At 60.6% G+C, this 57,671-nt stretch carries 50 protein-coding genes and 1 pseudogene (2 of these 51 running past the window's edge); 26 read left to right on the forward strand and 25 right to left on the reverse strand.

Annotation, left to right across the window (positions count from 1 at the left end; all coding sequences use genetic code 11):
* The 9 genes from L6D63_RS09630 to arcD (L6D63_RS09670) all read right to left on the reverse strand — a co-directional run.
* On the reverse strand, nucleotides 1–886 hold the 5' portion of the coding sequence (locus tag L6D63_RS09630; RefSeq protein ID WP_047296024.1) for an L-serine ammonia-lyase. 491 nt of this gene lie to the left of the window's left edge; the window shows 886 of its 1,377 coding nt (coding positions 1–886); its start codon is at nucleotides 884–886; the stop codon falls past the left edge of the window.
* 203 nt (nucleotides 887–1,089) lie between these two features.
* Nucleotides 1,090–3,942: an aminomethyl-transferring glycine dehydrogenase gene (gene gcvP, locus L6D63_RS09635; RefSeq protein WP_131671160.1), complete on the reverse strand. Its 2,853-nt coding sequence runs from the start codon at nucleotides 3,940–3,942 to the stop codon at nucleotides 1,090–1,092.
* An 11-nt stretch (nucleotides 3,943–3,953) separates the two neighbouring features.
* Complete coding sequence (gene gcvH / locus L6D63_RS09640) at nucleotides 3,954–4,337, reverse strand: glycine cleavage system protein GcvH (RefSeq protein ID WP_027612543.1); 384 nt, start codon at nucleotides 4,335–4,337, stop codon at nucleotides 3,954–3,956.
* A 435-nt stretch (nucleotides 4,338–4,772) separates the two neighbouring features.
* On the reverse strand, nucleotides 4,773–6,281 hold the full coding sequence (locus L6D63_RS09645; protein WP_131671161.1) for a sigma-54-dependent transcriptional regulator: 1,509 nt from the start codon (nucleotides 6,279–6,281) through the stop codon (nucleotides 4,773–4,775).
* A gap of 158 nt (nucleotides 6,282–6,439) precedes the next feature.
* Entirely contained in the window at nucleotides 6,440–6,802 is a 363-nt protein-coding gene (locus L6D63_RS09650) for a DUF5064 family protein (RefSeq protein WP_131671162.1), read from the reverse strand.
* Between the two features lie 63 nt (nucleotides 6,803–6,865).
* Nucleotides 6,866–7,795 (reverse strand): carbamate kinase, encoded by a 930-nt coding sequence (gene arcC, locus L6D63_RS09655; RefSeq protein ID WP_236170314.1) that lies wholly within the window; start codon nucleotides 7,793–7,795, stop codon nucleotides 6,866–6,868.
* A gap of 177 nt (nucleotides 7,796–7,972) precedes the next feature.
* The gene (locus L6D63_RS09660) at nucleotides 7,973–8,983 is read right to left on the reverse strand and encodes an ornithine carbamoyltransferase (RefSeq protein WP_047296014.1); all 1,011 of its coding nucleotides are present in this window, start codon (nucleotides 8,981–8,983) and stop codon (nucleotides 7,973–7,975) included.
* Nucleotides 8,984–9,052: 69 nt separating this feature from the next.
* Nucleotides 9,053–10,309, reverse strand: a complete 1,257-nt coding sequence (arcA, locus tag L6D63_RS09665) for an arginine deiminase (RefSeq protein WP_047296012.1) — start codon at nucleotides 10,307–10,309, stop codon at nucleotides 9,053–9,055.
* A gap of 34 nt (nucleotides 10,310–10,343) precedes the next feature.
* Nucleotides 10,344–11,771 (reverse strand): arginine-ornithine antiporter, encoded by a 1,428-nt coding sequence (gene arcD, locus L6D63_RS09670; protein WP_041068609.1) that lies wholly within the window; start codon nucleotides 11,769–11,771, stop codon nucleotides 10,344–10,346.
* A gap of 425 nt (nucleotides 11,772–12,196) precedes the next feature.
* On the opposite strand from arcD (L6D63_RS09670), the gene arcD (L6D63_RS09675) reads away from it, so the two are divergent.
* The gene (arcD, locus tag L6D63_RS09675; RefSeq protein WP_095668483.1) at nucleotides 12,197–13,624 is read left to right on the forward strand and encodes an arginine-ornithine antiporter; all 1,428 of its coding nucleotides are present in this window, start codon (nucleotides 12,197–12,199) and stop codon (nucleotides 13,622–13,624) included.
* Nucleotides 13,625–13,781: 157 nt separating this feature from the next.
* On the opposite strand, the gene L6D63_RS09680 is transcribed toward arcD (L6D63_RS09675), so the two are convergent.
* The 9 genes and pseudogenes from L6D63_RS09680 to gap form a co-directional block, all read right to left on the reverse strand.
* Nucleotides 13,782–15,128 carry a CoA transferase gene (locus tag L6D63_RS09680; protein WP_131671163.1) on the reverse strand — a complete coding sequence of 449 codons (1,347 nt, stop codon included), beginning with the start codon at nucleotides 15,126–15,128 and terminating at the stop codon, nucleotides 13,782–13,784.
* Between the two features lie 188 nt (nucleotides 15,129–15,316).
* On the reverse strand, nucleotides 15,317–16,072 hold the full coding sequence (locus L6D63_RS28780; protein WP_371851367.1) for a methyl-accepting chemotaxis protein: 756 nt from the start codon (nucleotides 16,070–16,072) through the stop codon (nucleotides 15,317–15,319).
* A gap of 102 nt (nucleotides 16,073–16,174) precedes the next feature.
* Nucleotides 16,175–17,521, reverse strand: a pseudogene (locus L6D63_RS28785) (methyl-accepting chemotaxis protein); the annotation flags it as partial.
* Nucleotides 17,522–17,845: 324 nt separating this feature from the next.
* Nucleotides 17,846–18,241 (reverse strand): YbaN family protein, encoded by a 396-nt coding sequence (locus L6D63_RS09690; RefSeq protein WP_047296005.1) that lies wholly within the window; start codon nucleotides 18,239–18,241, stop codon nucleotides 17,846–17,848.
* 169 nt (nucleotides 18,242–18,410) lie between these two features.
* Entirely contained in the window at nucleotides 18,411–19,007 is a 597-nt protein-coding gene (locus L6D63_RS09695; protein ID WP_047296003.1) for a biliverdin-producing heme oxygenase, read from the reverse strand.
* A gap of 111 nt (nucleotides 19,008–19,118) precedes the next feature.
* On the reverse strand, nucleotides 19,119–21,704 hold the full coding sequence (locus tag L6D63_RS09700) for a TonB-dependent receptor (RefSeq protein ID WP_236170315.1): 2,586 nt from the start codon (nucleotides 21,702–21,704) through the stop codon (nucleotides 19,119–19,121).
* Between the two features lie 122 nt (nucleotides 21,705–21,826).
* On the reverse strand, nucleotides 21,827–22,792 hold the full coding sequence (locus L6D63_RS09705; protein ID WP_041068628.1) for a FecR family protein: 966 nt from the start codon (nucleotides 22,790–22,792) through the stop codon (nucleotides 21,827–21,829).
* 124 nt (nucleotides 22,793–22,916) lie between these two features.
* Nucleotides 22,917–23,435, reverse strand: coding sequence for an RNA polymerase sigma factor (locus tag L6D63_RS09710; RefSeq protein ID WP_041068631.1), 519 nt, complete (start codon nucleotides 23,433–23,435; stop codon nucleotides 22,917–22,919).
* 200 nt (nucleotides 23,436–23,635) lie between these two features.
* Nucleotides 23,636–24,637, reverse strand: a complete 1,002-nt coding sequence (gene gap / locus L6D63_RS09715) for a type I glyceraldehyde-3-phosphate dehydrogenase (RefSeq protein ID WP_095137054.1) — start codon at nucleotides 24,635–24,637, stop codon at nucleotides 23,636–23,638.
* A 220-nt stretch (nucleotides 24,638–24,857) separates the two neighbouring features.
* Here gap and edd point away from each other — a divergent pair, with 220 nt between their 5' ends.
* From edd to L6D63_RS09770, 11 genes are all read left to right on the forward strand, one after another.
* A complete protein-coding gene (edd, locus tag L6D63_RS09720) occupies nucleotides 24,858–26,684 on the forward strand; it encodes a phosphogluconate dehydratase (RefSeq protein WP_047295993.1) in 1,827 nt (608 codons plus the stop codon).
* Complete coding sequence (locus L6D63_RS09725; RefSeq protein ID WP_131671166.1) at nucleotides 26,681–27,640, forward strand: glucokinase; 960 nt, start codon at nucleotides 26,681–26,683, stop codon at nucleotides 27,638–27,640. Before edd ends, L6D63_RS09725 begins: the two co-directional genes overlap by 4 nt.
* Before the next feature lie 214 nt (nucleotides 27,641–27,854).
* On the forward strand, nucleotides 27,855–28,586 hold the full coding sequence (locus L6D63_RS09730) for a response regulator (protein WP_003227460.1): 732 nt from the start codon (nucleotides 27,855–27,857) through the stop codon (nucleotides 28,584–28,586).
* Nucleotides 28,576–30,045 (forward strand): ATP-binding protein, encoded by a 1,470-nt coding sequence (locus tag L6D63_RS09735; RefSeq protein ID WP_047295988.1) that lies wholly within the window; start codon nucleotides 28,576–28,578, stop codon nucleotides 30,043–30,045. The genes L6D63_RS09730 and L6D63_RS09735 overlap by 11 nt, the downstream gene beginning before the upstream one ends.
* A gap of 187 nt (nucleotides 30,046–30,232) precedes the next feature.
* Nucleotides 30,233–31,492 carry a D-mannose isomerase gene (locus L6D63_RS09740; RefSeq protein ID WP_131671167.1) on the forward strand — a complete coding sequence of 420 codons (1,260 nt, stop codon included), beginning with the start codon at nucleotides 30,233–30,235 and terminating at the stop codon, nucleotides 31,490–31,492.
* A gap of 118 nt (nucleotides 31,493–31,610) precedes the next feature.
* Nucleotides 31,611–32,912, forward strand: a complete 1,302-nt coding sequence (locus L6D63_RS09745) for an ABC transporter substrate-binding protein (RefSeq protein WP_047295984.1) — start codon at nucleotides 31,611–31,613, stop codon at nucleotides 32,910–32,912.
* Between the two features lie 231 nt (nucleotides 32,913–33,143).
* Entirely contained in the window at nucleotides 33,144–34,052 is a 909-nt protein-coding gene (locus L6D63_RS09750; protein WP_003227452.1) for a carbohydrate ABC transporter permease, read from the forward strand.
* Nucleotides 34,045–34,890: a carbohydrate ABC transporter permease gene (locus L6D63_RS09755; RefSeq protein WP_007969317.1), complete on the forward strand. Its 846-nt coding sequence runs from the start codon at nucleotides 34,045–34,047 to the stop codon at nucleotides 34,888–34,890. The genes L6D63_RS09750 and L6D63_RS09755 overlap by 8 nt, the downstream gene beginning before the upstream one ends.
* 2 nt (nucleotides 34,891–34,892) lie before the next feature.
* On the forward strand, nucleotides 34,893–36,053 hold the full coding sequence (locus L6D63_RS09760; RefSeq protein WP_027612564.1) for an ABC transporter ATP-binding protein: 1,161 nt from the start codon (nucleotides 34,893–34,895) through the stop codon (nucleotides 36,051–36,053).
* A gap of 226 nt (nucleotides 36,054–36,279) precedes the next feature.
* A complete protein-coding gene (locus L6D63_RS09765) occupies nucleotides 36,280–37,629 on the forward strand; it encodes a carbohydrate porin (protein WP_086791890.1) in 1,350 nt (449 codons plus the stop codon).
* A 112-nt stretch (nucleotides 37,630–37,741) separates the two neighbouring features.
* Entirely contained in the window at nucleotides 37,742–38,596 is an 855-nt protein-coding gene (locus L6D63_RS09770) for a D-hexose-6-phosphate mutarotase (protein ID WP_047295978.1), read from the forward strand.
* A 147-nt stretch (nucleotides 38,597–38,743) separates the two neighbouring features.
* On the opposite strand, the gene L6D63_RS09775 is transcribed toward L6D63_RS09770, so the two are convergent.
* The gene (locus L6D63_RS09775) at nucleotides 38,744–39,604 is read right to left on the reverse strand and encodes a MurR/RpiR family transcriptional regulator (RefSeq protein ID WP_169842436.1); all 861 of its coding nucleotides are present in this window, start codon (nucleotides 39,602–39,604) and stop codon (nucleotides 38,744–38,746) included.
* Nucleotides 39,605–39,830: 226 nt separating this feature from the next.
* Between L6D63_RS09775 and zwf the strand changes: the two genes are divergently transcribed.
* The 4 genes from zwf to L6D63_RS09795 all read left to right on the forward strand — a co-directional run bounded on the left by zwf (nucleotide 39,831) and on the right by L6D63_RS09795 (nucleotide 43,685).
* Nucleotides 39,831–41,297: a glucose-6-phosphate dehydrogenase gene (zwf, locus tag L6D63_RS09780; protein WP_047295976.1), complete on the forward strand. Its 1,467-nt coding sequence runs from the start codon at nucleotides 39,831–39,833 to the stop codon at nucleotides 41,295–41,297.
* Complete coding sequence (gene pgl, locus L6D63_RS09785) at nucleotides 41,284–41,997, forward strand: 6-phosphogluconolactonase (RefSeq protein ID WP_047295975.1); 714 nt, start codon at nucleotides 41,284–41,286, stop codon at nucleotides 41,995–41,997. The genes zwf and pgl overlap by 14 nt, the downstream gene beginning before the upstream one ends.
* 17 nt (nucleotides 41,998–42,014) lie before the next feature.
* On the forward strand, nucleotides 42,015–42,680 hold the full coding sequence (locus L6D63_RS09790) for a bifunctional 4-hydroxy-2-oxoglutarate aldolase/2-dehydro-3-deoxy-phosphogluconate aldolase (protein ID WP_131671168.1): 666 nt from the start codon (nucleotides 42,015–42,017) through the stop codon (nucleotides 42,678–42,680).
* A gap of 279 nt (nucleotides 42,681–42,959) precedes the next feature.
* Complete coding sequence (locus tag L6D63_RS09795; RefSeq protein ID WP_131671169.1) at nucleotides 42,960–43,685, forward strand: intradiol ring-cleavage dioxygenase; 726 nt, start codon at nucleotides 42,960–42,962, stop codon at nucleotides 43,683–43,685.
* 5 nt (nucleotides 43,686–43,690) lie between these two features.
* On the opposite strand, the gene L6D63_RS09800 is transcribed toward L6D63_RS09795, so the two are convergent.
* A complete protein-coding gene (locus tag L6D63_RS09800; protein WP_236170320.1) occupies nucleotides 43,691–44,872 on the reverse strand; it encodes an aminotransferase class V-fold PLP-dependent enzyme in 1,182 nt (393 codons plus the stop codon).
* Nucleotides 44,873–44,900: 28 nt separating this feature from the next.
* Nucleotides 44,901–45,137: a DUF3820 family protein gene (locus L6D63_RS09805; protein ID WP_236170316.1), complete on the reverse strand. Its 237-nt coding sequence runs from the start codon at nucleotides 45,135–45,137 to the stop codon at nucleotides 44,901–44,903.
* Between the two features lie 206 nt (nucleotides 45,138–45,343).
* On the opposite strand from L6D63_RS09805, the gene L6D63_RS09810 reads away from it, so the two are divergent.
* Complete coding sequence (locus L6D63_RS09810) at nucleotides 45,344–45,811, forward strand: ferritin-like domain-containing protein (protein ID WP_025112834.1); 468 nt, start codon at nucleotides 45,344–45,346, stop codon at nucleotides 45,809–45,811.
* A 140-nt stretch (nucleotides 45,812–45,951) separates the two neighbouring features.
* Here the strand turns inward: L6D63_RS09810 and L6D63_RS09815 are convergent, their stop codons facing one another.
* Both L6D63_RS09815 and L6D63_RS09820 read right to left on the reverse strand, forming a co-directional pair.
* Nucleotides 45,952–46,422: a MaoC family dehydratase gene (locus L6D63_RS09815; protein WP_003227420.1), complete on the reverse strand. Its 471-nt coding sequence runs from the start codon at nucleotides 46,420–46,422 to the stop codon at nucleotides 45,952–45,954.
* Nucleotides 46,423–46,465: 43 nt separating this feature from the next.
* On the reverse strand, nucleotides 46,466–47,410 hold the full coding sequence (locus L6D63_RS09820) for an alpha/beta hydrolase (RefSeq protein WP_047295965.1): 945 nt from the start codon (nucleotides 47,408–47,410) through the stop codon (nucleotides 46,466–46,468).
* Nucleotides 47,411–47,652: 242 nt separating this feature from the next.
* On the opposite strand from L6D63_RS09820, the gene fadD2 reads away from it, so the two are divergent.
* Nucleotides 47,653–49,341, forward strand: coding sequence for a long-chain-fatty-acid--CoA ligase FadD2 (gene fadD2, locus L6D63_RS09825; protein WP_131671171.1), 1,689 nt, complete (start codon nucleotides 47,653–47,655; stop codon nucleotides 49,339–49,341).
* A gap of 348 nt (nucleotides 49,342–49,689) precedes the next feature.
* Nucleotides 49,690–51,387: a long-chain-fatty-acid--CoA ligase FadD1 gene (gene fadD1 / locus L6D63_RS09830; RefSeq protein WP_131671172.1), complete on the forward strand. Its 1,698-nt coding sequence runs from the start codon at nucleotides 49,690–49,692 to the stop codon at nucleotides 51,385–51,387.
* 123 nt (nucleotides 51,388–51,510) lie between these two features.
* On the opposite strand, the gene L6D63_RS09835 is transcribed toward fadD1, so the two are convergent.
* The gene (locus tag L6D63_RS09835; protein ID WP_041068691.1) at nucleotides 51,511–51,888 is read right to left on the reverse strand and encodes a hypothetical protein; all 378 of its coding nucleotides are present in this window, start codon (nucleotides 51,886–51,888) and stop codon (nucleotides 51,511–51,513) included.
* 196 nt (nucleotides 51,889–52,084) lie between these two features.
* Here L6D63_RS09835 and L6D63_RS09840 point away from each other — a divergent pair, with 196 nt between their 5' ends.
* From L6D63_RS09840 to def, 3 genes are all read left to right on the forward strand, one after another.
* On the forward strand, nucleotides 52,085–52,276 hold the full coding sequence (locus L6D63_RS09840) for a CsbD family protein (protein ID WP_047295959.1): 192 nt from the start codon (nucleotides 52,085–52,087) through the stop codon (nucleotides 52,274–52,276).
* A 164-nt stretch (nucleotides 52,277–52,440) separates the two neighbouring features.
* Entirely contained in the window at nucleotides 52,441–53,391 is a 951-nt protein-coding gene (locus L6D63_RS09845) for a YihY/virulence factor BrkB family protein (protein ID WP_131671173.1), read from the forward strand.
* A 2-nt stretch (nucleotides 53,392–53,393) separates the two neighbouring features.
* A complete protein-coding gene (gene def, locus L6D63_RS09850) occupies nucleotides 53,394–53,933 on the forward strand; it encodes a peptide deformylase (RefSeq protein WP_047295954.1) in 540 nt (179 codons plus the stop codon).
* An 82-nt stretch (nucleotides 53,934–54,015) separates the two neighbouring features.
* Here the strand turns inward: def and L6D63_RS09855 are convergent, their stop codons facing one another.
* On the reverse strand, nucleotides 54,016–54,423 hold the full coding sequence (locus tag L6D63_RS09855) for a GNAT family N-acetyltransferase (protein ID WP_095668495.1): 408 nt from the start codon (nucleotides 54,421–54,423) through the stop codon (nucleotides 54,016–54,018).
* Nucleotides 54,424–54,747: 324 nt separating this feature from the next.
* Between L6D63_RS09855 and L6D63_RS09860 the strand changes: the two genes are divergently transcribed.
* The 4 genes from L6D63_RS09860 to L6D63_RS09875 all read left to right on the forward strand — a co-directional run.
* Complete coding sequence (locus tag L6D63_RS09860) at nucleotides 54,748–55,689, forward strand: fatty acid desaturase (protein ID WP_131671174.1); 942 nt, start codon at nucleotides 54,748–54,750, stop codon at nucleotides 55,687–55,689.
* A 45-nt stretch (nucleotides 55,690–55,734) separates the two neighbouring features.
* Nucleotides 55,735–56,526 carry a phosphate/phosphite/phosphonate ABC transporter substrate-binding protein gene (locus tag L6D63_RS09865; RefSeq protein WP_131671175.1) on the forward strand — a complete coding sequence of 264 codons (792 nt, stop codon included), beginning with the start codon at nucleotides 55,735–55,737 and terminating at the stop codon, nucleotides 56,524–56,526.
* A 198-nt stretch (nucleotides 56,527–56,724) separates the two neighbouring features.
* Nucleotides 56,725–57,252, forward strand: coding sequence for a sigma-70 family RNA polymerase sigma factor (locus L6D63_RS09870; RefSeq protein WP_131671176.1), 528 nt, complete (start codon nucleotides 56,725–56,727; stop codon nucleotides 57,250–57,252).
* On the forward strand, nucleotides 57,249–57,671 hold the 5' end (the start) of the coding sequence (locus L6D63_RS09875) for an ABC transporter substrate-binding protein (RefSeq protein WP_047295945.1). Its footprint extends 591 nt past the window's final position; only the first 423 of its 1,014 coding nucleotides appear in the window; it begins with the start codon at nucleotides 57,249–57,251; the stop codon falls past the right edge of the window. The genes L6D63_RS09870 and L6D63_RS09875 overlap by 4 nt, the downstream gene beginning before the upstream one ends.

Raw genomic sequence — 57,671 nt, forward strand, 5'->3', positions numbered from 1 at the left:
TCCCGGCCGCACCGTTGGTGGGTGCGGTAACCACGCGCCCGCCGTTGGCGTTTTCTTCGTTGACGGCTAGGGCGTAGAGGTTGACCCAGTCGAGCACCGACAGCGGATCGCGCAGCGACGATTCCGGGTTCTTGCACAGCTGTCGATGCAGTGCCGCCGCCCGGCGTTTGACCTTCAGCCCGCCCGGCAGAATGCCTTCGTTACGACAGCCCGCGGCGACGCAGTCCTGCATCACTTGCCAGATTTTCAGCAGACCGGCGCGGGTCTCGGCCTCCGGGCGCCAGGCGCTTTCGTTGGTCAGCATCACCTGGCTGATCGACAGACCGTAGGTGGCGCAATGGCCGAGCAAGTCCTTGGCGCTTTTGAACGGGAAGGTCAGCGGTGTGGCGTCTTCAACGATGCGGTCAGCGCCGGCGGCATCCTCATCGACGACGAAACCACCGCCGACCGAGTAGTACTCGCGGCTGCGGATCTGAATACCGGCTGCATCGAATGCGCGAAAGATCATGCCGTTGGGGTGATAGGCCAACGGTTTGCGGATCATCGCCAGGTGTTCTTTCTCATTGAAGGCAATGCTGTGTTCGCCGAGCAGATTCAGCCGGCCATTGCCGCGAATGTCCTGCAGGCGCGCGGCGACGGTTTCGGTGTCGACGGTGTCCGGGTGTTCACCCTCAAGACCGAGCAGCACGGCCTTGTCGCTGCCGTGACCCTTGCCGGTGGCACCGAGCGAGCCGTACAGCTCGACTTTGACGGTGCTGGTGGCCGACAGCAGGTCATCGCGGCGCAGGCCTTCGGCGAAACGCGCAGCGGCACGCATCGGGCCGACGGTGTGGGAGCTGGAAGGGCCGATGCCAATCTTGAACAGGTCGAACACGCTTAACGACATGAGTGGTTCTCCGGTTTCTTGTTATAGGAATTGGCGGAATATCAGGCTGAGTACATCCCCTGTAGGAGCTGCCGAAGGCTGCGATCTTTTGATCCTGGTTTTTTAGAAACAAGAGCAAGATCAAGATCAAAAGATCGCAGCCTTCGGCAGCTCCTACAGATAAAGCGATAAAGCGGTGGGGCGGACGAACCGCCCCGTTCTTTTTAAGCGTAGCTTTCGATCGACGGGCAGGCGCAGACCAGGTTGCGGTCGCCGAACACGTTGTCGACGCGACCGACCGGTGGCCAGTATTTGCCTTCGATCAACGACGCCACTGGATATACCGCTTGTTCGCGGCTGTACGGGTGCGTCCACTCGCCGACCAGCTCCGCCGCCGTGTGCGGGGCGTTCTTCAGCGGGTTGTCGTCCTTGTCCAGCGTGCCGTTTTCCACTGCGCGGATTTCTTCGCGGATGCGGATCATGGCGTCGCAGAAGCGGTCCAGTTCTTCCTTGGATTCGCTTTCGGTCGGCTCGATCATCAGCGTGCCGGCCACCGGGAACGACATGGTCGGGGCGTGGAAGCCGAAGTCGATCAGGCGCTTGGCGACGTCATCGACGCTGATGCCGCTGCTGTCTTTCAGCGGGCGCAGGTCGAGGATGCATTCGTGCGCCACCAGACCGTTGCTGCCGGTGTACAGCACTGGATAGTGCTCTTCGAGGCGACGGGAAATGTAGTTGGCGTTGAGGATCGCCAGTTGCGAAGCCCGCTTCAGACCGGCGCCGCCCATCATGCGAATGTACATCCAGGTGATCGGCAGAATGCTCGCGCTGCCGAACGGCGCTGCGCAGACCGCGCCTTCCTTGCGTTGCATCTGACCGTGACCCGGCAGGAACGGGGTCAGGTGCGACTTGACGCCGATCGGGCCGACGCCCGGGCCGCCACCGCCGTGCGGAATGCAGAAGGTCTTGTGCAGGTTCAGGTGCGAGACATCGCCGCCGAACTTGCCCGGTGCGCAGAGGCCGACCATCGCGTTCATGTTGGCGCCGTCGATGTACACCTGGCCGCCGTTGTCGTGAATGATCCCGCAGATTTCGCGGATGCCTTCTTCGAACACGCCGTGGGTCGACGGGTAGGTGATCATCAGCGCTGCGAGGTGTTCGCGGTGCTCGATGGCTTTGGCGCGCAGGTCTTCGATGTCGACGTTGCCACGGGCATCGCACGCGGTCACGACCACGCGCATGCCGGCCATATTGGCGGTGGCCGGGTTGGTGCCGTGGGCGGACGACGGGATCAGGCAGATGTCGCGGCGCTCATCGCCACGGCTCTGGTGGTAAGCGCGAATCGCCAAGAGACCCGCATATTCACCCTGCGAACCGGCGTTCGGTTGCAGCGAGATCGCGTCGTAACCGGTGGCGGCGCAGAGCATCGCTTCCAGTTCATCGGTCAGTTGCTGGTAGCCGGCGCTCTGCGCAGCCGGGGCGAACGGGTGCAGCGCGCCGAACTCGGCCCAGGTCACCGGGATCATTTCGCTGGCGGCGTTGAGTTTCATGGTGCACGAGCCCAGCGGGATCATGGTGCGATCCAGTGCCAGATCCTTGTCCGCCAGTTTGCGCAGGTAGCGCATCAGCTCGGTTTCCGAGTGATAACGGTTGAACACCGGGTGGCTGAGGATCGGCGACTGACGTACCAGCGCCGCCGGGATGGTGCTGTGCACCGAAGCGGCCAGTGCGGCGAAGTCCGGCAGGGTCTTGCCGGCGGCGAACAGGCCCCACAGGGTTTCGATGTCAGCCTGGGTGGTGGTTTCGTCCACCGACAGGCCCAGACGCTCGGCGTCGATCACCCGCAGGTTGATCTGCTGAGCGTACGCCTTGTCGTGCAGCGCGGCAGTGTGCGCGCCGGTGGCGAGGGTCAGGGTGTCGAAGAAGCTTGCCTGTTCGACGGTCTGGCCCAGTGCGCTCAGGCCCTTGGCGAGAATCGCGGTCAGGTGATGCACGCGGTTGGCGATCTGGGTCAGGCCTTTCGGGCCGTGGTACACCGCGTACATGCTGGCGATGTTGGCCAGCAGCACTTGCGCGGTGCAGATGTTCGAGGTGGCTTTCTCACGGCGGATGTGTTGCTCGCGAGTCTGCATCGCCAGGCGCAGCGCTGGCTTGCCGAAGCGGTCAACCGAAACACCGACCAGACGGCCCGGCATGTCTCGCTTGAATGCATCTTTGGTGGAAAAGTAGGCGGCGTGCGGGCCACCGAAGCCCAGCGGTACACCGAAGCGTTGCGCCGAACCGATGGCGACGTCCGCGCCGAACTCGCCTGGAGCGGTCAGCAAAGTCAGGGCCAGCAGATCGGCAGCCACCGCAACCAGCGCGTTGGCGGCGTGGAAGCGCTCGGTCAGTTCGCGGTAGTCGAACAGGTCACCGTTGCTCGCCGGGTATTGCAGCAGCGCGCCGAAGAACGGCGTGACGTCGGTCAGTTCACGTTCATCGCCAACCACCACTTCGATGCCCAGCGGCTCGGCACGGGTGCGCAGCACGTCGAGGGTTTGCGGGTGGCTGTGGATCGAGGCGAAGAATTGGTGGCTGCCCTTGTTCTTGCTCAGGCGTTTGCAGAAGGTCATGGCTTCGGCAGCGGCGGTGGCTTCGTCGAGCAACGAGGCGTTGGCGATCGGCAGGCCGGTGAGGTCGCTGATCAGGGTCTGGAAGTTCAGCAGCGCTTCGAGACGGCCCTGGGAAATTTCCGGCTGGTACGGGGTGTAAGCGGTGTACCAGGCCGGGTTTTCCAACAGGTTGCGCAGGATCGGCGACGGCGTGTGGCAGTTGTAGTAGCCCTGGCCGATGTAGGTCTTGAACAGCTGGTTTTTGCCGGCGATGGATTTGATCATCGCCAGGGCGTCGGCTTCGCTCAGGCCGTCGTCCATGCCGAGCACGCTGGTGCCTTTGATGCTTTCCGGAATGACGCTGGCGCTCAGCGCTTCGAGCGAGTCGAAACCGAGGCTGTTGAGCATGGCTTGCTCGTCACCGGCGCGCGGGCCGATGTGACGGGCGATGAATTCGTTGGCAGTGCCGAGGTTTACTTGGGTCATGTCGCTACTCCTCAGGCTTCGGCTTGGGCTTTGATCAGACGGTCGTAGGCGTCTTGATCGAGCAATTTGCCGACAGCGGCGGCGTCACTTGGCTGAAAGCGGAAGAACCAGCCTTCGCCCAGCGGATCTTCGTTGACCAGTTCCGGGCTGCCGTCCAATGCCGGGTTCACTTCCACAACTTCACCGTCGAGGGGCATGTACACGCCGCTGGCGGCTTTCACCGATTCCACGGTGGCGGCTTCGGCGCCTTTTTCGTAAGCCTGCAGCTCAGGCAGTTGCACGAACACCACGTCGCCCAAGGCGTTCTGCGCGAAAGCGGTGATGCCGACAGTAACGCTGCCGTCAGCTTCGGTGCGCAGCCATTCGTGATCTTCAGTAAAACGCAACTCGCTCATGGAAACTCCTAAGGGGCCAGACTCGTCTGGTGGACGCGGTGGAAGGCGGGGGCATGAAAGCCCTGATTTTATGAGCGGTTACTTAGCAAGAACGCGGCCATCTTAGATTTATCTATATAAATCAAATAGTTATGCTTTTCTGGTTGTGATGGGGATAGGGCTTCTGTAGCGAAATCGCTACAGCTTGGGGCGGGGGAAAAAGCTGAAGCGGATCAAAGCCTTGCACAGCGGTCGCTGGCGAAAGGTGTAGCGATATCGTTCCGCTGTAGCGCTTTCAGTACAGATGGAGGTCGTTTTTGAACGGATTTCGAATCCGTCACAGAGCTCTGTGGGAGCTGGCTTGCCAGCGATAGCGCTGGATCAGTCACCATCAATGGTGCATGTGCCGACGTCATCGCTGGCAAGCCAGCTCCCACAGGGAAGTTTACGGTGATTTTAAGACTTGCCCGGAATGCCGTACTTGCGCAGGCGATGGGCGATTGCCGTGTGCGAAGTCTGCAGGCGGCTGGCCAGTTGGCGGGTCGAGGGGTAGCTGACGTAGAGTTTTTCCAGCAGCGTTTTTTCGAAGGACTCGACGGCTTGTTCAAGGCTCTCGACGTCGCTGTCGGTCTGCCGCGCCACCGAGGTGCCGGCAATGTCGAGGTCACCGATGTCCACCAGACTGCTTTCGCAGATCGCCGCCGCGCGGAAGATCACGTTCTGCAACTGCCGCACGTTGCCCGGCCAGCGGTTGCCGAGCAGTGCCGGATAGGTACCGGGCGCGAGGCGGCAGACCGGCCGCTGAATCTGTGCACAGGCCTGCTGCATGAAGTAGCGCGCCAGCAACAGGATGTCCTGACCGCGTTCGCGCAGCGGCGGCACTTCGACGTTGAGCACGTTGAGGCGATAGAACAGGTCTTCGCGGAACAGACCTTCGCTGACCATTTTTTCCAGATCACGGTGGGTCGCGCTGAGGATCCGCACGTTGACCTTCACCTCGCGGTCGCCACCCACGCGGCGGAAGCTGCCGTCGTTGAGAAAACGCAGCAGTTTGGCCTGCAAGTACGGCGACATCTCGCCGATTTCGTCGAGAAACACTGTGCCCTGGTTCGCCAGTTCCATCAGCCCCGGTTTGCCGCCACGTTGCGCGCCGGTGAAGGCGCCGGGGGCATAGCCGAACAGCTCGCTCTCGGCGAGGTTCTCCGGCAGGGCCGCGCAGTTCAGGGCGAGGAACGGCGCACTGTGTCGCGTACTGATCGCATGGCAGGCGCGGGCCACCAGCTCTTTGCCGGTGCCGGTTTCGCCCTGAATCAGCAGCGGTGCATCAAGGGCGGCGACCCGTTGCGCGCGGGCCTTGAGGGTGCGGATTGCCGGGGATTCGCCGAGCAGCGCATCGAAACCTTCGGCATGGTCGTGGTGCAACGCTGAGAGTTGTTCGCCGATACGGTTCGGTTGATACAGGGTCAGCAGCGCGCCGGCGTCAGTGATCGGCGTGGCGTCGAGCAACAGGGTCTGGCCATTGACGGTGATCTCGCGCAGCGGCAGACGGAAGCCTTGTTCGAGCAGGGCGTCCAGCAGTCCCGGATCGTTGAACAGTTCAGAGACGCTTTCACCCGCCGGTTCGCGTCCATACAGCGCGATCAGTGCCGGGTTGGCCAGCAGCACTTTCCCGGCGCTGTCGAGGGCGAGCACCGGATCGGTCATCGCTGCGAGCAATGCATCGAGCTGCAGGTGCCGACGCTGGCCGGGGAGGATGTCGACCACCGTGACCGCTTCGACACCGCGCACCCGGAACAGCGCATCTTTGAGTTCTTCGAGCACTTGCGGGCTCAAGGTCGGGGCGTCGATGTAGACGTTGGGCGGAATCATCTCCACCGCATCCAGATTGAGATTGCGCCCACCGAGGATCGCCAGGACTTCCTGGGTGATGCCGACGCGGTCGATGAAGCTGACGTGGATACGCATGGGGCGGTTCAGTGTTCTGGAATGCGGAGGGGGGCAAGTATGCCTTGGGGCGGGGCAATGGTGAAATCAGATCAAAAGATCGCAGCCTTCGGCAGCTCCTACAGAGAAACGCGATAAATGTAGGAGCTGCCGAAGGCTGCGATCTTTTGATTCTGGGGTTATTCGAAGTGCTCGGGATTGACCGGATCCCCGGATTGCATATTCAACTTCTGCCGGATGTCCTCAAACATCAGATCGTAATGCTTGTGCACCGAGCCGATCTGGCTGTGAGTTTTGGGAATCCCGTACTTCTCGGCAATCCGGGTCACGTCGCGGGCGAAGTTGTAAGCCTCTTCCTTGGGCAGGAAAAACGCTTCCTTCATGTCCTTGCCCTGCATATTGCCGTGCAGGGTGAACTGTATCCCTTTGCCTTTTTGTGGATCGGTGAACACTTCATAGTCGAGGCACAGGTCGTAGCTGACGTCTTCTGGCGTCAACGCATGTCGCTCGATGTGCAAATGACCGGGGTTGAATATGGCCATGGGTTTCTCCTTCTCAAGGCATGGGAGAAGGGCAGACCCTGGGCCTGCCCCCGGAGTTTCTGGTTATCGATAGCTGATGCCCGGCTTCGCGGTGCTGACACGGGTTCCGGCGGTGCCCTGAACGATGGCTTCGATGTCCGCCAGCGAACCGATCACCGCGACCTTGCCAGTATGGCGCGCGAACTCGCAGGCTGCCTGTACCTTCGGCCCCATGGAACCGGCGGCAAAACCGAGGCGTTCGAGTTCGTCCGGGTGCGCTTCGGCGATGGCTTTCTGGGTCGGCTTGCCATAATCGATGAATGCCGCGTTGACGTCCGTGGCGATCACCAGCAAATCCGCCTCCAGTTGCTCGGCCAGCAGCGACGAGCACAGATCCTTGTCGATCACCGCCTCGATGCCCTTGAGGTTGCGGTGCTCGTCGTACATGGTCGGAATGCCGCCGCCACCGGCGCAAATGACGATGCTGCCCTTGTCCAGCAGCCACTTGATCGGACGGATTTCGAAGATGCGTTTTGGCCGAGGGCTGGCCACCACGCGGCGGAATTTGTCACCGTCCGGGGCGATGGCCCAGCCTTTTTCAGCGGCGAGCTTTTCTGCTTCGGCTTTCTCGTAGACCGGGCCGATCGGTTTGCTCGGGTTCTGGAAGGCCGGGTCCTTGGCGTCGACTTCAACCTGGGTCAACAGGGTGGCGAACGGCACCTCGAAGTCCAGCAGATTGCCCAGTTCCTGTTCGATGATGTAGCCGATCATGCCTTCGGTTTCGGCACCGAGCACGTCCAGCGGAAAAGGGGTGACGGAGGTGTACGCCGCTGCTTGCAGCGACAGCAGGCCGACTTGCGGGCCATTGCCGTGGGCGATGACCAGTTGGTTGCCGGGATGGATCTTGGCGATTTGCTCGGTGGCGATGCGGATGTTGGCGCGCTGGTTGTCAGCGGTCATCGGCTCGCCACGGCGGAGCAGGGCGTTACCGCCCAGAGCTACGACGATACGCATGGTGCATGTCCTTCTGGAAAACAGTGAAAGCTCGCAGGACGAATGCGATCCCTGTGGGAGCCGGGCTTGCCCGCGATGGCGGTGGATCAGGCAACATTGTCGCTGGCTGACATACCGCAATCGCTGGCAAGCCAGCTCCCACAGTGACCGTGTCGTGTCAGTGAGAGCTGTATTGGTTTACAGATCCGCCAGGGTCGAGACCAGAATCGCCTTGATCGTGTGCATGCGGTTTTCCGCTTGCTCGAAGGCGATGCAGGCGGGCGACTCGAACACGTCGTCGGTCACTTCGATGCCGTTGGCCAGGTGCGGATACTGTTCGGCGATCTGTTTGCCGACCTTGGTATCGCTGTTGTGGAACGCCGGCAGGCAGTGCATGAACTTGGTGCGCGGGTTGCCGGTGGCTTTCATCAGTTCGGCGTTGACCTGATACGGCAGCAGTTGCTGGATGCGCTCGGCCCAGGCTTCCACCGGTTCGCCCATCGACACCCAGACGTCGGTGTGGATGAAGTCGACGCCTTTGACCGCCGCTTTCGGGTCTTCAGTGAGGGTGATACGTGCACCGGATTCTTCCGCGTATTTCTTGCAGCGATCCACCAGATCGTCATGCGGCCACAGGGCTTTTGGCGCGCAGATGCGCACGTCCATGCCGAGTTTGGCACCGACCAGCAGCAGCGAATTGCCCATGTTGTTGCGCGCATCGCCGAGGTAGGCGTAGCTGATTTCGTGGATCGGCTTGTCGGCGTGTTCACGCATGGTCAGCACGTCGGCGATCATCTGCGTTGGGTGATATTCATCGGTCAGGCCGTTGAACACCGGGACCCCGGCGAACTTCGCCAGCTCTTCGACGATTTCCTGTTTGAAGCCACGGTACTCGATGGCGTCGTACATGCGACCCAGCACGCGGGCCGTGTCTTTCATGCTTTCCTTGTGGCCGATCTGCGATGAGTTCGGGTCAATGTAGGTGACGTTGGCGCCTTGGTCATAGGCCGCCACTTCGAACGCGCAACGGGTGCGGGTCGAGGTTTTTTCGAAGATCAGGGCGATGTTGTTGCCCTTGAGGTGTTGCTGCTCGGTGCCGGTGTATTTCGCGCGCTTCAGATCGCGGGACAGGTCGAGCAGATAACGCAGCTCGCGCGGGGTGTGGTGTTCCAGGCTGAGCAGGTTACGGTTGTGGATGTTGAACGCCATGATGATTCTCCTTGGATTCGGTAATCGGCCCGGCCGCTACAGGGTGAGTGCGGCCGGGGAGATGGTCGTTTAGTAATCGATTGGGTCGCGGATGATCGGGCAGGTCATGCAGTGGCCGCCGCCGCGACCACGGCCGAGTTCGCCGGCGCTGATGGTGATGACTTCGACGCCTGCCTTGCGCAGCAGGGTGTTGGTGTAGGTGTTGCGGTCATAGCCGATGACCACGCCCGGTTCTACCGCGACCACGTTGTTGCCGTCGTCCCATTGCTCGCGTTCGGCAGCGAAGCTGTTGCCGCCGGTTTCCACCACGCGCAGCTTCGGCAGGTTGAGGGCTTTGGCCACGGTGTCGAGGAAACTGCCTTCTTCGCGGCGGATGTCGATGCCGCCCTGTTTGCTTTCGTCAGGGCGCAGGGTGAACGCGACGATCTGGTTCACCACTTCCGGGAAAATCGTCACCAGGTCGCGGTCGCAGAAACTGAACACGGTGTCCAGGTGCATCGCGGCGCGGGACTTCGGCAGGCCGGCGACGATGACTTTCTCCACGGCTTTGTTCTTGAACAGGTTCAGCGCCAGTTGGCCGATAGCCTGTCGGGATGAGCGTTCGCCCATGCCGATCAACACCACGCCGTTACCGATCGGCATCACGTCGCCGCCTTCCAGCGTCGAGCTGCCGTGGTCCTTGTCCGGATCGCCGTACCAGATCTCGAAATCGGCGTTGGTGAATTGCGGATGGAATTTGTAGATGGCGGTGGTCAGCAGGGTTTCCTGACGGCGCGCCGGCCAGTACATCGGGTTCAGCGTCACGCCACCGTAGATCCAGCAAGTGGTGTCGCGGGTGAACTGGGTGTTCGGCAGCGGCGGCAGGATGAAGCTGGAGTGGCCGAGGAAGTCGCGGAACATCTGGATGGTCTTGCCACCAAAGCTGTCCGGCAGATCGTCGGCGGACACGCCACCGATCAGGAATTCGGCGATGTGCCGTGGCTCAAGGCTTTTCAGCCAGGATTTGACTTCGCTGATCAGGCCCAGGCCCACCGAATCGGCAGTGACCTTGCGCTCGAGGATCCAGTCCAGTGCTTCCGGGATGGCGACGATGTCGGTCAGCAGGTTGTGCATTTCCAGCACGTCGATCCCGCGTTCACGCATTTTGGTCACGAAGTCGAAGTGGTCGCGCTTGGCCTGGGCGACCCACAGCACGTCGTCAAACAGCAGTTCGTCGCAGTTGTTCGGGGTCAGCCGCTGGTGGGCCAGACCTGGGGAGCAAACCATGACTTTGCGCAGTTTGCCGGCTTCGGAATGGACGCCGTACTTAACTTTTTCCGTGGTCATTGCAGTGATCCTCCAGAGGTAAAAACTTGGGCAATTACAGGGTCAGGAAGCCGTCGTAGAGACCGTAGGCTGCCACCAGGGCACCGACGACCACCGCGGCGAAAATCAGCTTCTCGACGTTGGTGAAAACCGCTTGTTTGAGTTCGAGCTTGGCCTTGGCGAACAGGATCGCGCCGGGGGCATACAGCAGGGCCGAGAGCAGCAGGTACTTCACCCCACCGGCATACAGCAGCCAGACCGCGTAGATCAGGGCGATACCACCGATGATCAGATCCTTGCGCCGCTCGGCCGCGAAGCCTTCGTAGGTTTCGCCGCGTACCGCGAGCAGCAGGGCATAGGCCGCCGACCACAGGTACGGCACCAGAATCATCGAAGTGGCGAGGTAGATCAGCGACAGGTAAGTGCTGGCCGAAAACAGGGTGATGATCAGGAACAACTGAACCATCGCGTTGGTCAGCCACAACGCATTGACCGGTACGTGGTTGGCGTTCTCCTTGCGCAGGAACTCCGGCATGGTGTGGTCTTTGGCGGCGGCGAACATGATCTCCGCACACAACAGCACCCACGACAGCAGCGCGCCCAGCAGCGAGATGATCAGACCGACGCTGATCAGCACCGCGCCCCAGTGACCGACCACGTGCTCGAGCACGGCAGCCATCGACGGGTTCTGCAGTTTGGCCAGTTCCGGCTGAGTCATGATGCCCAGCGACAGCACGTTGACCAGCACCAGGAACAGCAGCACGGTGATGAAGCCGATCACGGTGGCCTTGCCGACGTCGGAGCGTTTTTCCGCCCGGGCCGAGAAGATGCTCGCGCCTTCAATGCCGATGAACACCCACACGGTGACCAGCATCATGTTGCGCACCTGGTTCATCACGCTGCCCAGATCCGGGTTTTTCACGCCCCAGATGTCAGCGGTGAAGATGTCCAGTTTGAAGGCGAAGACCGCGATCAGGACGAACAGCAGCAGCGGCACGACCTTGGCGACGGTGGTCACGAGGTTGATGAACGCCGCTTCCTTGATTCCGCGCAGCACCAGGAAATGCACGGCCCACAGCAGCACCGAGGCGCCGATCACGGCGGCCACCGTGTTGCCTTCGCCGAAAACCGGAAAGAAATACCCGAGGGTACTGAACAACAGAACAAAGTAACCGACGTTACCCAGCCAGGCGCTGATCCAGTAGCCCCAGGCGGACGAGAAACCCATGTAATCGCCGAATCCGGCCTTGGCGTAGGCGTAGACACCGCCGTCCAGGTCAGGCTTGCGATTGGCGAGGGTTTGAAAGACAAAAGCGAGGGTGAGCATGCCGACAGCGGTGATGGCCCAACCGATCAGCACTGCACCGACGTCGGCGCTGGCGGCCATGTTTTGTGGCAAAGAGAATATCCCGCCACCGATCATTGAACCGACTACCAATGCAACCAGTGCACCGAGTCGTAGTTTTCCGGGAGCTTCAGACATTGCATGACTCCATTGCAGGAGAGAAGAGTTCACAGCGTAGTGCCGTTGTCTGTTCAAACAGCTGACTTAGATCAGTTCATGGCCACATTCCATTGTTAATGAATGACTTATGAAAAGGCTGATGGCATAAAGCTGCTGCCCGAAGAGGCCCATTCCAGAGGCTTGCGGCAGATGGGGTTGGGAATTTCTCCTATTACTTTGGAATTATCACGCTAGTTGGTTTTCAGCTTTTGGCAAATTTTTCACATCTGTTTTCAGTACAGAATTGATTTATCAGGATCAGCGCACAAAACTGTCTCAACGTGCTATGCGTTAGCGTCAGTCGCTATATATAAGTGGGTATTGCTCGGCATTACCTGATAAGCATCATTCGGTATCAGACATTTAGTTAATAGTTGTTACAAAATGAATTAAGGGAGACAAGAATGTCGCAACCGACGCAAAAGCTGCGCCTTGGTGCGTTGATCGCCCTGGTTGTAGGTTCGATGATTGGCGGGGGAATTTTTTCCCTGCCGCAGAACATGGCCGCGCGCGCCGATGCCGGGGCGATCCTGATTGGCTGGGGAATCACCGCCATCGGCATGCTGACCCTGGCGTTCGTGTTCCAGACCCTCGCCAACCGCAAGCCTGAGCTGGACTCCGGCGTCTACGCCTACGCCAAGGCCGGGTTTGGCGACTACATGGGTTTCTCGTCCGCCTGGGGTTACTGGATCAGCGCCTGGCTGGGCAACGTCGGTTATTTCGTGTTGCTGTTCAGCACGCTCGGTTATTTCTTCCCGGTGTTTGGCCAGGGCAACACGCCGGTCGCCATCGGCTGTGCGTCGGTGCTGCTGTGGGCCGTGCATTTTCTGGTGATGCGCGGGATCAAGGAGGCGGCCTTCATCAATCAGGTGACCACGGTCGCCAAGATCGTGCCGCTGATCATGTTCATCGTGATTGCGGCGGTGGCGTTCAAGGCCGATATCTTTACCCGCGACATCTGGGGCCGCAGCAACCCGAGCTTCGGCGGGGTGATGGATCAGGTGCGCAACATGATGCTGGTGACGGTGTTCGTGTTCATCGGCATCGAGGGCGCCAGCGTGTACTCGGCACGGGCGGAGAAACGCACCGATGTCGGCCGCGCCACGGTGATCGGTTTTCTCGGCGTGCTGGCGCTGCTGGTGCTGGTCAATGTGCTGTCGCTGGGGATCATGAGCCAGCCAGAACTGGCGACCCTGCAAAACCCGTCGCTGGCGGCGGTGCTGGAACACATCGTCGGGCCATGGGGCGCGTTGTTGATCAGCCTTGGTCTGGCGGTTTCGCTGCTCGGCGCGTTGCTGTCATGGGCGCTGTTGTGCGCCGAAATCCTGTTTGCCACGGCGCGGGACAAGACCATGCCGGCGTTCCTGAAAAAGGAAAACGCCAACCACGTGCCGGTCAATGCGCTCTGGCTGACCAACGTGATGATTCAGATTTTTCTGCTGATCACGTTGTTTTCCGCCGGCACCTACACCAGCCTGATCTACCTCGCTTCGTCGATGATCCTGGTGCCTTACCTGTGGTCGGCGGCATACGCGGTGCTGCTCAGCGGGCGCGGCGAAACCTACGAACATGCCTCGGCCGAGCGCACCAAGGACCTGCTGATCGGCGGCATAGCGCTGTGCTACGCGGTGTGGCTGTTGTATGCCGGCGGAGTGAAATACCTGCTGCTGTCAGCGTTGCTGTATGCGCCGGGGGTGGTGCTGTTCGCCAAGGCCAAGCGTGAGCAGGGCGAGCCGTTGTTCACTCATGTCGAGAAGGTGATTTTCACCTGCGTGATCATTGGTGCGGGGCTGGCAGCGTATGGGTTGTACAGCGGGGTGTTGTCGTTGTGAGGTTGACGCTCGCCTTTCGGTGACCCGGATTATGTGTTGTCAGTTGTTGCCACATCGCTGGCAAGCCAGCTCCCACAGTGTCCGTGTCGAGCACAGGGTTTGTGAACATCCCTGAACCTGTGGGAGCTGGCTTGCCAGCGAAGAGGCCTCCATGGCTTCACCACAGCGGGCGATGTGAACCCAATTCTGTGGCCGGCAACTGCCATTGCAGCGGCGTCCCGCTGATCTTCACCGGTACCAGCAAGCGATGCGCCGGCCCCCATGGAGTCTGCTCCAGCGACAGACTTTGATCCTGCGCATCTTCAGCCCGCAACGCTTCGCTCGACCCCGGCCCCTGTTCGATCAACAGCTTGGCGGTGCGCGCCAGCGACAAGCGTGCCGAGCCACCTCGACCCGTCTTCAAACGTTGCGTCAACAGCCGGATCGCACTCGCCGCCATCAAATACCCTGTTGCATGGTCCAGCGCCTGCACCGGCAACGGCGTCGGTTGATCCGCGTGCTTCCAGCGCTGCCCGGCCTCGGCGATGCCGCTGCTCATCTGCACCAGACTGTCGAAGCCACGGCGGTTCTGCCACGGGCCGCTCCAGCCGTAGGCGTTGAGGCAGACGTCGATCAGCCCCGGGGCCAGTTGCCGCCGGCGCTCGCTGCCGAAGCCGAGGTGTTCCAGCGCGTCGGCACGGTAGCCGTGCACGAGGATGTCGGCGTCCTTCAGCAGGTTTTCAAACACCACGCGATCTGCCGGTTGCTGCAGATCCAGCCGCGCGCAGCGTTTGCCAAGGGTCATGTCCGGGATAACGCCCGGTTCGTTCCAGGTCGGCGGATCGATGCGCAGCACATTGGCGCCGAGGCCGGCAAGGAAACGGCTGGCGGTGGGGCCGGCAAGCACGCGGGTCAGGTCCAGCACCTTGAGGCCGGCCAGCGGCTGCGCTGCCGAGCCTTGCCACGCGTTGCTGTGTTCATCCTGCGCATCGAAGAAATGCACCAGCGGTTCGGCATTCACTGCCAGCCCCTGCGGATGCTGCTGCCAGTGCGCCCAACTGCGCATTTCGGCGGCGCAGCCGTTGGCGTCGACGACTGCGTGTTCCAGATCGGCACTGCGCCATTGCGCGACGTTCGCTGCCATGGCGGCACGGTCGGCGCAGGCGCCCAGCACGCGTTCGGCGGCGGCGCGGTGATGCGGGGCGTTGGTGTGCAGGCGGATCCAGCCGTCCTCGGTTGCGTAGTCACCGGCCACCGGATCCCACAGCGGCGGAACGTTCCAGCCCATCGGACGCAGCGAAGTGGCGAACCAGAACGAGGCCAGACGTCGATCGACCTCCATCGCGGGCAAGTGCCCGGTCTGTTGCCGGAGCAGTTCGCTGACGGCCTGCCCGGCAGCGCCGATGCTGGCGCAGGCCAGGTCGGTCACGGCGAATGCCGAGGGCAGTGCGCCATGGCCCGTGAACGGAATCGGCGTGTGGGGTAAGCCGAGTGCGGCTTGAATGGACGTGAGTAGATCAGTCATCGAAGGCCCTCCGGGAGAGAGGGCGATGATAGTGCAAAAAAATCTCGGGTCAGATGAAATTCCGGACAACCCACGCTGCCCCCTGTGGGAGCTGGCTTGCCAGCGATGACGGTGGATCAGTCAGTACATGAGTGACTGACACACCGCAATCGCTGGCAAGCCAGCTCCCACAGGGACGGTGGTGATTATCAGACGCGGAACTGGTCCATCAGCTTCATCTGCTGGCTTGCCAGGGAATTGAGCTGGCTGCTGATCGCCGCCGACTCAGTCGCTTGCTCGGTCAGCGTTTCGGTCACGGTGCGAATCGCCGAGACGTTGCGGTTGACCTCTTCGGCCACGGCGCTCTGTTGTTCGGCGGCGCTGGCGATCTGCAGGTTCATGTCGCTGATTACGGTGACCGCGTCGCTGATCTTGCCCAGCGCGTCCACGGCCTGACGGATCTGCCCGGCGTTGTTGTGTGCCTGGGTCTGGCTCGAATGCATGGTCGCGACCACGCCACGGGTGCCGGTCTGGATGCGCTCGATGACGATGCGGATTTCTTCCACCGAATCCTGAGTGCGCTTGGCGAGGTTGCGTACCTCGTCGGCGACTACTGCGAAACCACGACCGCTTTCCCCGGCGCGGGCCGCTTCGATGGCGGCGTTGAGCGCCAGCAGGTTGGTCTGTTCGGCGATGCTGCGGATCACTTCCAGTACTGAACCGATCTGCTCGCTGTTGACCGCCAGTGCTTCGACTTCGGTCACCGCTTTGCTGACTTCGTCGGCCAGTTGATTGATGTCGCGGGTGCTGCGTTCGATGATCGACATGCCGTCGCGGGCCGACTGATCGGCGCCCTTGGCGGCGTTTGCTGCGTTCGACGCGCTGTTGGCGACGTCGTGGGCGGTGGCGCTCATTTCGTTGGACGCGGTGGCGACCTGATCGATTTCGCGGAACTGCACCTGCATGCCTTCGCTGGTCTGGCGGGCGATTTCCGAGGATTGATCAGCAGTGCCACGCGCTTCGGTGATGCTCTGTTTGATCTGGGCGATGGTCGGTTGCAGCTTGTCGAGGAAGCGGTTGAACCAGTTCACCAGTTCGCCCAGTTCATCCTTCTTGCTGTAGTTCAGGCGCTGGGTCAGATCGCCTTCACCGCTGGCGATGTTTTTCAGCATTTCAGCGACACTGTTGATCGGCCGGGTCACGCCCGAGGCGGTGAGCCAGATCAGCAGCAAACCGACCAGACCTGCGACCACGGCCACCAGCAACGCGCTGATCAAACCGCTTTTCTGCGCATCGTCGAGTACCGCTTGCAGCTTGACCGAGTCGGCCAGCAGCACCTGTTTCGGCAGGTCGATGACCACGCCCCAGGCCCGCGAATTGCCAATCGGATCGACCGGGTACACCGCCCGAATCAGCTCGCCTTGTTCAAGGATCTTCGGCGTGCCGCTGCTGACCAGTTGCAACAGATCCTTGCCGTCGGCGCCGAGGGTATCGCTGATTTTTTTGCCGACCTTGGTTGCGTCGGAACTGTCGGCACCGAGCACGCCGCTGCCGGAGACGATCAGCATGTGCCCGGCGTTGTTGAACAGGTTGCGCTGGGAATCCACCGCCGCCGCTTGCAGGGCATCAAGGGCGATGTCGACACCGACCACGCCGATGGCCTTGCCGTCGACAATCAGCGGCACGGAAATGGTGGTCATCAACATTTCCTTGCCGCCCACGGTGTCGGCGTACGGATCGAGCAGGCAGGTGCGTTTGTTATCGCGAGGGCAGGTGTACCAGCTGTTGTACGGCGTACCGCTGACGCTGAGGGTGGTCTTGGTCATGTCTTCTTCGACCATGATTGTGTTCAGCGCCGAGCCGGCAGCGCGGCTCCAGTAGGTCGCAAAACGCCCGGCTTCGTTGGACTGGCGCGCGGCGTCGTTGACGAACTCGCTGTCCTTGCCATCAAGGCCGTTGGGTTCGAAGGCGAGCCAGATGCCGAGCACCTTGTCGTTGCGCTCAAACGCGGTTTTCAGGCTCTGGTTCAACTCTTCACGCAGGGCAGCGGCGTCCAGCGAACGCTTGGCGGCCATCACCCGCATGTCCTTGATCTGGTCGGCCAGGGCAGTGATCACCGTCAGGCTTTCGCCGAAGGTCTTCTGTACCCGCACCGCTTGCTCGGCTGCCTTGGCCTGCAACAGGTTCTGCACACTGGCGGTGAGCAACTGGTTGCTGGAGTTGCTGACCAGTTCGTCGTTCTGGTTGGTCTGGTAAATGTTCATGCCGACGATCAGCGCGACCACACCGAGCAGACACAGACCGGAGAGCAGGACGATTTTCAGGCGAATGGAAAGAGAGTCGAACATGGGGCGATCTCGTGAATGAATGAGCAGGTGGCCGCGGGGATGAACTACCCGGTTCGCCAAATCCATTCAGCGCCATGCATTGCTCATCGGCGCGCAGCGACGGCGCATGAGGCGCTCGCCGACGAACGGTCAGCGCTAAACGTTTGCGCAGGGGATTGTGCTGAAAAGGCGATTAATTACAGGGAAGTTTCAGCCGGGTGAACACTGAGGAGCTTTTGGTGATGAGGCTTTGTGGTGAGGGGATTCATCCCCGATGGACTGCGCAGCAGGCCCAAAACCTGACAACCATTTTTAACTGAAACTCTGCGGAGCCTGATTAGTGGCTGCTGCGCAGCCATCGGGGATGAATCCCCTCACCACAAAAGCTCATTTGCCAAAAATAGCGGACGGTCAGGCGGGAGGCGGGATCACTTCCGGGCGCGACCAGATCCACAGATTGCCCAGGCTCATTCCGGCAATCGCCAGATACACCGGCCAGCCGTGGTCGAGCATCACCAGCATCAATGTCGCGCACAGCAACATGCTGACGGTGGCACTGACTTTGGCCTTGCGCGCGATGATCTTGCCGTTGCGCCAGTTGCTCAGGATCGGCCCGAACAGCCGATGGTTTTCCAGCCAGGCGCTCAGGCGCGGCGAACTGCGGGTCGCAGCCCAGGCGGCGAGCAGGATGAACTCGGTGGTCGGCAGGCCGGGCACGACGATGGCGATCAGGCCAATGCCGAGGCTGACATAGGCCAGCAGGCCGAACAGCAGGCGGGCGAGTTTTGAGGAGGCGGGTTGCGGCATGGGCTCGGGGAGTACAGTGAGACGAAACGGGAATCTTACAGACTTGTCGAGACCCCTGTGGGAGCTGGCTTGCCAGCGATAGCGATGTATCAGTCGAAATAGATCTTGTCCGACCCGCCGCCATCGCTGGCAAGCCAGCTCCCACAGGGTTTTGTGTTGTGCCGGTAAATCAGGCCGGTTCGGCTTCGGTGGCGTAAGCCTGTTCCAGCAGCACGGTGAAGCGGTTGAACGCGTCGATTGCGCCTTGCTCGACTTCGGCTTCCTCTTCGGCGGTGAACGGCAGGGAGTCGAGAATACGCACGAAGCTTTTCCAACCCTCGGCGCGGCCACCTTCCGGTTCACCCAGGTGGCGGGCGCCGAAGGTTTCGCTCAGCTCCAGCGCCACCGCGCGTTTGATCAGGAACGCAGCGCCCAGCTTCGAGCCTTCGGAGACGAAGATCCAGCCGAGGGCGCGGGCCTTGCTCGGGTTTTTCAGCGCACCGGCCACCGGTGCCGGGATGTCGGTATCGAGGTCCGCCAGGTCAGCCTTGGCCGCTTCGGCGCGGCAACGGGCCGGCAGATCCGGGACGATGGCCGTCAGTTCGGCGTTGTTATAGAGATCGACCAGTTCCGACTGAAACAGGTACTGCGCGACCACGAAACGCGCAAAGTTGGCGCGGGTTTCGAACGGCGCGTGGGCTTTGACCAGCGCGTCGAGCTTGCTGTGCGGCTCGTGGGTGATCTGGTTCAGGCGTTGTGAACGCAGGGCTTTTTCCGAAGTGGTCATGGGGTGTCCTTGATAAAAGAGGCGCTTGATAACGAGACGAACGGGCAGGTGCCAAACCGTAAAAAAAGCCCCGCGACGCGTCGCTAAACGCGCGCCGCAGGGCCGTGCGGATCAGATGTCCCAGACCAGATTGATCGCGAAGTTGCGGCCCGGCTGGGTCAGGCGATCGAGGTTGGCCGGTTGCGTCACCGAAGCTTCGCCGACGCTGTCGTAACCGCGCACGTCATCCCACAGCCAGTACTTCTTGTCGGTGAGGTTGTAGATACCGCCGCTGACGGTGACGTCGTCGGTGACTTTGTAATAACCGGCCAGATCCAGAATGCCGAAGCCCGGGGTCTTGAACTGGCTGCTGACGCCATCCGGCGACTTGAAGTTGCTGTCGTCGACGCGGTCCTTTTTCTTCACCACGGTCCAGCTCAGCAGGCCGCCGTAGTGGTCCTGGTCGTAACCCAGACCGAATACACCGGTCAGCGGATTGACGCTGTTGAGCGGCTCGCCGTTGTCGTTGTTGCGACCGTAGGCGTAGGCGATCGAGCCTTGGGTGTAGAGGCCTTGCGGCGCGCCGAACGCATCTAGGTTCAGGCGACCTTTGACTTCGGCACCCTTGATGGTCGCGTGCTTGATGTTGCTCGACTGGAAGGTCAGCTCGTCGTAGCCAAGCGTGACGGCGTCTTCGTTGATGAAGTCGCGGTACTTGTTATAGAACACCGCCACGTCGAACGAGCCTTGCTCGAAGTTGCCGCGCAGACCGGTTTCATAGCTTTTGCTTTTTTCCGGTTCCAGGTTCGGGTTCGGCGCCACGTTGTAGCCGGTGGTGCTGTTTTCAAAGCGCCCGTACAGCGCTTTCGCAGTCGGCGTGCGGAAGCCTTCGGCGTACTGGCCGTACCAGGTGTAGTTGTCGGTCAGGGCGTAGGTCAGGCCGAATTTGGGCGAGACTTTGTGCCAGGTCTTGTTCTCGTCGCTGACGGTGCCGTTGCCGTCGGCGGCCACGGTGTTGAGGAATTCTTCAGTGATGTGCGGCTTGAGCTGGGTGTAGTCGTAGCGCAGGCCCGGCAGGAAGGTCCACTTGTTCCAGCTGATCTGATCCTGGGCAAACAGGCTGTAGGTGTTGATGGTCGGGTCCGGGAAGTCGCTGGATTTTTTCAGCACATCCGCCGCGCTGGTGGCGCCGATGGCGGTGCAACCACGGCCGACAGCCAGGCATTTGCCGTCGCCACTGCGCGAGCCGGTGACTTTCTGCTGTTTGATCGTGGTGCCGTAGGTCAGCACGTGATCGGTGTCACCGATGGCGAAGGCCTTGTCCAGTTGCGCATCGAATACCCACTGTTTTTCCTCGTAGACCGTGTCGCGGGTGCGCAGCACTTTACGGGTCATCGGGTAGTAGAACTCTTCAGTGCTCTGGTCGGTCTTGGCGATCTGGTGGTTCAGACTCCACTTCACGTTATCGGCCAGCAGGCTGTCGAGGGCGAAGCTGTGTTCTAGGCCGAAACGCTCGCGGGTGATGGTGTCGTTGCCGGTACGCCACTGGTACATGCCGCCGGGCAGCACGCTGTTGGGGATGGTCGGGGCGCCGTTGAAGTACGGGCCGCCGTAAGCGCTTTTCTGATCGGTGTCGCGGTCGTCCTTGTACTTCTCGTAGGTCAGGCCCAGACGCGAATCGTCGTTGTAGTTCCAGCCGATCTTCGCCAGCACGTTGGTGGCTTTGACGTCTTCCGGGTTGGCGGCGGTGCGGGCGAGGCCGGTGCCGTTGTTGCTGCCGTAGGAGCCGGTTTCATGACCGTCGCGCTGGCTGAAGTGCAGCAAGCCGTCGAACTGCTCGGCACGCCCGGCAACCGTGGCGGATTTCAGCCAGCTCTCATCGGCGGAGCTGTAGCCGGTCTTCAATCGGGCACCGACATCGTTGCCGGGCTTGATGATGTCGTCTGGGTCGAGGGTGTAGTAGCTGACGGCGCCGCCGATGGCGTTGCTGCCGTAGAGCACCGAGGCCGGGCCCCGGAGGATTTCCACGCGCTTGACGATCTCCGGATCGACGTAATTGCGCTGGGTCTTGGCGTACGGGCCGTTGAAGAAACCGTCCGGCACTTCGACACCGTCGACCTGAGTGAGGATGCGGTCGCCGTCGATGCCGCGAATGTTGTAGCCACTGATACCGCCGCGCTGACCGGCGCCGCCGACGGACACGCCCGGCTCGTAGCGCACCAGATCCTTGATGGTGTTGACGTTGTTGCGGTCCAGATCCTGGCGGGTCTGCACGGTGACGGTGGCCGGCACGCTGTTGACCGACTGTTCCTGGCGGGTGGCGCTGATGGTCACCTGATCCAGATTCAAGGTGCCGCTGGTGCTGCGTTTTTCCAGCACCACGTTGTTGTTGCTCAGCTTGCGGAAGCTCAGGTTGGTCCCCACCAACAGGCGTTCCAGGGCTTTCTCCGGCGGCAGCGAACCGCGCACGCCCGGCGACGACACGCCCTGACCCAGTTCCGCCGGCAAGCCGACCTGCCAACCGGTGACGCTGGTAAAGGCATTGAGCGCCGACACCAGCGATTGCTGGCCGATCGAGAACGAATAATCACCCATGTTGCGCGCCGGTTGTTCGGTGGCAGCCATCAGCGGTGCGGTGCCGGCCATGAGGATGGCAGCCGTCAGCAGCGACAATACGCGGGAAGGGGAATCAGTCTTGCGGGTAAGGCGAGAGGACATCGATAGCGCTCCGTGTCGCACGAATCTTTATAGGTGCTGACCCGCCTCCGAAGATGCGAATCAATTGCATTGGCTATAACGAGACGAACGGGGTTTCGCTATCGAGTAAAAATAATTCTCATTTAGTTCAGGATCACCAGCGCCGGGAATTCCTGCAGGCGCGCCGAGGTGATGTGGGCGAGGGAACGCACGACGTCCAGCGGTTGGTCGAGACGGTAATTGCCGGTGACGTTGACATCGGCCAACTGCTCGTTGGTGTTGATGATCCAGCCCGGGTAGTAGCGGCGCAGTTCGGCCAGCACCTTGTCGAGCGGACAGTTTTCAAAGATCAACCGGCCCTGGACCCAGGCCAGGTCGGTGGCGGCATCGAGTTTGGCCGGACGATCGAAACCGTTGGGGCCGATACGGATGCTTTCGCCGGCGCTCAAACGCACGCGCGCGTCGTTGTGGGTGGCGCGCAGATCGACATCGCCGCGCTGCACATTGACCTGCGCCACGCCGTCCAGATAGCGCACGGCGAACGCGGTGTCGCGCACGCTGGCCTGCACCGGGCCGGCATCGATTTCCAGTGGCTGAGCCCGGTTGGCCGCTACCTCGAAAAACGCTTCGCCCTGATACAGTCGCGCCACACGCTGGCGCTCATTGATGCTGCTGGAGAAGGCCGAGTTGGTGTTGAGCAGCACCTTGGAACCGTCCTCCAGTTGCAGGCGCTGACGCTCGCCGACCACGGTCAGATGATCGGCCTGCAGGCGCATCGGCAGATTGCTGAAACTGAACAGGCCGAGGATCAGAACCGCAGCAGTCGCCAACGGTTTCCAGTGCGGGCGCAGACGTTTGATGAGCGTCACTTTCGCGGGTTTCGCAGCGAGACTCTGCGCGCATTGCACCACTTGCGGCCCGTCCCAGATCGCCTGGGCCCTGGCGAACGCCTCGGCATTCAACGGATCGGCCGCCAACCACGCGTGAAATTGCCGGGTCTGCTCTTCGTCCGCACTGCCGAGCACAATGAGCCAGTCCAGAGCCTGGTCCATTGCACGGGCGGCGTCCTGCGCCGTGTCGGGCGAAGGCGGGCGGTGGGTGTCCGTCACGGTGTTTCCTCGGCAGTGTCTGTGCACGGCTGTTGTTTTAGTGAAGCGTAAAAGTCGGGCAAGGGTAGCAAAGCCCGCTGATCAGTGCAGTCGATGCTGATGCTGACAGAAATCGCCTGCGACCTCAGGCGCCATTCAAGCGCTCGGCGACACCGATGCAGATCGACATGATCAGCTTGAGTTCCTTCTGCACTGTGCTGAGCGACACGTTCAACTCGTCGGCGATTTCCTGATAACTGTGCCCGTGCAGGCGGCTGAGGATGAAGATTTGCTGCTGACGCGGGCTGAGTTGACTGAGGCTCACGTTCAGACGCTCCAGCAGTTGTTCGGCATGGGCGGCGTCTTCGGCGCTGCTGGCAGGGGCGGCGACGCTGTGCACCACGTCCTGCGGCACGTCATCGACCATGGTTCGCGAATGGATCTTGCGCGCACGCAGGTGATCCAGCGCCAGATTGCGCGCGGTCTGGAACACGAAGGGTTCAAGGTGATCGATGGCGCGCTCGCTCAACGCTCGCGTGACGCGCAGGTAGGTTTCCTGCAACAGGTCTTCGGCGGTGCTGTGGTTGTTGACCATCCGCTCGATCGTACGCAGCAGGGATGTGCGCTGAGAGAGGAAGACGTGATTGAAGCGCGATTGACTCACGGGGGAACCTGATCCATTTCGAGCGAATGATAATGCTTATCATCTAGTCGAGTGGTCAAGTGTTGTTTTGAACGAAGCAAATGTAGGAGCTGCCGAAGGCTGCGATCTTTTGATCTTGATTTTGATTTTTAAAAACAGAATCAAAAGATCGTCCGAACGCGGCCCGAGCCTTCGGCAGCTCCTACAGGGGGCGGGACAACTTATTCGGCGTTGCAGAGCGCCAGGCAGTTATCCAGCATGCGGTTGGAGAAGCCCCATTCGTTGTCGTACCAGGCCAGCACCTTCAGCAGTTTGCCGCTGGCTTTGGTGTGGTTGGCGTCGAAGATCGACGACAGCGGGTTGTGGTTGAAGTCGCTGGAAACCAGCGGCAACGTGTTGTAACCCAAAATTTTCGAGTGCTGGCTGGCGGCTTTCATCAGCGCGTTGACCTCGTCAGCCGTGGCTTCCTTCTTCAACTGCACGGTCAGGTCGACCAGCGACACATTGATCACCGGCACGCGCACGGCCATGCCGGTCAGTTTGCCCGCCAGTTCCGGCAACACCAGGCCTACCGCTTCGGCGGCGCCGGTCTTGCTCGGGATCATGTTCTGCGTGGCCGAGCGCGCGCGGTACGGGTCGGTGTGATAGACGTCGGTGAGGTTCTGGTCGTTGGTGTAGGCATGAATCGTGGTCATCAGACCGCTTTCGATGCCCAGTTCGCGGTGCAGCACCTGCGCCACGGGCGCCAGGCAGTTGGTAGTGCACGAAGCGTTGGAGATGATCTGGTGCGACTGGCGCAGAATGTCGTGGTTCACGCCGTAAACCACAGTAGCGTCGGCGCCTTTGGCCGGGGCCGAGATGATGACTTTGCGCGCGCCGGCAGTAAGATGCGCGGCCGCTTTGGCGCGGTCGGTGAACAGACCGGTGCATTCGAACACCACATCGATCTTTTCCGCGGCCCAAGGCAACTCGGCCGGGTTGCGGATGGCGCTGACCGCAATGCGGTCGCCGTTGACCGTCAGGCTCTCATTGTCATGGGCCACTTCGGCGTCGAATGTGCCGTGAACGGTGTCGTATTTGAGCAGATGGGCATTGATGGCGCTGTCGCCCAGATCGTTGATGGCGACGATCTGCAAATCCTGTCGATAGCCTTGGGTATACAGTGCGCGCAGGACATTACGGCCGATGCGGCCAAAACCATTGATTGCGATTCGAAGAGTCATTGAACAGCGCCGCCGTCGTTTTGTTGTTGGAATTACAAGATTATTCGCATAAAAATAGAAAACAAGCCTTTTTAGTGGCAATATTTTGTTTTATCTACAACGAGTGACCTGAATCAACTGGTCCGAATGGTCAAAAAAGCCGTCTGTCATTCCAACAACAACGGCGTTTGATCAGCATAGACAATCAGGTCGCCACATCCGTTAGCCTGGAGTTCTACACATGCATCCCCGCGTTCTTGAGGTCACCGAACGGCTTATCGCCCGCAGCCGCGCCACGCGTCAGGCTTACCTTGCACTGATTCGCGGCGCCGCCACTGACGGGCCGATGCGCGGCAAGCTGCAATGCGCCAACTTCGCCCACGGCGTGGCCGGATGTGGCAGCGAAGACAAGCACAGCCTGCGGATGATGAACTCGGCGAACATCGCCATTGTTTCTTCGTATAACGACATGCTCTCGGCGCACCAGCCGTACGAAGTCTTTCCCCAGCAGATCAAAACCGCCTTGCGCGAAATCGGCTCGGTCGGCCAGTTCGCCGGTGGTACGCCGGCGATGTGCGATGGCGTGACCCAGGGCGAGCCGGGCATGGAGCTGAGCCTGCCAAGCCGTGAAGTGATCGCCATGTCGACGGCGGTGGCGTTGTCGCACAACATGTTCGACGGCGCGCTGATGCTCGGCATCTGCGACAAGATCGTCCCGGGCCTGATGATGGGCTCGCTGCGCTTCGGCCATCTGCCGACGATCTTCGTCCCGGGCGGGCCGATGGTCTCGGGGATTTCCAACAAGGAAAAAGCCGATGTGCGGCAGAAGTACGCCGAAGGCAAGGCGACCCGCGAAGAGCTGCTGGAATCGGAAATGAAGTCCTACCACAGCCCGGGCACCTGCACCTTCTACGGCACCGCCAATACCAACCAGTTGCTGATGGAAGTCATGGGCCTGCACTTGCCGGGCGCGTCTTTCGTCAACCCGAACACCCCGCTGCGTGATGCCCTGACCCGCGAAGCCGCGCATCAGGTCACGCGTCTGACCAAGCAAAACGGTAACTTCATGCCGATCGGCGAAATCGTCGACGAGAAGGCGCTGGTCAACTCGATCGTCGCGCTGCACGCCACCGGCGGCTCGACCAACCACACCCTGCACATGCCGGCCATCGCCATGGCCGCTGGCATTCAACTGACCTGGCAGGACATGGCCGACCTCTCCGAAGTCGTGCCGACCCTGAGCCACGTTTACCCGAACGGCAAAGCCGACATCAACCACTTCCAGGCTGCTGGCGGTATGTCGTTCCTGATCCGCGAACTGCTCGAAGCCGGCCTGCTCCACGAAGACGTCAACACCGTGCTCGGCCACGGCTTGAGCCAGTACACCAAAGAGCCATTCCTCGATAACGGTGAGTTGGTGTGGCGCGAAGGCCCGACCGAAAGCCTCGACGAAAACATCCTGCGTCCGGTCGCCCGTGCATTTTCCGCCGAGGGCGGTCTGCGGGTGATGGAAGGCAACCTCGGTCGCGGCGTGATGAAAGTCTCCGCCGTGGCGCTGGAAAACCAGATCGTCGAAGCGCCAGCCATGGTGTTCCAGGATCAGCAGGACCTGGCCGACGCGTTCAAGGCCGGTTTGCTGGAGAAGGATTTTGTTGCGGTGATGCGCTTCCAGGGCCCGCGCTCCAACGGCATGCCCGAGCTGCACAAGATGACGCCGTTCCTCGGCGTGCTGCAGGATCGCGGCTTCAAAGTCGCGCTGGTGACCGATGGGCGCATGTCCGGCGCGTCGGGGAAAATCCCGGCGGCGATTCACGTCAGCCCTGAAGCGTATGTCGGTGGTGCTTTGGCGCGGGTGCAAGAGGGCGATATCATCCGCGTCGATGGCGTCAAAGGCACTTTGGAACTCAAGGTCGACGCCGCCGAATTTGCAGCGCGTGAACCCGCCAAAGGCCTGTTGGGCAACAACATCGGCAGCGGTCGCGAACTGTTTGGCTTCATGCGTTTGGCCTTCAGCTCGGCGGAGCAGGGCGCCAGCGCCTTCACTTCTGCCCTGGAGACGCTTAATTGAAACTGGCTTTGGTCGGTGATATCGGAGGTACCAACGCGCGGTTCGCGTTGTGGAAAAACCAGCAACTGGAATCGGTTCAGGTGCTGGCCACAGCCGACCATGCCAGCCCGGAAGAGGCGATCAGCCTGTACCTGAGAGGCCTCGATCTGGCGCCGGGTTCGATCGGTTCGGTGTGCCTGTCGGTGGCGGGACCGGTGAGTGGTGATGAATTCAAATTCACCAACAACCACTGGCGCTTGAGTCGCACGGCGTTCTGCAAGACCTTGCAGGTCGAACAACTGCTGTTGATCAACGATTTCTCGGCGATGGCGCTGGGCATGACCCGTTTGCAGCCCGGGGAATTCCGCGTGGTCTGCGAAGGCACGCCGGAGCCGTTGCGCCCGGCGGTGGTAATCGGTCCGGGCACGGGGCTGGGCGTCGGCACCTTGCTCGATCTGGGCGAAGGCCGGTTTGCCGCGCTGCCGGGCGAGGGCGGGCACGTCGATCTGCCGCTGAGCAGTCCGCGTGAAACCCAGCTCTGGCAGCACATCCACGACGAAATCGGACACGTCAGCGCAGAAACGGCGCTGAGCGGCGGTGGCCTGCCGCGCGTCTACCGGGCGATCTGCGCAGTGGACGGACATGAACCGAAGCTTGAGACGCCGGAAGCGATCACTGCAGCCGGTCTGGCTGGCGATCCGATCGCCCTGGAAGTGTTGGAACAGTTCTGCTGCTGGCTCGGCCGCGTGGCCGGCAACAACGTGCTGACCACCGGGGCTCGTGGCGGGGTCTTCATCGTGGGTGGGGTGATACCGCGCTTTGCCGATTTCTTCGTCAATAGCGGTTTCGCCCGCAGCTTCGCCGACAAGGGCTGCATGAGCGATTACTTCAAGGGCATTCCGGTGTGGCTGGTGACGGCACCGTATTCCGGTCTTGTCGGTGCTGGTGTGGCACTGGAGCAAGCAATCCCGACCTGAAATGCAATCAAACTGTAGGAGTGAGCCTTTGTGGCGAGGGGATTCATCCCCGATGGCCTGCGAAGCAGGCCCGGTTTTTCCAGGGTCGCTGCGCAACCCATCGGGGATAAATCCCCTCACCACAGGTTTGTTCCCACAGGTGTTTTGTGGTGTTTGTAAAATCAGTGCTTAAGGCATAATCCGCCCCAATTCCAACAACAAGGATGCCTTCGAAGTGAGCTCAGTCAACAAGTCGATATTGTTGGTCGATGACGACCAGGAAATACGCGAGTTGCTGGAAACCTACCTGACCCGCGCCGGGTTTCAGGTGCGGGCCACCGCCGATGGCGCCAGTTTCCGCCAGGCCCTCAACGAGGCGCCGAGCGATCTGGTGATCCTCGATGTGATGCTGCCCGACGAGGACGGTTTCAGCCTCTGCCGCTGGGTGCGCCAGCATCCGCGTCAGGCGCAGGTGCCGATCATCATGCTCACCGCCAGTTCCGACGAAGCCGACCGCGTGATCGGTCTGGAGCTCGGCGCTGACGACTACCTCGGCAAACCCTTCAGCCCCCGCGAGCTGCAAGCCCGAATCAAGGCGCTGCTGCGACGGGCGCAGTTCGGTCAGGAACGCAGCGGCAGCGACGTGTTGGCCTTCGACGAGTGGCGACTGGACATGGTCAGCCATCGACTGTTCCACACCGACGGCGAAGAAGTGATTCTCTCCGGCGCTGACTTCGCGTTGCTGAAGTTGTTTCTCGATCATCCGCAGGAAATTCTCGACCGCGACACCATCGGCAACGCCACCCGTGGCCGTGACCTGATGCCGCTCGACCGCATCGTCGACATGGCCGTCAGCCGCTTGCGCCAGCGCCTGCGTGACACGGAAAAACCGCCACGGCTGATCCGCACCGTGCGCGGCAGTGGCTACCAACTGGCAGCCAATGTGGTTGCCGGCAATGGTCACTGAGTCGCTGCGCAGGCTCGCCAACACAGTACCGGTGCCGCGTTCGCTGCTCGGGCGCATGCTCCTGCTGACTCTGTTGGCGGTGCTGTTCGCACAGACCTTGTCGAGCGTGATCTGGGTTTCGCAATTGCGCGCCACCCAGCTTGAAGGCCTGGTTACCAGTGCCCGCAGCCTCGCCCATTCGATGACCGCCAGCGTCAGTTATTTCCGCTCGTTGCCGGTGGCGTATCGACCGCTGGTGCTCGACCAGTTGCGCAGCATGGGCGGCACCCGTTTCGTGGTGACGCTCAACGACAAGCCGCTGGGCATGGACGTGCTGCCGATCACCCCGCGCAAGGCTGCGGTGATTCAAGCGGTGGATGAAGTGCTGCGTCAGTCGCTGGGCCATGACACGGATATTTCGGTGACTTTCGTCAGCCCCGAGGATCTGCGGATCTTCAATGCCGGGCTGAAACTCGATGAGCTGCCGCGCTCGTGGGCGCATTACGCGTTGACCCTGGAACCGGTGAATCCACCCGTGCTGGTGACGCAGATTCAAATGGCCCCGGGCGAGTGGCTGTACATCGCCTCGTTGCTGCCCGAGCCCTACACCAGTCTTGAAGAGCAAGGCCTGCCGGCACAGCAGGTGTGGTTCATCGTCCTCACCAGCGGCTTTTTGCTGCTGTTCATCGGCTTGCTGGTGCACTGGCAGAGCCGGCCGCTCAAGCGTCTGGCGCGGGCGGCGCGGGATCTGTCGCTGGGCGCCGATGTTGAGCCGGTGGCCGAGGGCGGTGGCAGTGAAGTGGTGGAAGTAGGCCGTGCGTTCAACACCATGCGCGAACGCATCAGCCGCTACCTGACCGAGCGCAGCCAGTTGTTCAGCGCGATTTCTCATGACCTGCGCACGCCGATCACTCGCCTGCGTTTGCGCGTCGAGCTGCTCGAAGACGAGCAGTTGCAAGCCAAGTTCGGTCGCGATCTGGATGAGCTGGAGTTGCTGGTCAAGGGCGCGCTGCAATGCGTGAAAGACACTGACATCCACGAGAACATCGAGCCGGTGGATCTCAACCATGTACTCGACTGCCTCGTAGAACCGTACCTGGCGCCCAACGGCAATGGCCGCGTGACCCTGCAAGGCAAGGCGCTGGCGGCGTATCCGGGCAAGCCTTTGGCGTTGAAGCGCTGCATCGGCAACCTCATCGACAATGCCCTGAAGTACGGGCAGAACGCGCACCTGCACATCGATGACGATGAGCGCGCGTTTGTCCTGCACGTCGACGACGAAGGCCCGGGCGTGCCGGAGCAACGGCTGGAACAGGTGTTCGAGCCGCACTTCCGACTGGCCGGGCAGCAGCAAGGCTATGGTCTCGGTTTGGGCATTGCGCGCAACATCGCCCACAGCCATGGCGGTGAGGTGACGCTGCAGAATTTGCGTGAGGGCGGGTTGCGGGTGACGTTGCAGTTGCCGCGTTCAGTAGACTGAAGATCAAAAGATCGCAGCCTTCGGCAGCTCCTACACCGTACTCTGTAGGAGCTGCCGAAGGCTGCGATCTTTTGACTTTGCTTTTCTAATGTCACGGCTTGGTGACAAACCCCGTCCCCTTCGTTACAAGCCCACCCCGGCCCGTTGTTTAGACTGCCCGCAGTCATAACAACAAAAAAGGCCACTCATGGATCTTTTCCACCCAGGCTTCAGCAGTTGGCTGAACGCCCCTGCCCACCAGCAATGGCTCGCCGACGAAGGTCTGCGCCTGCTGGCATTCGCCAAGGCTGCCAGGTTGCCCGAAGGCTTCGGCACCCTCGATGAGCGCGGCCACTTGCCCGCCAACGCGCAGGCCGAAACCATGAACACCGCGCGCATGACCCACAGCTTCGCCATGGCCCACATTCAGGGCCTGCCGGGGTTTGCCGAACTGGTTGATCACGGCATTGCGGCCCTGCGCGGGCCGTTGCGGGATGCGCTGCACGGCGGCTGGTTTGCGGTCGCCGAACATCGCGACGGCAACACCGGCAAGAACGCCTATCTGCATGCCTTTGTCGCGCTCGCGGCCAGCTCGGCGGTGGTCGCGCAGCGTCCCGGCGCCCAGGCGCTGCTGGATGATGCGATCGACATCATCGACACGTATTTCTGGAGCGAAGAAGAGGGCGCCATGCGCGAATTCTTCAATCGCGACTGGCGCGAAGAAGAGGCCTATCGCGGCGCCAACAGCAACATGCACGCCACCGAAGCGTTCCTCGCGCTGGCCGATGTCACCGAAGACCCGCGCTGGCTGGTGCGCGCGCAACGCATCGTCGAGCGGGTGATTCATGGTCATGCAGCAGCTAACGGCTACATGGTCATCGAACACTTCGATCGCGACTGGCATCCGCTGCGCGAGTACAACCACGACAACCCCGCTGACGGCTTCCGCCCTTACGGCACCACCCCGGGCCACGGTTTCGAGTGGGCGCGGCTGCTGCTGCACCTCGAAGCGGCGCGGGTCCAGGCCGGGATGCTCACGCCGGGCTGGCTGGCGACCGATGCGCAAAAACTCTTCGAGCAGAATTGCCGAAACGGCTGGGACGTCGATGGCGCGCCGGGCATCGTCTATACCCTCGACTGGGACAACAGAGCCGTGGTGCGACATCGTCTGCACTGGACCCATGCCGAAGCCAGCGCGGCGGCCAGCGTCTTGCTCAAACGCACCGGTGATGCGCAATACGAACCCTGGTACCGGCTGTTCTGGGAATTCTGTGAAGGCCATTTCATCGATCGCTGTGACGGCAGCTGGCACCACGAACTCGATCCGCAAAACCGCCCGAGCGCCGATATCTGGCCGGGCAAACCCGATCTCTACCACGCGTGGCAAGCGGTACTGATCCCTCGTCTACCCTTGTCACCGAGTATGGCAACCGCTCTGGCGCAAATATCCCGGGCTGTTCCTGTGTAACCATGTGGTGACATTTGCGCGTCCCTTCGTTACCTGCGAAGGGAATCGCCCTGTTTAAACTCCTGTGCAGCGCAAGCACCAGACTTGCATGCATAACAACAAGAAAGGTACATCTCAGATGAATGCGATTTCTCGCCTCGCTACTGTCATTTCTGTCGCCTCCCTGTTCCCGCTCGCAATTCTGCCTCTCAGTGTGTCCGCTGCCGAATCCAAAGGCTCGGTCGAAGTCGTGCACTGGTGGACGTCCGGTGGCGAAAAAGCCGCTGTCGATGTGCTCAAGGCGCAAGTTGAAAAAGACGGTTTCACCTGGAAAGACGGCGCTGTCGCCGGCGGTGGCGGTGCCACGGCCATGACCGTGCTGAAGAGCCGCGCCGTGGCCGGCAACCCGCCGGGCGTGGCCCAGATCAAAGGCCCGGATATCCAGGAATGGGCCTCCACCGGTCTGCTCGACACCGACGTCCTGAAGGACGTGGCCAAAGAAGAGAAGTGGGACAGCCTGCTCGACAAGAAAGTCTCCGATACCGTGAAGTACGACGGTGATTACGTGGCCGTACCGGTGAACATTCACCGCGTGAACTGGCTGTGGATCAACCCGGAAGTCTTCAAGAAAGCCGGCATCACCAAGAACCCGACCACCCTCGAAGAGTTCTACGCCGCTGGCGACAAGCTCAAGGCTGCGGGCTTCATCCCGCTGGCTCACGGCGGTCAGCCTTGGCAGGACAGCACCGTGTTCGAAGCCGTGGTGCTCTCGGTCATGGGCGTTGATGGTTACAAGAAAGCCCTGGTCGATCTGGACAACAAGGCGCTGACCGGCCCGGAAATGGTCAAGGCGCTGACCGAGCTGAAAAAAGTCGCGACCTACATGGACGCCGACGGCAAGGGTCAGGACTGGAACCTGGAAGCGGCCAAGGTCATCAACGGCAAGGCCGGCATGCAGATCATGGGTGACTGGGCCAAGTCCGAATGGACCGCTGCCAAGAAAGTCGCCGGCAAGGATTACGAGTGCGTAGCCTTCCCGGGCACCGACAAAGCGTTCACCTACAACATCGACTCCCTGGCGGTGTTCAAGCAGAAAGACAAAGGCACTGCGGCCGGTCAGCAAGACATCGCCAAAGTCGTGCTGGGGGAAAACTTCCAGAAAGTCTTCAGCATCAACAAAGGCTCGATCCCGGTACGTAACGACATGTTGAACAACATGGACAAACTCGGTTTCGACTCCTGCGCGCAGACCGCTGCCAAGGACTTCCTGGCTGACGCCAAGTCCGGTGGCCTGCAGCCGAGCATGGCGCACAACATGGCGACCACGCTGGCGGTGCAGGGCGCGTTCTTTGATGTCGTGACCAACTACATCAACGACCCGAAAGCCGACCCGGCTGATGCGGCCAAGAAACTGGGCGCGGCGGTTCAGGCGGCCAAATAACCGTCAGTAGCGCAGGCCCTTCTTTGTGGGAGCGGGCTTTGTGGTGAGGGGATTTATCCCCGATGGGTTGCGTAGCAGCCCCGGAAAGTTGCAGCGGTGGAGTACCAGAAAGACCGCGTGCAAAGGTTTTGCGACTGCTTCGCAGCCGATCGGGGATAAATCCCCTCGCCACAGAGCTCGCTCCCACAAGGGATCTCACTGTAGTTTTTATTCCCTGTACTGGATTTCCCCATGAGTTCTGTTGCTGTGTTCAGCAAAGCCTCGCCGTTCGATGCACTGCAGCGCTGGCTACCGAAACTGGTGCTGGCGCCGAGCATGTTCATCGTGCTGGTAGGCTTCTATGGCTACATCCTGTGGACGTTCGTGCTGTCGTTCACCACCTCGACGTTCCTGCCCAACTACAAGTGGGCCGGACTGGCGCAATACGCCCGGCTGTTCGACAACGACCGCTGGTGGGTGGCGAGCAAGAACCTCGCGGTGTTCGGTGGCATGTTCATCGGCATCACGCTGGTGATCGGTGTGCTGCTGGCGGTGTTCCTCGACCAGCGCATCCGTCGCGAAGGCTTTATCCGCACCATTTACCTGTACCCGATGGCGCTCTCGATGATCGTCACCGGTACTGCGTGGAAATGGCTGCTCAACCCGGGCATGGGCCTGGACAAATTGTTGCGTGACTGGGGCTGGGAAGGCTTCCGTCTGGACTGGCTGATCGACCCGGATCGCGTGGTGTACTGCCTGGTGATCGCCGCTGTGTGGCAAGCCTCGGGCTTCATCATGGCAATGTTCCTTGCCGGCCTGCGCGGGGTTGATCAGTCGATCATCCGTGCCGCACAGATCGACGGTGCGAGCATGCCGACCATCTACTGGAAAGTCGTGCTGCCAAGCCTGCGTCCGGTGTTCTTCAGTGCGGTGATGATCCTCGCCCACATCGCGATCAAGAGCTTCGACCTGGTCGCGGCGATGACGGCGGGTGGCCCGGGGTATTCCTCCGACCTGCCGGCGATGTTCATGTACTCCTTCACCTTCAGTCGCGGCCAGATGGGCATGGGCTCGGCCAGTGCGATTCTGATGCTCGGTGCGATTCTCGCGATCATCGTGCCTTACCTGTACTCCGAGCTGAGGACCAAGCGTCATGACTAGTCTCGCTGCCAAACCCGCGTTCAGCCTCAGTCGTGTGGCGATCTACGCGGTGCTGATCCTCGCGGTATTGCTGTACCTGATCCCGCTGGTGGTGATGCTGCTGACCAGCTTCAAGACCCCGGAAGACATCAGCACCGGCAACCTGCTGAGCTGGCCGACCGTGGTCAGCGGCATCGGCTGGGTCAAGGCCTGGGCCACGGTTGACGGTTACTTCTGGAACTCGATCAAGATCACCGTGCCGGCCGTGGTCATCTCCACCGCCATCGGCGCGTTGAACGGTTACGTGCTGTCGTTCTGGCGCTTCCGTGGTTCGCAGCTGTTCTTCGGTCTGCTGCTGTTCGGTTGCTTCCTGCCGTTCCAGACCGTGCTGCTGCCGGCCTCGTTCACCCTCGGCAAGATGGGCCTGGCGAGTACCACCACCGGCCTGGTCTTCGTGCACGTGGTCTATGGTCTGGCGTTCACCACGCTGTTCTTTCGCAACTACTACGTGAGCATTCCCGATGCGCTGATCAAGGCTGCACGGCTGGATGGCGCGGGTTTCTTTACGATCTTCCGGCAGATCATTCTGCCGATGTCGACCCCGATCATCATGGTCTGCCTGATCTGGCAATTCACCCAGATCTGGAACGACTTCCTGTTCGGTGTGGTGTTCTCCAGCGGTGATTCGCAACCGATCACGGTGGCGCTGAACAACCTGGTCAACACCAGCACCGGGGCCAAGGAATACAACGTTGATATGGCAGCGGCGATGATCGCCGGGCTGCCGACCCTGCTGGTCTATGTGGTCGCAGGCAAGTATTTCGTGCGCGGGCTGACGGCCGGCGCAGTCAAGGGGTAATCATGGCAACGCTCGAACTTCGCAACGTCAACAAGACCTACGGTGCCGGCCTGCCGGATACCCTGAAGAACATCGAACTGTCGATCAAGGACGGTGAGTTCCTGATCCTGGTCGGCCCGTCGGGCTGCGGCAAGTCGACCCTGATGAACTGCATCGCCGGCCTGGAGACCATCACCGGTGGCGCGATCATGATCGGCGACCAGGACGTCAGCGGCATGAGCCCGAAGGATCGTGACATCGCCATGGTGTTCCAGTCCTACGCGCTGTACCCGACCATGAGCGTGCGCGAGAACATCGAGTTCGGTCTGAAAATTCGCAAGATGAGCCAGTCGGCGATCGATGAAGAAGTCGCCCGCGTGGCCAAGCTGCTGCAGATCGAACACCTGCTCAACCGCAAACCGGGCCAGCTCTCCGGTGGCCAGCAACAGCGCGTGGCAATGGGCCGTGCGTTGGCGCGTCGGCCGAAGATCTATCTGTTCGACGAACCGCTGTCGAACCTCGACGCCAAGCTGCGCGTCGAGATGCGCACCGAAATGAAACTGATGCACCAGCGTCTGAAAACCACCACCGTTTACGTGACCCACGACCAGATCGAAGCGATGACCCTGGGCGACAAGGTGGCGGTGATGAAGGACGGGATCATTCAGCAGTTCGGCACGCCGAAAGAGATCTACAACGATCCGGCCAACCTGTTTGTGGCGAGCTTCATCGGTTCGCCGCCGATGAACTTCATCCCGCTGCGTCTGCAACGCAAGGACGGTCGCCTGCTGGCGCTGCTCGACAGCGGCCAGGCCCGTTGCGAACTGCCGATGAGCATGCAGGACGCAGGGCTTGAAGATCGCGAAGTGATCCTCGGCCTGCGCCCGGAACAGATTGTCCTGGCGAACGGCGAGGGCAATGGCCTGCCGAGCATCAAGGCCGAAGTGCAGGTTACCGAGCCGACCGGTCCGGACACCCTGGTGTTCGTCAACCTGAACGAAACCAAGGTCTGCTGCCGCCTGGCACCGGACGTGGCGCCGCAGGTGGGCGAAACCCTGACCCTGCAATTCGATCCGTCGAAAGTGTTGTTGTTCGATGCCAAGACTGGCGAGCGTCTGGGCGTTGCGGGCCAGGCGCAGACCGAGGCGCGGTCGGCGAACGTCGCGCAATTCAAAGGCCGGTAACAGATCCGTGCAGGAATGAGGTTCATGTGGGAGCTGGCTTGCCAGCGAAGGGGCCGGCACATCCAGCATGGATGTCGCCTGAATCACCCCCATCGCTGGCAAGCCAGCTCCCACAGGGATCGGATTCCAATCAGGAGCACGCGCTGGATTGCCTGTAATCCAGCGCAATTTATGTAAACCGCGTTGGAAAAAAACAGTTAATAACAATAAAGACGAGGATGTAGGGATGAAAAAGAAACACGTCAATGCCCGGTTGATCTGCCAAGTGTCAGCCGCGGCGGCATTGGTGCTGGCCGGCAATGCAATGGCTGCGGATGCGTTCAGCTCCGATTCGAAATGGATGACGGGCGACTGGGGTGGCGAGCGGACCAAGCTGATCGAGCAGGGTATCGACATCAAGGCTGACTACGTTGGGGAAATGGGCGCCAACCTGCATGGCGGCTACAACGACGACAAGACCGGTCGCTACAGCGATCAGTTCGGTCTGGGCGTGGCGCTGGACCTGCAAAAACTCTGGGGCTGGGACAACACTCAGGCCAAGATCCAGTTGACCAACCGTAACGGTCAGAACATCTCCAACGATCGTATTGGCGATCCGCGTGCCGGCACTCTGTCGTCTTCTCAGGAAGTCTACGGCCGTGGCCACATGGTGCGTCTGACCCAGTTGTGGATTCAGCACCAGTTCTTCGACAACAAGCTCGACGTCAAGGCCGGTTACTTCGGTGAGGGCGAAGACTTCAACACCTTCCCGTGCGACTTCCAGAACCTGGCGTTCTGCGGCTCGCAAGTGGGTAACTGGGCGACCAACATCTGGTACAACTGGCCAGTCAGCCAGGCCGCGATCCGCGTGAAGTACAACATCAACGACGAGCTCTACGCGCAGATCGGTGCGTACAACCAGAACCCGTCGCAACTGGAACACGGTAACGGCTTCAAGCTCAGCGGCAGCGGCACCAAAGGGACTGTTCTGCCAGTCGAATTGGTCTGGTCGCCGAAGGTCAACAGCCTGCCGGGCGAATACCGCGTCGGTTACTACAAGAGTACCGCTGATGCCAGCGACGTCCGCGAAGACGTCAACGGTTTCGACGCGGCAACCACTGGTGACGCGTACAAAACCCACAGCAGCAAACACGGTTACTGGTTCGTCGCGCAGCAGCAACTCACCAGCCACAACGGTGATGCCAGCCGCGGTCTGAACATCGCTGCCAACGCGACCTTCCACGACAAGGACACCAACTTCATCGATAACTACCAGTCGGTGATGTTTGTCTACAAAGGCCCGTTCGACGCCCGTCCGAAGGATGACGTCGGCATTGGCGCGGCGCGTATCCACGTCAACGATGACGTGAAGAAAAACGCCGAACTGCTGAATGCCTCCAACGGTGTTTCGGATTACGACAATCCGGTGTTCTCGCCGATTCGTGAAACCGAATACAACTACGAGATCAACTACGGCTTCCACGTCACCAACTGGCTGACCGTGCGTCCTAACCTGCAGTACATCACTCACCCGGGCGGTGTTGATGCCGTGGACAACGCTTTGGTCGCTGGCCTGAAAATTCAGTCTACGTTCTGACGCGTCTGCGATAAGCTCCTCTCCATGTGCGCATATTTGCGGACAGCCCAGGCTGTCCGCTTTTTTTTGAGGGTGGCGCAACCCATGACAGTCGAATTCGGAACCGTGGCCAATGCATGAGCATCCGCTGCAACGCTTCTTCAAATCCCTGCGCGAACGACCGGTGTTTGCCTGGGAGCGCTATCAGATGCGCGATGTGCTGGTGATCGACCATCCGCTGTGTCAGGCGGTGTTCAGTCGGCAGGGTGCGCAGTTGCTGCACTTTCAGCCGCGTGGACAGAAACCGTGGTTATGGTGCGCGGCGAAGTGGCCGCACGTGGGCGCCATTCGCGGTGGTGTGCCGGTGTGCTGGCCGTGGTATGGCCGCCATCCGAGCGAAAACGCGTGGCCGTCCCATGGCTGGGCGCGACTGCTCGACTGGAAATTGCTCGACAGCAGCAGCGCCGAGGATGGCGTGCGCCTGCATTGGCAATTGCAGTTGTGCGATTGGCAGGTCGACCTGCATGCGCATCTGGGTGAACGCATGGAATTACGCCTGAGCACCGAGCATCAGGACGACATGCCGTGCCAGTTGAGCCAGGCTTTGCATGCTTACTGGCGTATTGGTGACGTGGGTGAGATAGCGCTGTCTGGCCTCGAAGGTGCGCAGGGTTATGACCAGTTGAGGCGCCAGTCCTGCCAGCAGGAAGGCGAATTGCGCGTGGAGGGCGGTTGTCAGCGGGTGTTCCAGCACGACGGCGAATTGCAGCTCAAGGATCACGCCTGGCAGCGCGAATTGTGCATCGATACCGGTGACAGCGGCGACACCGTGGTCTGGCATCCTGGCTCGCGACCATTGCTGGGTGTGAGCTGGGATGAAGTAACGGAGTTTGTCTGTGTTGAAGCGGCGGCGGGCGGCACCGACAGCCTGCATCTGGCGCCGGGGGAGAAGGCGCATCTGAGCTTGCAGGCGTGGGCTGCTGCCTGAGTTTGTACGGTGGCTGCTGGCCCCATCGCTGGCAAGCCAGCTCCCACAGACTCAGTGGCGGTCATGGATTTTGTGGACGACCCGGACACTGTGGGAGCTGGCTTGCCAGCGATGAGGCCGGATCATTCAATAAAGAATTATCAGGCCTCAGTTGAACTCGTCACCCACCGGATACCGGCTGGCATTCAAGCTCTCCTTGATCTTGCGCAGATGCGGCTGGAAATCCACCCCGCGACGCAGGGTCATGCCGGTCGCCAACACATCCAGCACTGTCAACTGAATGATCCGCGAGGTCATCGGCATATAGATGTCAGTGTCTTCCGGCAGCGGAATATTCAGGCTCAGGGTACTGGCCTTGGCCAGCGGCGAATTCTCCGCGGTCAGGCCCAGCACCGAAGCGCCGTTCTCCCGGGCGATGCGCGCCACTTCCACCAGTTCGCGGGTGCGCCCGGTGTAAGAAATGATCACGAACAGCTCGCCAGTGTGCGCCACCGACGCAATCATCCGCTGCATCAGCACATCCGCATGAGCGGTGACGGCGAGGTTGAAGCGGAAGAATTTGTGCTGCGCATCCAAAGCCACAGGCGCTGACGCACCGAGGCCGAAAAAGTGGATTTGCCGCGCCTGGATCAACAGGTCGACGGCGCGGCTGATCAGGTTCGGATCGAGCGCCTGGCAAGCGCTGTCCAGCGAGGCAATGGCGCTGCCGAAAATCTTTTGCGTGTACGCCTCGGGATTGTCATCGGCCTCCACCGCGCGGCTGACATACGCCGCGCCACTGGCCAGGCTCTGCGCCAGTTGCAACTTGAGTTCAGGGTAGCCGCTGACACCGAACGAACGGCAGAAACGGTTGACCGTCGGCTCGCTCACCGACGCGGCCTGGGCGAGGGCGGCGATGCTGAAGCGGGTGGCCTGCTGCGGGTTGAGCAGGATCACCTCGGCGACTTTGCGTTCGGCCTTGTTCAGCTCTTCAAGGCGACTCTGGATCTGTTCCAGTAAATTTCGCACGCGGTCCATATGGAATTCCTAATTCACCTGCGCAAAGGTGCGCCGGGCTATGCAAATTGGGCCTTTGATGTGGCCCGTGACGGTGGCCTATCCTACTGATGGCTCCGACCGACCACCACTCGGAATCTGTATTTTGCGAAAATGTTGTGGTTATTACTACATTTTCCCTTGAGTGATGCCTTGAAAAAAGGTATTTGTAGCTTAACTTGATAAAAGAACAAACATCATGCCTTCGATTACGGTTGAACCGTGCACCTTTGCCTTGTTCGGCGCTCTGGGCGATCTGGCCCTGCGCAAGCTGTTTCCTGCCCTTTATCACCTCGATGGCGCCGACCTGTTGCACGAGAACACGCGCATTATCGCGCTGGCCCGTGAACCCGGCTCCGAGCAGCAGCACCTGGCGTTTATCGCCGCCGAATTGCGCCGTTACGTCGGCAAAGAGCTGGACGAGGCGGTGGCCGAGCGCTTTCTCGCGCGGCTGAGCTATCTGCACGTCGACTTCCTCAAGGCTGAAGACTATGTGGCGCTGGCCGAAGCGGCCGGCAGCGCGCAACGCATGATTGCCTACTTCGCCACACCGGCAGCGGTGTACGGCGCGATCTGCGAGAACCTGGCGAAAGTCGGTCTGGCAGAAAACACCCGCGTGGTCCTGGAAAAGCCGATCGGCTCCGATCTGGAATCCTCGCGCAAGGTGAACGACGCCGTGGCGCAGTTCTTCCCGGAGAACCGCACCTATCGCATCGACCACTACCTGGGCAAAGAGACCGTCCAGAACCTGATCGCCCTGCGTTTCGCCAACAGCCTGTTCGAAACCCAGTGGAACCAGAATTACATCTCCCACGTGGAAATCACCGTGGCCGAGAAGGTCGGCATCGAAGGCCGCTGGGGCTACTTCGACAAGGCCGGCCAGCTGCGCGACATGATCCAGAATCACCTGTTGCAGCTGCTGTGCCTGATCGCCATGGACCCGCCGGCCGACCTGTCCGCCGACAGCATCCGTGACGAAAAGGTAAAGGTACTCAAGGCCCTGGCGCCAATCAGCCCGGAAGGCCTGACCACGCAAGTGGTGCGCGGTCAGTACATCGCCGGGCACAGCGAAGGCAAGTCCGTGCCGGGCTACCTCGAAGAACCGAATTCCAATACCCAGAGCGACACCGAAACCTTCGTCGCCCTGCGTGCCGACATCCGCAACTGGCGCTGGGCCGGCGTGCCGTTCTACCTGCGGACCGGCAAGCGCATGCCGCAGAAGCTGTCGCAGATCGTCATCCACTTCAAGGAACCGTCGCACTACATCTTTGCGCCGGAACAGCGCCTGCAAATCAGCAACAAACTGATCATCCGTCTGCAACCGGACGAAGGCATTTCCTTGCGTGTGATGACCAAGGAGCAGGGCCTGGACAAGGGCATGCAACTGCGCAGCGGCCCGCTGCAACTGAATTTCTCCGACACCTGGCGCAGTGCGCGGATCCCCGACGCCTACGAGCGGTTGTTGCTGGAAGTGATGAACGGCAATCAGAACCTGTTTGTCCGTAAAGATGAAATCGAAGCCGCGTGGAAGTGGTGTGACCAGTTGATCGCCGGCTGGAAAAAATCCGGTGACGCGCCCAAGCCGTATGCGGCCGGGTCGTGGGGGCCGATGAGCTCGATTGCACTGATCACGCGGGACGGGAGGTCGTGGTATGGCGATATCTGATGTGAAACTGCCTGCGGGCGTCCACGCTCACCAGTTCAAGAGTCCGGTGCTGTTGGCCGAAGGTCTGGCGCTGAATGTTGCCAAGCAACTGAGCGATGCCATTTCGGCACGCGGCAACGCGGTGCTGGTGGTTTCTGGCGGTCGCAGTCCGGTGGCGTTTTTCCAGCACCTGGCCAAGCAGGAGCTGGACTGGTCGAAGGTCGTCGTGACCCTCGCCGACGAGCGCTGGGTACCGGTCGAACACGCCGACAGCAACGCCGGTCTGCTCAAGCAGTACCTGCTCAAGGGGCCGGCCGCCAAGGCGCAGTTCCTCAGCCTCTACAGCGCGGCGGCCAACGTCGAGCAGGCTGCGGAGCAGGCCGACCGCTTGCTTGCCGAATTGCCGCCGATTGACGTGCTGGTGCTGGGCATGGGCGATGACGGTCACACCGCGTCGCTGTTCCCCGACAGCCCGAACCTGAATGAAGCCTTGCAGGTTGACGGCAGCCGTCGCTGCTGGCCGATGCTGGCGCCGAGCGTACCGCGTCAACGCCTGACCATGAGCCGCGCGCTGCTGGCTTCGGCGAAGCACAAGATTCTGTCGATTTCCGGTCAATCGAAACTGACCACACTGAATGCCGCACTGGCATCCGACGACGTCGCGGCCATGCCGGTGCGCGCGTTTCTGCAACCTACGTTAGAGATCTACTGGTGCCCATGAGCCAAGGAACAGCCGCTATGACAACCCCATCCCCGACCGTTTCCATGGCGGACAAAGTTGCGCTGATCGACAGCCTCTGCGCCAAGGCGCGGATCCTGCCGGTGATCACCATTGCCCGTGAACAGGATGTGCTGCCGCTGGCCGACGCCCTGGCCGCGGGTGGTCTGACGGCGCTGGAAGTGACCCTGCGTTCGCAGTTCGGCCTCAAGGCGATCCAGATCCTGCGTGACCAGCGTCCGGAACTGGTGACCGGTGCCGGCACCGTGCTCGACCGCAACATGCTTGCGGCGGCTGAAGCGGCGGGTTCGCAGTTCATCGTCACCCCGGGTATCACCCGTGACCTGCTCGAAGCCAGCGTCGACAGCCCGATTCCGCTGCTGCCAGGCATCAGCAACGCCTCTGGCATCATGGAAGGCTATGGCCTGGGTTATCGCCGCTTCAAGCTGTTCCCGGCGGAAGTCAGCGGTGGCGTGGCGGCGATCAAGGCCCTCGGCGGCCCGTTCGGTGAAGTGAAATTCTGCCCGACCGGTGGTGTCGGCCCGGCCAATATCAAGAGCTACATGGCACTGAAAAACGTCATGTGCGTGGGCGGCAGCTGGATGCTCGATCCGGAGTGGATCAAGAACGGCGACTGGGCGCGCATTCAGGAATGCACCGCCGAGGCCCTGGCACTGCTGAACTAAACGTTTTACCTGACACTTCGTTGTGTGTTCTACGGCTTTACGGTGCGCTTGGTCGGTGCACCGTTTTTTTTGCCCGAAGAAAATCCAACCCCTGTAGGAGCTGCCGCAGGCTGCGATCTTTTGATCTTGATTTAAAAAACAACATCAAAAGATCGCAGCCTGCGGCAGCTCCTACAGTGAGGCGTGCGGTATCACCGTTACGCTGCGATACATAGTTACCGCACCGAGAGCGGCGCGCGCCGTTAATCTGCGTTCATCTTATGGAAGAGAGAACGCGTCATGGAACGAGACATTTCAGCCGCAACACCCCAACCGGTGTATCAACTGGCGCCCGAGCAGATCGCCGGGCCGTATTTCCGCAATCCCAAATTACTGCGACGCAATATCAGCGAGGGCGCCGAGGGCCTGCCACTGCTGCTGCGCCTGACGATCGTCGACGCGATGACCGGCGAGCCGGTGAGCGGCGCGCTGGTGGATATCTGGCACTGCAATGCGCGGGGCGCCTATTCGGGGTGGAGCCGGATCAATCCGGATCGGGAGGTCGACACCGATGCCATCGGCTCGATCCCGCGTACCGATGATGACACCTACCTGCGCGGCAGCCAGTTCTGTGATCAGCAGGGACGGGCGCGCTTCACCACCATCTATCCGGGGTTCTATGCCGGTCGGGCGCTGCACATTCATGTGGCCGTGCGCATGGTTACCGGCCGTGAATATCTGGATGAGCGCAACGTGGCCTGGGTCGGTCAGCTGTATTTTCCCGAGGTGGTGTCACGCGCCGTGCTCAATGCCCGGGACTATCGCGGGCGGGCCTCTGCACCGTTGAACAATGCCGAGGACAGCTACTACGCCAACATGGGCGGCGAGGGCTCAACCTTGACGGTGTGGCCGATCGGTCGTGAATCGCACGAGGACGGTTTTTTCGGCCACCTGACCATTGGCATCGACACCTTTGCCGCCTCGTCGCAGATCAAGCCCGAGGACTTCGACAAGTACACCGTGTGAACGGATCAGCGCAGCTCGTTGAGTGCACGGGTCAGCAACTGCATGTCGTCCGCAGTAGTGGTCAGCCCCGGAGTGATGCGAATGCTCGGCCCGCTCGCCGCACCGTTACGCACCACGGTGAACAGGTTGTACTCATCGAGCAGGCGTTCGACCATCGCCTGTTGATCGGTGTGGCGAGTGAAGCGCATTGAGGTGATGCCACCATACAAGCGCGGATCGTCCGGGGTCATCACTTCGATCCCCGGCAAGTGGCGCACGGCGCTGACCCACAGGTTGCGCAGATAACTCAGTCGCGCGCCCTTGGCTGCTGCGCCGCCGAGCGAACGATGCTCCTCGAGCGCCAGCGGCAGGGACATCAGTGCCGGAATGTTCGGTGTGCTGTACGGCGTGCGCGCGCGGATGTCGCTGGCTGGAAAATGCATTTCGCCCATGTCCGGATCAATGTCGGCAAGGCGCTGCGGAGCGATGTACAGAAAACCCAGAGTCAACGGTGCGCCAATCCATTTGTGCAGATTGAAGCCAGCGAACGAGATGCCCAAGGCTTCAAGGTTGAACTCTATCTGGCCGAGGGCGTGGGCGCCGTCGAGGATGATGTCTACGTCATGTTGTTTCGCCAGCGCGGCGATGGCCTGCACCGGCATCACCAGCCCCGTGCGATGAGTCACGTGGGTCAGGGCCATCAGCTTGAGTTTTGGATAGCGGACGAAGGCTTCGCGATAGGTATCCAGCAGGCTGTCGAAAGTGGCCGGATGGGTGTGGCTGATCTCGATCACCTCCACACCGCGATGGCGCGCCAGCCAGCGCATGGCGCCTTTGACCGTGTCGTATTCCAGGTCGCAGATCAGCACCTGATCGCCCGGCTGCAGGCGATTGTAATTGCGGATCAGCGACTGCAGCGCATCACTGGCGTTGCGGGTGAAGGCGATGCTCTGCGCGCGCACGCCGATCGTCTCGGCCAGTTGCGCGCGGATGTCGAGGCTGTCGTGCTGTTCGAAACGCTGGCGCACATACACCGAGTTGCGGGTGTTGATCAGCTCGATGTTGCGCTGGTAGTCCTCGATCACCGTGCGCGACATGCGTCCGAAGTAGCCGTTTTCCAGGTTCAGCGGGCCGGTTTGTGCTTCGTAGCGATCGGCGAAGGTTTGCCAGAATGCTTCGTCACGGGCGCGGCGGTTGTTGTCAGGTATGGTCGAATCGGCTCAGGGGGAGGGCGCTTCAGTGGTGCGGGGCGGGTTTGCCGTGGTTGGCGCGTAGCGGTTCAAGCAGCTCCGACAGACCGTTATGGTCGATTTCCTGCATCAGCGCCAACAGTCCGCCGAGCTCGCCGTGAGGGAAGCCTTCGCGAGCGAACCAGTTCAAATAAGGGCCCGGCAGGTCGGCAATGATCCGGCCCTTGTACTTGCCAAAGGGCATTTCACGGGTGATCAGCAGTTCGAGTTTTTCAGGATTCATCAGGGGCAATCATCTGGCTTCGGAACACTCTGGAAAATACAGGCATTCTGCATGCAGGCCAAATGACAGATCATGCAAATAACCGTGATACAGATAGTTCAAATATCTTTAACTTGTTGAAAAATAAGGATTTATTTTTTATCAGAAAGCTGGCACGCACACTGCAATAACCCTTGCATCTTCAACCAACCGCAAGGAATTGAAAAATGACTGACATGAACAAAGAAGCCATCTCTGTACTCAACGACCTGATCGAAACCAGCAAGGACGGTCAGGAAGGGTTCAAGACTTGCGCCGAAGACATCAAGCATCCAGAACTCAAAGCGCTGTTCGCCAAGCGTTCTGCCGATTGCGCTACTGCCGCTGCCGAACTGCAGGCTACCGTGCGCTCGATGGGCGGTGATCCTGAAACCTCTACCAGCGTCAGCGGTGACCTGCACCGTCGCTGGGTCGACGTCAAAGCCATGTTCACCGGCAAGGACGAAGAGGCTGTACTGAACGAAGCCGAGCGCGGTGAAGACCATGCACTCAAGGCTTATCGTGAAGCCATCGAGAAAATCAACAAGCACAACCTGGTCGGCATCCGTGACCTGGTTGAGCGTCAGTACCACGGCGTGCAACGCAATCACGACCAGGTGAAAGCCCTGCGTAACCAGGCTCGCGCGCGTTCGTAAGCGTTTGCAGGTTATAAAAAACGCCAGCTAGTCTGGCGTTTTTTTTGCGTGAGGGAAAAGCCAAAGATCGCAGCCTGCGGCAGGTCCTACAGGGGATCGCATTCCAGGGCAGGAGCTGCCGAAGGCTGCGATCTTTTCCATCAGCCGATGCTGATCGCCGGCAACGTCGGCAGGGTCACGGTCTGTTGCTTGCGCGGCGCGAGAATCTCGGCCTCGCCATCCACCACCAGCTCATCGCGCTGATTGAACACGCGAGTGGCGATGCGCACGCGAAACTTCGGCAACTTCTCGAGAATTTCCAGACGCACGGTCAGGGTATCGCCAATCTTCACCGGTTTCTGAAAGCTCATCTGCTGACCGATGTAGATGGTGCCCGGCCCAGGCAGCTCGCACGCCACGGCCGCGCTGATCAACGCACCGCTGAACATGCCGTGGGCGATGCGTTCCTTGAACATGCTGGCAGCGGCGAACTCGGCGTCCAGGTGCACCGGGTTGTGGTCGCCGGACATCGCGGCGAACAGCTGAATATCACGTTCTTCCACCGTCTTGCTGTAGCTGGCGGTCTGGCCGACTTCGAGGGCTTCGTAAGGGATGTTGGTAACCTGGGTCATCGGTCTTGATTCCTGTGACGGATTAAAGTGAATCCACAAAAAATTATTCGCTGCGATGGGGGCGGCGATGGCTCAGCGCCTGGTCGATCCAGGTCAGCACATCGGCGATCACTTCGTCGCGATTGGTTTCATTGAACAATTCGTGCCGCGCCTGCGGGTAGATCTTCAGTTGCAGGTTCTGGCTGCCGGCCGAGCGCAACGCTGCGGCCAGATCTGTCAGACGCTTGCCTTCGCTCACCGGATCACATTCACCGCCGATCACCAGCAGCGGCAGGCCCGGGTCGATCTGCGCGAGATTGGACGCTTTGCTGATCTGCTGCAAGCCGCCGAGCAAGTCGATCCACAATTGGTTGGTGCAGCGGAAGCCGCACAATGGGTCGTTGGCATACAGATCGACCTCGACCGGGTCGCGGCTCAGCCAGTCAAACGGGGTACGCGCCGGTTTGAATTTTTTGTTGAACGAGCCGAACGACAACCACTCGATCAACGCACTGCGGCCCTTGCCGCCCTGACGCAGTTTTTCGAAACGGGCGATCTGCCGCGCCGCGCCGTAAAGCGCGACAGGCTGAAAGTTCGAACCGCTGAGAATCGCCCCGTGCAGGCTGGCGCTGTGATGCAGCAGGTAACCCTGAGCGAGGTAGCTGCCCATGCTGTGCCCGAGCAGGATGATCGGTACCTCGGGATGCTGCTGGCCGATGTGCTGATTGAGGCTGGCCAGATCGCCGATCACCTTGCACCAGCCGTCGTCATCGGCGAAATGCCCGAGCGTCCCGTGTTCGGCGGTTTTGCCATGCCCGCGCAAATCCGGGGCGTACACACCGTAGCCTTGTTCGCAGAACGCATTCGCCAGCCTTTCGTAGCGAGCGCTGTGTTCGGCCATGCCGTGGGCCAGCAGAATGACTGCTTTCAATGGCGCGGCGGGCAGCCACTGGTTGACGAACAGGCGGCTGCGGTCACTCGCGTCCAGCCAGAAGGCACGGTGGATCATGGCAATTCCTTTTTGATCGAGCGGTTACGGCCCGCAGTCGTTGCATTGTATAGCGCGTCCGATCAGCTCACGCCACGGCAGGAAGATTCATACGATCAATGTCGCCATTGCCCTTATTTGCCTCAATGGCCATAACTGCTAGTGTCCGTGAAGCTCCGCTTTTTGCTTTGTGCCCTCAGGGATAAGCGCGAAACCACAGAAAAGCGGCTCCCGGATCGATTCAGGTAAAGAGGACAAGAACAATGCAACCTGATTTCTGGAATGACAAACGCCCCGCCGGCGTACCCCTGAACATCGACATGGGCGAGTTCAAGTCGGTGATCGAGGTGTTTGAGCGTTCCTGCAAGAAATTCGCGGACCGTCCGGCCTTCAGCAATATGGGCGTGACCCTGACCTACGCGGAACTCGAGCGCTACAGCGCGGCGTTCGCCGGTTACCTGCAAGCCCACACCGATCTGGCGCCGGGGGATCGCATCGCGGTGCAGATGCCCAACGTGCTGCAATATCCGATTGCCGTGTTCGGTGCCTTGCGCGCCGGGCTGATTGTGGTCAACACCAACCCGCTGTACACCGCGCGCGAGATGCGCCACCAGTTCAAGGACTCCGGTGCCCGGGCGCTGGTGTACCTGAACATGTTCGGGCAGAAGGTCCAGGAAGTGCTGCCGGACACCGACCTGCAATACCTGATCGAAGCGAAAATGGGCGATCTGATGCCCACCGCCAAGGGCTGGCTGATCAATACTGTGGTCAGCAAAGTGAAGAAAATGGTCCCGGACTATTCGCTGCCGCAGGCCATCTCGTTCAAGAGTGCGCTGCGCCTGGGCCGTGGTTTGGGGATCAAACCGCTGAAAGTCAGCCTCGACGACATCGCCGTGTTGCAATACACCGGTGGCACCACCGGGCTGGCCAAGGGCGCGATGCTGACCCACGGCAACCTCGTGGCGAACATGCAACAAGTGCGTGCCTGTCTCGCCCAGTTGGGGCCTGACGGTCAGCCACTGCTGCGCGAAGGGCAGGAGGTGATGGTGGCGCCGCTGCCGCTGTATCACATCTATGCTTTCACCGCGAACTGCATGTGCATGATGGTTTCCGGCAACCACAACGTGCTGATCACCAATCCGCGAGACATCGCAGGCTTCATCAAGGAACTGAAGAACTGGCGCTTCTCGGCGCTGCTCGGGCTGAACACGTTGTTCGTCGCGCTGATGGATCACCCGGACTTCAAGACCCTGGATTTCTCTAGTCTCAAGCTGACCAACTCCGGCGGTACCGCGCTGGTCAAGGCCACCGCCGAGCGTTGGGAGCAGATCACCGGTTGCCGCATTACTGAAGGTTACGGTCTGACCGAAACCTCGCCGGTGGCCTGCACCAACCCGTATGGCGAAAAGTCGCGCCTGGGCACGGTCGGCCTGCCGGTGCCGGGTACGCTGCTGAAAGTCATTGATGACGAGGGCGTCGAGCAGCCGATGGGCGAGCGCGGCGAGCTGTGTATCAAAGGCCCGCAGATCATGAAAGGCTACTGGCATAAACCCGAGGCCACCGCCGAAGTGCTGGACGCCGAGGGCTGGTTCAAGTCCGGTGATATTGCGGTGATCGACCCGGACGGCTTCGTGCGCATCGTCGACCGCAAGAAGGACATGATCATCGTCTCGGGTTTCAACGTGTACCCCAACGAGATCGAGGACGTGGTGATGGCTCACCCGAAAGTCGCCAACTGCGCGGTGATCGGTGTGCCGGACGAGCGTTCGGGCGAGGCGGTGAAGCTGTTCGTGGTGGCGCGGGAAACCGGGGTCAGCCTCGAAGAGCTCAAGGCGTACTGCAAAGAGAATTTCACGGCCTACAAGGTGCCGAAACACATCGTGCTGCGTGAGTCGTTGCCGATGACGCCGGTCGGCAAGATTTTGCGGCGGGAGTTGCGCGATATCGCTTAAAGGGCAGAAACGAAAAGATCGCAGCCTGCGGCAGCTCCTACAGGGAATGAGTTCCAATGCAGGAGCTGCCGAAGGCTGCGATCTTTTGCTTTAAAGGCCCGTAAAACCGGGGCTTTCAGGGTGATATAGGATTTTTGCTCTAAAATGACTGTTAGAAAGTCTTGAGTCATTAAAGTGACCATGGAGGCCGCTTTTGGCTCTAGTCGGCCCTTGGCAAAGCTGCTACTCTCGGCGCGCTTTGTGACTTCTCGGCCTGTAGAAAAGCCAGATTCACCAATACAAAACACACACCAATAATAATCGCATCAAATGCGGTGAAGAATTCGCGTTGCTGAGGAGTGGGCTTCCATGATCGAAGACTTTTGGAAGGATAAATACCCGGCTGGAATTGCTGCCGACATCAATCCAGACGAGTACCCGAATATTCAGGCAGTGTTGAAGCAGTCCTGCCAACGCTTCGCCAACAAACCGGCTTTCAGCAACCTGGGCAAGACAATCACCTACGGTGAACTGTACGAATTGTCCGGTGCGTTTGCCGCGTATCTGCAACAGCATACCGACTTGCAGCCCGGTGATCGAATTGCCGTGCAACTGCCCAACGTTCTGCAGTACCCGGTCGCCGTCTTCGGTGCGATCCGCGCCGGGCTGATCGTGGTCAACACCAACCCGCTGTACACCGCGCGGGAAATGGAACACCAATTCAACGACTCCGGCGCCAAGGCCCTGGTGTGCCTGGCCAACATGGCGCACCTGGCGGAAGCCGTGGTGCCGAAAACCGGCGTCAAACACGTCATCGTCACCGAAGTCGCCGACCTGCTGCCGCCGGTCAAGCGCCTGCTGATCAACAGCGTGATCAAGTACGTGAAGAAGATGGTACCGGCCTATCACCTGCCTAAAGCCGTCAAGTTCAATGACGTGCTGAGCAAGGGCCAGGGCCAGCCGGTGACCGAAGCCAACCCGCACAGCAGCGATGTCGCGGTGTTGCAGTACACCGGCGGCACCACCGGCGTGGCCAAGGGCGCGATGCTCACCCATCGCAACCTCGTCGCCAACATGCTGCAGTGCAAGGCGCTGATGGGCTCCAACCTCAACGAAGGCTGCGAGATCCTGATCACCCCGTTGCCGCTGTACCACATCTATGCGTTCACCTTTCATTGCATGGCGATGATGCTGATCGGCAACCACAACATCCTGATCAGCAACCCGCGCGACCTGCCGGCGATGGTCAAGGAACTGTCGAAGTGGAAGTTCAGCGGTTTCGTCGGCCTGAACACGCTGTTCGTGGCGCTGTGCAACAACGAAGGTTTCCGCAAGCTGGATTTCTCCAACCTGAAAGTCACCCTGTCCGGCGGTATGGCCCTGCAACTGGCCGCGGCCGAGCGTTGGAAAGCCGTGACCGGCTGCTCGATCTGCGAAGGTTACGGCATGACCGAAACCAGCCCGGTGGCCACGGTCAACCCGATCCAGAACATCCAGATCGGCACCATCGGCATTCCGGTGCCGTCGACCCTGTGCAAAGTCATCGACGATGCCGGTGTCGAGCAGCCGATGGGCGAAGTCGGCGAGCTGTGCGTCAAGGGCCCGCAAGTGATGAAGGGCTACTGGCAGCGTCAGGAAGCCACCGACGAAATCCTCGACAGCGAAGGCTGGCTGAAGACCGGTGACATCGCGCTGATTCAGCCCGATGGCTACATGCGCATTGTCGATCGCAAGAAAGACATGATCCTGGTGTCCGGTTTCAACGTTTACCCGAACGAACTGGAAGACGTGCTGGCAACCTTGCCGGGCGTGTTGCAGTGCGCGGCCATCGGCGTGCCGGACGAGAAATCGGGCGAGGCGATCAAGATCTTCATCGTGGCCAAACCGGGCGTCACCCTGACCAAGGAAACCGTGATGGAACACATGCGCGCCAACGTCACCGGTTACAAGGTGCCGCGTTCGGTGGAATTCCGCGATGCACTGCCGACCACCAACGTCGGCAAGATCCTGCGCCGCGAGCTGCGTGACGAAGAGCTGAAGAAGATCAAGGCGAAGAACGCCGCCTAAAACAGAAAGCCCCGCAAATGCGGGGCTTTTTGTTGAAGATCAAAAGATCGCAGCCTTCGGCAGCTCCTACAGAGTTCAATGTAGGAGCTGCCGAAGGCTGCGATCTTTTGCTTTATGCGGTTGTTACTGCCGGAACGGCGCGAAATTTACGTTGGTCCCCGCCGGACGCATGTCCTGCAGGTACGAATCCTTGTCTGCACTCAACTCCAAGCTCAACGCCGCCTTGCGCTTGCCTTCGTTGCGAATCACCAGGCCTTCGAGCTTTTCCCGCAGAAACACGGTTGGCACTTTCAGGTGCAGCAGTTCGTCGGTGGCCGGGGTGTGCATCAGCAGGTGAATCCACTCGTACTGGCCGACGGCCAGACGCGATACCGGCAGGTCGAACCACCAGATGTTGCGGTTGCGGTTCAGTTCGGCGAAGTGGCAGTTGTTGGTGCCGAGCACAGCGCCGCCCAGTTCCTGGTTGCGACGGGCAATGGCCTGCTTTTTATCGAGTTTCATAACATTCCTGCGGGGTCTGATCGTTGGCGCAGCGCGCCCATAGCTGCGCATTCTCGGGGCTTGGGGGGCAAACATAAAGCCCAACCTGCATTGCACGACGAAATGAACGGCAAAAATAAATGAAACTCGTGGCAAACCCGGCCAGTCAATCATTACGTACTGACTTTTCCCCTTCAATGCACCAAGGAGAAACACCATGAGTAGCACTGGCGATAAAGTAAAAGGCATGGCCAACGAAGCTGTCGGCAACGTCAAGCAAGGTGTCGGTAAAGCCACCGACAACAGCAAGCTGCAAGCCGAAGGCAAGCTGCAAGAGAAAAAAGGCGAAGCCCAGCAAGCTGTCGGCAAAGCCAAAGACGCCATCAAGAAAGGTGTCGACAAGGCGTAATTCCCGCCTTGAACGAAACACAAAAACGGCCATCCAAGGATGGCCGTTTTTGTGTCAAAACCCGACGGTCATCCACGAAGGTCGCCAAGTAGGCTACCGTGATGTAAAAAACGGCCCCTGAGTCGCCACGACTTCAACCTGTAATGCGGCGAAAGGAGACGCGAATGATTTTTCCGGACATGAAAGGTCTGCCCCTGCATCGAGTGATGGTGCGCACGGTCACTGAATTCGTCGACGACGAGATGTCGACCTACGCCTCGGCACTGGCCTACCAGATGCTGTTCTCGCTGTTCCCGTTCATTCTGTTTTTGATTGCCCTGATCGGTTTCCTGCACCTGCCGGACTTCTTCAGCTGGCTGCGTCTGCAGTCGGAACTGGTATTGCCGCCGCAGGCACTGGAACAGGTCAACCCGGTGATCGATCAGTTGCAGCAGTCCAAGGGCGGCTTGCTCTCGGTGGGTATCGTCATCGCCCTGTACACCGCGTCGGCCGGTGTGCGCCTGATGATGAGCGCGATGAACGCCGCGTATGACGTGGTCGAGGGACGGCCGATCTGGAAACGCTTTCCACTGTCGATTTTCTACACCGTGGGCATTGCCGGCATGCTGCTGGTGGCCGCCGCGCTGATGGTGCTCGGGCCGCAAGTGATGGGCTGGATTGCCGCGCAGGTAGGGCTGGAAGACTTCATCGTCACGGTCTGGACGATTGCGCGCTGGCCGGTGATCGTGATTCTGATGATGGTCGCGGTGGCGCTGATCTACTACGTGATGCCCGACGTCAAACAGGAATTCCGTTTCATCACCCCCGGCTCGGTGCTGGCCGTGGTGGTGTGGATCATCGCCTCGCTGGGCTTTGCGTTCTACGTCAAAACCTTCGCCAACTACAACGCGATGTATGGCAGCATCGGGGCGATCATCGTGCTTTTGCTGTATTTCTACATTTCCTCGGCGGTGCTGCTGCTCGGCGCGGAGATGAATGCGGTGATCGAACACATGTCCAGCGAGGGCAAGGACGCGGGCGAGAAAGTCCCCGGCGAACTCGATGTACATCCCAAACAACACGTCTCCGGCCTGGGGCGCGATCATTCGCTCAAGCCTGACACTGACGAAGCCTGATCATGATTCGTGAAATCCTCAAAATGGGCGACGAACGCCTGCTGCGCATCGCCCCGCCAGTGCCGCCGGAGATGTTCGACAGCCCCGAGCTGTGGCAACTGATCGATGACATGTTCCAGACCATGGAAAGCGTCGGCGGAGTTGGCCTGGCCGCGCCGCAGATCGGCGTCGATCTGCAATTGGTGATCTTCGGTTTCGAGCACAGCGAACGCTACCCGGACGCCGAAGCGGTGCCGCAGACAATCCTGATCAATCCGCTGATCACGCCGTTGAGTCCGCTGACCGAGGAGGGTTTCGAAGGCTGCCTGTCGGTGCCCGGCCTGCGTGGCGCGGTGGATCGTTATCAGCAGATCCGCTACGAAGGTTTTGATCCCAAGGGCGAGCCGATCGTGCGCGTGGCCTCGGGTTTTCATGCGCGGGTGGTGCAGCACGAATGCGATCACCTGATCGGCCGTCTGTATCCTTCGCGGATTACTGATTTCAGCAAGTTCGGCTTTACCGAAGTGATGTTCCCGGATCTTGATCCGAGCGCAGACGATTAAGCAAAAATCAAAAGATCGCAGCCTTCGGCAGCTCCTGCACCAATCCCTGTAGGAGCTGCCGCAGGCTGCGATCGTTTGATCTTCAAACAAGCCCCATCGCAATCATCGGCTTGCTCCGCGCATACCGGCTCAACCGTTCGGCCAATGCATAGGGCAGGGCAGGATCGAAGCTGAAGCCACGCCGCTCGTAAAACCCGCGCAAATCCGGATGGCAGAACAGCCATACCGGTTCCTGCACATCCTTCACCGCCGCCGCGATCAACTGCCCGGCAATCCCTTGCGCACGGCAATCCGGATCGACAAACAGCCCGGTCAACCAATACCCGCCCGCCACCGGCCGCAAGCACAACGCGGCGACGATGTCCTCGCGACGGGCCACCCACAGTTGCGCGTCGCGCACTGCTTTCATCGATGATTGGTGGCGGCGGTAAAACTTGTTCATCAACGGCCACAAAGGCTCGTCGAGCAGGCTGTACTGGGTATCGGACATGGGATCGGACTGACGGCGGGCAAAGCGCCGATTATAAAAGAACGCGCGACGCGCGATAGGTGTATACCTGAGCCTACATCCCTGTGAGTGGAGTACGCATCATGTCCAAAGGTATGGATTCAAAGAAAGCCGCGAAGAAGAAACCGGCCAAGACGGCGATTGAAAAGCGTGCAGAGAAAAAAGCCAAGAAGGTCGATATTTTCGGTCATTGATCACGTCCCTCGGGAGTCCGTCCTCCGGGCTCCCGCCTCAGCGCAAAAATAATCTGCAAGATTGCCCGGCTTCGTTGCACAGAAGGGGAAGATTCCCGTTCCGAGCCACGCCATGCCGAATTACTTCGACGTCCACCATCGCCAGCAAATCGAAACCCTGCGCCAGCGCTTCACCGCCCGCACCGAATGGCCGACATGGCTGCTGCTGATCGGCGTGTATGGCGGCTGGTTCGCGATCATCCTCAACAGCGCATGGCTGGGGCGCGGCCTGAGCACATTGCTGCTGATTCCGCTGCTGGTGCTGTGGCTGTCAGTGCAGCATGAGTTGCTGCATGGGCATCCGACCCGCTCGGTGCTTTTCAATAAAATCCTCGGTTATGCACCCTTTGCGGTGTGGTACCCGTACACCTTGTACCGCGACAGCCATCTGTTGCATCACCGCGATGAGCACCTGACAGTGCCCGGTGTCGATCCGGAAAGCCGTTATCTGACGGCGGTGCGTTGGCAGGGCAGTTCCTTGTTCGAACGCGGCCTGCACTGGCTGAACAAAACCGTGCTCGGGCGGTTCGCGATTGGCGCGCCGCTGGCCTTGCTGGCACTGGCCGCGGAAGAACTGCAACGCCTGAAAAACCGCGAGCGGCAGGCCTGGCGAATGTGGCTGACCCACGGTGCGTTCACCGTGTTGATGCTGTGGTTGGTCGCGCGCTTCAGCGTGTTGCCGGTCTGGCATTACCTGTTGCTGATCAGCGTACCGGCGCTGTCGATTGCGATGATCCGCTCCTACTATGAACACCGCCCGCACGCACAGCCGGAGCAACGCACCGTGCTCAACGAGGCCGGCTGGCCGTGGCGCTGGCTGTTTCTGAATCTGAATTTTCATCTGGTGCATCACGACCTGCCGGGGCTGGCGTGGTACGACTTGCCCCAGGCTTACCGTATGCGCCGCGAGCAATGGGTCGCGCGTAGCGGCGGATTTCTGGTGCAGGGTTATGGGCAGTTGTGGTGGCGCCACGGGTTCAAGCCGATCGACAGTCCCGAGCATCCCTTTCACTGACCCCCAGGACCACCACAGGTAAGTATTTGCAGGGAAATAATGTGTATGACCCAACATCACGTTGAACTGCTGATGTACACCGCCCCCGAGCCCATTCGTGCGGCCAGCGAGCGCTGGATTTCCCGCATCCTCAAACACCTCGGCCACTCCCGCCTGAACGCCGCCAGCCTGTCGCTGCCCGAACTGTGGTTGTCGCCCGATCTGCTACTGACGCAAACCTGCGGCTACCCGTTGATGACCTTGCTGCGCGATCAGGTGCGCATCGTCGGTCGCCCGCGCTACGAATTGCCCGACGCCAGCGCCGGCAATCACTGCAGCCTGATTCTCAGCCGCGCAGACGATGCGCGCAAAACCCTGGCGGATTTTCGTGGCAGTCGCGGGGTGATCAACAGCGAAGACTCCAACAGTGGCATGAATCTGTTGCGCCAGCGCCTGGCGCCGTTGCAGCGCGACGGGCAGTTCTTCGCCACGGTCGGCATCAGTGGCGCACACCGCGAGAGTCTGCGCTGGCTGCGTGAAGAACGCGCCGATCTGGCAGCCATCGACAGCGTGACCTATGCCTGTCTTGCGCAATACGCACCCGAGGAGGTCAACGGATTGCGGGTGGTGGCGCGCAGTGCGTTCAGTCCGACGTTGCCGTTTATCACCGCCGTATCGACTACGGATAAACAAATCGAGCACTTGCGCCAGGTGATGAATCAGACGCTGCTTGAGTTGCCGGATGTGGCGCAGATCCTTGGATTGCCTGAGGTTTTGGCAGCCAGTGAAAGCGATTATCAGGTTGTGTTCGACTATCAGCGTGAGGCTGAAGAGTTGGGCTATGGCCGCTTGCGCTAAAGATCGCAGCCTTCGGCAGCTCCTACAGGTTGAACGCATTTCAAATGCAGGCGCTGCCGAAGGCTGCGATCTTTCGCTCTTATATCTCAAAAAAGAATATAGGAATGAAATATAAATATTATTAATGCATAAGGCGCCTTGCTAGGATCGCGCCACCGGATCACCGGACATCCAGCGACCCCTTGCCCAGGAGCCCTTATGTCCGGCGCCGATACCGTTCACCGCAATCATCTCGACGTGCTGTTCCGCGCCCACTATCGCTGGCTATGCACGTACTTGCGCCGGCAGCTGCACGCCGCCGAAAACGCGGAAGACATCGCTGCCGAAACCTTCGCGCAATTGCTTCAGGCGCCCAGTGTCACGGCGATTCGTGAACCCCGCGCCATGCTCACCACGATTGCCCAACGCCTGCTTTATCAGCGTTGGCGCCGCGCGGACCTGGAGCGCCGGCATGCGCAGCAGATTGACGTCGAGGTCGCCACTTCGCCTGAAGACTTCGCACACCTGAGCCAGACCCTCAAGCGCCTCGACCGCAGCCTGCAACGCCTGCCCGGCAAGGTCCGTTCGACCTTTTTGCTGGCACGGATCGATGGCCTGACCTACCCGCAAATCGCCGCCGAACTGGGCATTTCCCAGCGTTCGGTCAGCGCTTACATGAGCCGTTCCCAGGCCCTGTGCGACCGCCACAGCGCCAACCCAATCCTGACAGACAAGAGGTCCGCATGAGATCGATCAAAACCCTGCTCGGCCGTTCGTTGCTGGCGCTGAGCCTGAGCGTCGGCGCTGTTTCGGCGGCGGAGAAATCCGCGCCGATCCACTTCGGTGACATCACCTGGGAAAGCGGCAGTTTCATCACCGAAGTGCTACGCCTGATCGTCGAGAAAGGCTACGGCTACCCGACCGATACGCTGCCGGGGAGCACCGTCAGCCTGGAAGCGGCGCTGGCGAAAAACGACATTCAAGTGATCGGCGAGGAATGGGCCGGGCGCAGTCCGGCGTGGGTCAAGGCTGCCAATGAAGGCAAGGTGTTCGGCCTTGGGGATACGGTCAAGGGCGCAACCGAGGGCTGGTGGGTGCCGGAATACGTGATCAAGGGCGATCCCGAGCGCGGCATCAAAGCGTTGGCCCCGGAGCTGAAATCGGTG

The organism is Pseudomonas parakoreensis, assembly GCF_021602155.1.
Taxonomy (GTDB): domain Bacteria; phylum Pseudomonadota; class Gammaproteobacteria; order Pseudomonadales; family Pseudomonadaceae; genus Aquipseudomonas; species Aquipseudomonas parakoreensis.

Bases quoted from the DNA above. Each gene is read 5' to 3' on its own strand.
- gcvP (WP_131671160.1), bottom strand. From the start codon at position 3,942: ATGACCCAAGTAAACCTCGGCACTGCCAACGAATTCATCGCCCGTCAC.
- gcvH (WP_027612543.1), bottom strand. From the start codon at position 4,337: ATGAGCGAGTTGCGTTTTACTGAAGATCACGAATGGCTGCGCACCGAA.
- L6D63_RS09645 (WP_131671161.1), bottom strand. From the start codon at position 6,281: ATGCGTATCCACGTCAGCTTCATCGACCGCGTCGGCATCACCCAGGAA.
- L6D63_RS09650 (WP_131671162.1), bottom strand. From the start codon at position 6,802: ATGGCCATATTCAACCCCGGTCATTTGCACATCGAGCGACATGCGTTG.
- arcC (WP_236170314.1), bottom strand. From the start codon at position 7,795: ATGCGTATCGTCGTAGCTCTGGGCGGTAACGCCCTGCTCCGCCGTGGC.
- L6D63_RS09660 (WP_047296014.1), bottom strand. From the start codon at position 8,983: ATGGCGTTCAACATCCACAACCGTAACCTGCTCAGCCTGGAACACCAC.
- arcA (WP_047296012.1), bottom strand. From the start codon at position 10,309: ATGACCACGGAAAAAGTTAAGTACGGCGTCCATTCCGAAGCCGGCAAA.
- arcD (WP_041068609.1), bottom strand. From the start codon at position 11,771: ATGTCTGAAGCTCCCGGAAAACTACGACTCGGTGCACTGGTTGCATTG.
- arcD (WP_095668483.1), top strand. From the start codon at position 12,197: ATGTCGCAACCGACGCAAAAGCTGCGCCTTGGTGCGTTGATCGCCCTG.
- L6D63_RS09680 (WP_131671163.1), bottom strand. From the start codon at position 15,128: ATGACTGATCTACTCACGTCCATTCAAGCCGCACTCGGCTTACCCCAC.
- L6D63_RS28780 (WP_371851367.1), bottom strand. From the start codon at position 16,072: ATGCAGGTGCAGTTCCGCGAAATCGATCAGGTCGCCACCGCGTCCAAC.
- L6D63_RS09690 (WP_047296005.1), bottom strand. From the start codon at position 18,241: ATGCCGCAACCCGCCTCCTCAAAACTCGCCCGCCTGCTGTTCGGCCTG.
- L6D63_RS09695 (WP_047296003.1), bottom strand. From the start codon at position 19,007: ATGACCACTTCGGAAAAAGCCCTGCGTTCACAACGCCTGAACCAGATC.
- L6D63_RS09700 (WP_236170315.1), bottom strand. From the start codon at position 21,704: ATGTCCTCTCGCCTTACCCGCAAGACTGATTCCCCTTCCCGCGTATTG.
- gap (WP_095137054.1), bottom strand. From the start codon at position 24,637: ATGACTCTTCGAATCGCAATCAATGGTTTTGGCCGCATCGGCCGTAAT.
- edd (WP_047295993.1), top strand. From the start codon at position 24,858: ATGCATCCCCGCGTTCTTGAGGTCACCGAACGGCTTATCGCCCGCAGC.
- L6D63_RS09735 (WP_047295988.1), top strand. From the start codon at position 28,576: ATGGTCACTGAGTCGCTGCGCAGGCTCGCCAACACAGTACCGGTGCCG.
- L6D63_RS09740 (WP_131671167.1), top strand. From the start codon at position 30,233: ATGGATCTTTTCCACCCAGGCTTCAGCAGTTGGCTGAACGCCCCTGCC.
- L6D63_RS09745 (WP_047295984.1), top strand. From the start codon at position 31,611: ATGAATGCGATTTCTCGCCTCGCTACTGTCATTTCTGTCGCCTCCCTG.
- L6D63_RS09750 (WP_003227452.1), top strand. From the start codon at position 33,144: ATGAGTTCTGTTGCTGTGTTCAGCAAAGCCTCGCCGTTCGATGCACTG.
- L6D63_RS09755 (WP_007969317.1), top strand. From the start codon at position 34,045: ATGACTAGTCTCGCTGCCAAACCCGCGTTCAGCCTCAGTCGTGTGGCG.
- L6D63_RS09760 (WP_027612564.1), top strand. From the start codon at position 34,893: ATGGCAACGCTCGAACTTCGCAACGTCAACAAGACCTACGGTGCCGGC.
- L6D63_RS09765 (WP_086791890.1), top strand. From the start codon at position 36,280: ATGAAAAAGAAACACGTCAATGCCCGGTTGATCTGCCAAGTGTCAGCC.
- L6D63_RS09770 (WP_047295978.1), top strand. From the start codon at position 37,742: ATGCATGAGCATCCGCTGCAACGCTTCTTCAAATCCCTGCGCGAACGA.
- zwf (WP_047295976.1), top strand. From the start codon at position 39,831: ATGCCTTCGATTACGGTTGAACCGTGCACCTTTGCCTTGTTCGGCGCT.
- pgl (WP_047295975.1), top strand. From the start codon at position 41,284: ATGGCGATATCTGATGTGAAACTGCCTGCGGGCGTCCACGCTCACCAG.
- L6D63_RS09790 (WP_131671168.1), top strand. From the start codon at position 42,015: ATGACAACCCCATCCCCGACCGTTTCCATGGCGGACAAAGTTGCGCTG.
- L6D63_RS09795 (WP_131671169.1), top strand. From the start codon at position 42,960: ATGGAACGAGACATTTCAGCCGCAACACCCCAACCGGTGTATCAACTG.
- L6D63_RS09805 (WP_236170316.1), bottom strand. From the start codon at position 45,137: ATGAATCCTGAAAAACTCGAACTGCTGATCACCCGTGAAATGCCCTTT.
- L6D63_RS09810 (WP_025112834.1), top strand. From the start codon at position 45,344: ATGACTGACATGAACAAAGAAGCCATCTCTGTACTCAACGACCTGATC.
- L6D63_RS09815 (WP_003227420.1), bottom strand. From the start codon at position 46,422: ATGACCCAGGTTACCAACATCCCTTACGAAGCCCTCGAAGTCGGCCAG.
- L6D63_RS09820 (WP_047295965.1), bottom strand. From the start codon at position 47,410: ATGATCCACCGTGCCTTCTGGCTGGACGCGAGTGACCGCAGCCGCCTG.
- fadD2 (WP_131671171.1), top strand. From the start codon at position 47,653: ATGCAACCTGATTTCTGGAATGACAAACGCCCCGCCGGCGTACCCCTG.
- fadD1 (WP_131671172.1), top strand. From the start codon at position 49,690: ATGATCGAAGACTTTTGGAAGGATAAATACCCGGCTGGAATTGCTGCC.
- L6D63_RS09835 (WP_041068691.1), bottom strand. From the start codon at position 51,888: ATGAAACTCGATAAAAAGCAGGCCATTGCCCGTCGCAACCAGGAACTG.
- L6D63_RS09840 (WP_047295959.1), top strand. From the start codon at position 52,085: ATGAGTAGCACTGGCGATAAAGTAAAAGGCATGGCCAACGAAGCTGTC.
- L6D63_RS09845 (WP_131671173.1), top strand. From the start codon at position 52,441: ATGATTTTTCCGGACATGAAAGGTCTGCCCCTGCATCGAGTGATGGTG.
- def (WP_047295954.1), top strand. From the start codon at position 53,394: ATGATTCGTGAAATCCTCAAAATGGGCGACGAACGCCTGCTGCGCATC.
- L6D63_RS09855 (WP_095668495.1), bottom strand. From the start codon at position 54,423: ATGTCCGATACCCAGTACAGCCTGCTCGACGAGCCTTTGTGGCCGTTG.
- L6D63_RS09860 (WP_131671174.1), top strand. From the start codon at position 54,748: ATGCCGAATTACTTCGACGTCCACCATCGCCAGCAAATCGAAACCCTG.
- L6D63_RS09865 (WP_131671175.1), top strand. From the start codon at position 55,735: ATGACCCAACATCACGTTGAACTGCTGATGTACACCGCCCCCGAGCCC.
- L6D63_RS09870 (WP_131671176.1), top strand. From the start codon at position 56,725: ATGTCCGGCGCCGATACCGTTCACCGCAATCATCTCGACGTGCTGTTC.